The sequence below is a fragment of the Frigoribacterium sp. CF331 genome (assembly GCF_057787905.1).
This window is the reverse complement of the sequence record NZ_CM173545.1, coordinates 3,176,331-3,234,001: the sequence shown is the minus strand read 5'-3', so window position 1 is coordinate 3,234,001 and position 57,671 is coordinate 3,176,331. Positions and strand designations below refer to the sequence as shown.

Here is a 57,671-nt window from a genome sequence, read left to right as displayed (position 1 = left end):
CGGCTGACGTCGACCGGGACGAGCGTGGGAGGCGCGACCACCGTCACGTGCGCGCCGAGCGTCCGGAGCAACCACGCGTTCGACCGGGCGACCCGTGAGTGCAGGATGTCGCCGACGATCATGACCTCGACGCCGTCGAGGTCGCGTCCCCGGCTGCCGGCCCCGTGCACGCGGCGGCGGATGGTGAACGCGTCGAGCAGGGCCTGGGTGGGGTGCTCGTGCGTCCCGTCGCCGGCGTTGACGATGCCGGCGTCGACCCAACCGCTGTCGGCCAGCACCCGGGGGGCTCCGCTGGAGGGGTGCCTGATCACGATGCCGTCCGCACCCATGGCCGCCAGGGTCTGCGCCGTGTCCTTGAGCGACTCGCCCTTCGAGACGCTCGAGCCCTTGGCGGCGAAGTTGATGACGTCCGCGCTGAGCCTCTTCGCGGCGGCCTCGAACGAGATGCGGGTCCGCGTGCTGTCCTCGTAGAAGAGGTTCACCACCGTGATGCCCCGGAGGGTGGGGAGCTTCCGGACCTCGCGCGTGGCGACGTCCGCCATGTCCTCGGCCACGTCGAGCACGCGGATGGCGTCGTCGCGCGAGAGGTCGGCGGTGCTGAGCAGGTGCCTCATCGGTGAGCCCCCGGGGTGGTGACGGGCGCCGGGTCGGCACCCGCGCCTCCTGTGCCCGCTCCGTCGTCGATGGCGACGAGTTCGTCGTCGTCGACGCCGTGCAGGCGGACGAAGATGCGCTCGACCGTCGAGGTCGGCAGGTTCTTGCCCACGAAGTCGGCGCGGATGGGCAGCTCGCGGTGGCCGCGGTCGACCAGGACGGCCAGACGAACGGCGCGAGGGCGACCGATCGAGCTGAGGGCGTCGAGGGCGGCCCGGATCGTGCGCCCCGAGTACAGGACGTCGTCGACGAGGACGACGGTCTTGCCGTCGATGCCGCCGGAGGGCACCGAGGTCGGCCGGGGCGAGCGGGTGGGCTGGCGCCGCAGGTCGTCGCGGTACATCGTGACGTCGACCGAGCCGACGGGCACGGGACCGCCCGAGATGCTCGACAGGGTCCGGGCGAGACGGTCCGCCAGGACCACGCCCCGGGTCGGGATGCCCAGGACGACGAGGTCGTCGGCACCCCTGTTGGACTCGAGGATCTCGTGCGAGATGCGCGTGAGGGCACGCGCGATGTCAGCCTGACTCAGCACGGTGCGGGTGCTCAATCGGACCTCCTTCCCCGCCTCTCGGGACGGAACTTAAAGGATGTCGGTGTGGATGCTTCGACCCTACCGGTTCGCCGACCGGCGGAGGACCGGCACGGCGGATCAGCCGCCGGTCGCGATGCGGCCGAGCAGTCCGTTCACGAACGAGGCCGAGTCGTCGGTGCTCAGGGTCTGGGCCAGCTCGACCGCCTCGCTGATCGCGACGGCGTCGGGGATCTCGTCGTTGTGGCGGAGCTCCCAGATGCCGATGCGGATGATGCCGCGGTCGAGGGTGGGCATGCGGGCGAGGGTCCAGCCCTGCGAGTACGTCTCGATCAGTTCGTCGATCTCGTCGCGGTGGTCGATGACGCCCTGCACGATGTCTCGGGCGTACCCCCAGCTCGACCCGCGCTCGGGCTGGTCGAGGGCCCGCTGGGTCTCGGCGACGAGCGCGTCGGTCATGCTGATCTGACGGATGTCGGCGACGTACAGGACGTCGAGGGCGCGTTTGCGCGCCTTGGTGCGTGCGCTCACCGACTAGTCGTTGACGCGGCCGAGGTAGCCACCGTCGCGCGTGTCGACCTTGACCTTGGTGCCGGCCTCGAGGAACAGCGGGACCTGGATCTCGTAGCCGGTCTCGACGGTGGCGGGCTTCGTGCCACCGGTCGAGCGGTCGCCCTGGAGGCCCGGCTCGGTGTAGGTGACCTCGAGGATGACCGAGGCGGGCAGCTCGATGTAGAGCGGGTCGCCGTCGTGCAGGGCCATCTGCACGTTCTGGTTCTCGAGCATGAAGTTCTTGGCGTCGCCGACGATCGTCGCCGGCACGTTGATCTGGTCGTAGTCGGCGGTGTCCATGAAGACGTACCCGTCGGCCTCGGCGTAGAGGTAGGTGTACTCGCGACGGTCGACGTTGGCGAAGTCGATCTTGGTCCCGGCGTTGAACGTCTTGTCGACGACCTTGCCCGACATGACGTTCTTCATCTTGGTGCGGACGAACGCGCCACCCTTGCCCGGCTTGACGTGCTGGAACTCGATGACGTTCCAGAGTTGGCCGTCGAGGTTGAGGACGGCACCGTTCTTGATGTCGTTGGTAGTCGCCATGCGCGAGTGATCCTTTGAAGTGGTCGAGTGGGGCGGACCGCCGGTGATGTGGCCCGGGGCCGCCGACACGGGCGTGGGCCGATGAGGCCAGGACGAGTTTAGCCCGATTCGCGTGCGGCTCGGTTCGGCGAATCCGAGAGCGACAACGTCAGCGCCGGCCTCATGAGGAACGAGACCACCAGGAGGGCCACCACGGTGAGCGCGATCCGGCCGAGGACGGGGTCGTCGAAGTCGATCGCGGCCACGGCGACGGCGAGGACGGCCAGTCCCAGCAGCGTCGTCAGCTGCAGGCCGAACCAGATCGCGTGCGCGGGGCTGAGGTGCCACAGGTTCGCGAGGAACGGCTCGAGGTGGTCGCCCAGGTGTCTCGCGAATCGGAGGACGGCCCGGACGAACAGCCAGACCGTCCCGACGAAGGTCAGGACCGCGGCGGCCCCCACTGCCACCGCCAGGGCCGGGGAGTCGCCCGTCGTGTCGGCGATCGCGAAGGCGACGAAGGTCAGGAGCACGTAGACGAACGGGGCCGCCAGCAGGACGGACCCCGTCCTCGCGAGCGCTCCGTGCAGGATGCCCCTCAGCTGCAGGAGGGCTGGACGCGACGTCGGACGGGTGGCGAGCATGGCCAGGGTGGCCGTCGTGGCTTTCGTCACCCGCCCCTCGAGCAGATCGAGCCGGGCGAGGCCGCGGAGGGCGCCCTCGTGTTCGGGATCGAGGTGCAGGGCCGCTCGGTAGGCGGTCCCGGCCGCCCGGAGCCGATCGTCCGCCAACGCGAGTCCGGCCGGTGCCAGGTAGGCGTCCGGCACGTCCCCGCCGAGCCGCAGGCAGTCGATCGCCGCCTCACGGGTCTCGTCGGACACGAGACCGGTGGCGAGGTCGGTCCAGATGACCGAGGCGTGCGTCCACCATGCGTCGGGGCGGAGGCGACGAGCCGTCCGAGACGCCGCCCGCGCCTCCTCGTGTTCACCGAGCGCGGTCGTGAGCTCTGCCACGAGTGTCCACGACCAGGCGTCGTCGGCGTCGACGCGCAGGGACGCCCTGATGGTCTCGAGTGCGCGGAAGCGTTCGCCGAGTCGTGCCTGCACCGCCGCCAGGAGGCGGAGGGCGGAGGCGTCGCCGGGATGCGCCGCGAGGTGACGGGCGAGCAGTTCCGCCGCGGCCCGAGGGTGGTCGGCCTCGACCCGGGCGACGGCCTCGGCGAGGGAGTCGCCGCTCACGAACGCTGCCCGTTCTTCAGGTACGCGCGGAGCTCGTCGAAGGTGCCGTCGTCCGTCCCGTAGGCCACGACGTTCCGTGCGCTGGCCGACCAGGTCGCGATCGACGGCTTGACCTGCGACAGCGCGTCGCGCAGGTCCCGTTGCGACACGTTCCGGGTGACGCCGCTCCGGACGCTCGCGCTGAGGGCCCGCTGGACCGCCAGGTCGCAGACGTACCCGACGTCCGCGCCCGACATGCCGGCCGTCCGTCGGGCCAGGGCGTCGAGGTCGAGGTCGTCGACGGGCTTGCCGACGAACCGGAGCCGAGCGATGTCACGCCGCGCCTCGAGGTCGGGCGGCAGCACGAGGACCGTCCGGTCGAAACGGCCGGGCCGACGCAGGGCGGGCTCGACGTCCCACGGGCGGTTCGTGGCCCCGAGGACGAACACGCCGTCGTTGTCGTCCGCGACGCCGTCCAGCTCGGCGAGCAACTGGTTGACGACGCCCCGGAGGCCGCCCCCGCCGACACCGCTCCGGCGCGGCCCCATCGCGTCGAGCTCGTCGAGGAACAACACGCAGGGAGCGTGTCGACGTGCGGCATCGAACACCCGGCGCACCGCGAGTTCGGGGCCGCCGGCCATCGGGTCGACGAGCTCGGCGATGCCCACGGTCAAGAAGGACGCACCGAGCTCACCGGCCACCGCCCGGGCGAGGAATGTCTTGCCGCAACCCGGCGGACCGTACATGAGCAGCCCACCGCGCAGGCTCGAGCCGAAGAGCCGGCGCAGCTCGGGGTTGCGCAACGGCGCGAGGAACGCGGCGTCGATGCTCGCCTTGACCCGGGACATCCCGGCGACGTCGTCGAGCCTCAGTCCGGGCCGATCGATGCGCAGTGCGGCCGCCCGCAGGTCGTCCTCGGCCGAGATCCAGTCGAAGTCGTCGGATGGCCCGTCGGGACGGGGAGTGCCCGGCGGGGTGGCGGTCGTGGCATCGGCCTCGACGTCGGAGCCCCGGATCGCGTCGTCCGCGGGCTCGGGCAGGGTCGACGCCAGGACGTCGCGCATGAGGGACCGCGCGTCGGCATCGTCGTGGTCGATCGTGAGGGCCGACGTGGCCTCGACCAGGGCCTCGTCGACCCGACCCGCCTCGACGAGCAGTCGGCCGAGGTGGACGCGGAGGGGGACGTCTCCCGGTGCGGCCTCGACGGCGAGGCGCAGCGAGCGGATGAGGGCTTCGTGCACCCCTGGATGCTAGCGAACCCGACGCTTCGTCATGAACCGATCTCCTGGTAGGCCGCGAACAGCAGGCTCTGGTCGGGCCCCTGCAGCACCGTCGGCCTGCCGATGTCGTCGAGGACGATGAAGCGCAGCAGGCCGGCACGCGCCTTCTTGTCGCGCTGCATCGTGGCCAGCAGGGTGTTCCAGCGACCGAGGGGGTACGACACGGGAAGGGTCAGCGACTCGAGGATGCGACGGTGACGGTCGACCGCCTCGTCGGACAACCGGCCCGTCAGGCGGGCGAGCTCGGCGGCGTAGACCATCCCGACCGACACCGCGGCGCCGTGACGCCACTGGTAGCGCTCGGCGTGCTCGACGGCGTGGCCGAGGGTGTGACCGTAGTTGAGGATCTCGCGCAGGCCCTGCTCGGTGAGGTCCTCGCCCACGACGCGCGCCTTGACGCCGACCGCGAGCTCGACGACCCGGCGGAACTCGGCGGTCGTCGGGTCGGTCGCGCGGTCGACGTCGGCCTCGACGATGTCGAGGATCTCGGGCTCGGCGATGAAGCCGACCTTGACGACCTCGGCGAAGCCGGCCAGGATCTCGTTCTTCGACAGGGTGTCGAGGTGGTCGAGGTCGGCGAGCACCGCCGCGGGCGGGTGGAAGACGCCGACGAGGTTCTTGCCCTCGGCCGTGTTCACGCCGGTCTTGCCGCCGACGCTCGCGTCGACCAGTCCGAGCACGCTCGTCGGCATCTGGACGAGCGGCACGCCGCGCAACCACGTGCCGGCGACGAAGCCGGCCAGGTCGGTGATCGCACCGCCGCCGAGGCCGATCACCGCGTCGGTCCGCGTGAAGTCGGCCTGGCCGAGCACCTGCCAGCAGAAGGCGGCGACCTCGATGCGCTTGGCGTCCTCGGCGTCGGGCACCTCGGCGATGAGGGCCTCGTAGCCCGCCGCCACCAACGAGTCGCGCACCTCGCCGGCCTTCCGACCGAGCGTGGGTGCGTGGACGATCAGGACCTTCTTGGTCTGGGGGTGCAGCACTCCCGGCAGACGGTCCGTCAGGCCCCGCCCGATCAGGACGTCGTAGGGGGCGTCTCCTGCGACGTGGATGGTCGTGGTGTCGGTGTCGTCGGTCATGCGGTGCTTCTCTCGGAGTCGAGCCAGGTCTCGATGTCGTCCACGACGGTCGAGACGGGGCGGTGGGACGTGTCGAACACGACGGAGGCGAGCGACCGGTAGACGGGGTCGCGTTCGTCGGCGATGGCGCGCCAGGCGTCGACGCCGCCCCGCTGCAGCAGGGGTCGCGAACCTCCGGCGAGCCTCGACTCCACAGCCTCGGCCGTCACCGTCAGCAGCACGACGGGCAGACCGGACAAGGAGGCGCGGGTGCGGTGGTCGAGCACGGCTCCCCCGCCCAGCGACACCACCCCGACGCCGGCCAGCGCCTCGACGACGGCCGCGTGTTCGAGCTCCCTGAAGTGCGCCTCGCCGTGACGCTCGAACAGCTCGGCGATGGCCCCGTGGCGCCGGACGACGAGGCGGTCGCTGTCGACGAAGGGCACGTCGAGGCGACGGGAGAGCTTCTTGCCGATGCTCGTCTTGCCGGCTCCCATCGGCCCGATCAGGACGACCGGGCCCGCGTTCGTCACTCGGCGGCGGACGCCGGCTGAGTCCGCAGGTTCTCGGGGATGGCCTCGAGGTAGCCCCGGAGGTTGCGCGCGGTCTCGCCGAGCGAGTCGCCGCCGAACTTCTCGAGGACGGAGTTCGCCAGCACGAGCGCGACCATCGACTCGGCGACGACGCCCGCCGCGGGGACCGCGCAGACGTCGGATCGCTGGTGGTGGGCCTTGCTCTCCTCACCGCTCGTCACGTCGACCGTGGCCAACGCCCGCGGGACGGTCGCGATGGGCTTCATGCCGGCGCGGACGCGCAGCACGGTGCCCGTGCTCATGCCGCCCTCGGTGCCGCCGGCCCGGTCGGTGTCGCGTGAGATGACCCCGCCCTGACGGTGCAGTTCGTCGTGGGCCACCGACCCGCGCCTCCTGGTGGTCTCGAAGCCGTCACCGACCTCGACGCCCTTGATCGCCTGGATGCCCATCAGCGCGGCGGCCAGCTGCGAGTCGAGGCGACGGTCCCACTGGACGTGCGAGCCGAGCCCGGGCGGGACGCCGTAGGCGAGGACCTCGACGACGCCGCCGAGGGTGTCGCCGTCCTTCTTGGCCGACTCGACCTCGTCGACCATGAGGGCGCTCGTCGCCGGGTCGAAGCAGCGCAACGCGTCGTCGTCGAGACGGTCGACGTCGGACGGCACGGGCACGGGACTGCCGTCGGGCACGCGGACGGGACCGATGGACAGGGTGTGGCTGACGAGCTCGATGCCGAGCTCGGCGAGGAAGGACCGCGCCACGGCGCCGAGCGCGACCCGGGCCGCCGTCTCGCGCGCACTGGCCCGTTCAAGGATCGGCCGGGCCTCGTCGAAGTCGTACTTCTGCATGCCGACGAGGTCGGCGTGACCCGGGCGGGGCCGCGTGAGCGGCGCGCTGCGACCGCGCGACGCCTCGCTGACCTCGACGGGCTCGGGGTTCATCACCTCGACCCATTTCGGCCACTCGGTGTTGCCGATGCGCAGCGCGACCGGGCTGCCCATCGTCAGGCCGTGGCGGACGCCGCCCGAGATGTTCAGCTCGTCCTGCTCGAACTTCATGCGGGACCCGCGGCCGTAGCCGAGCTTGCGGCGGGCGAGGTCGGCACGGATCGCGTCGAGGGAGACCGGCACCCCGGCCGGCAGTCCCTCGAGGACGGCGACGAGCTCGGGCCCGTGAGATTCTCCAGCGGTCAACCAACGAAGCATGGTGACGATCTTCCCACAGAGCGGGGGCCCGACCGACCGGGTGACGGTCGGCCGGGCCCCCGGGTGGGTGACCGTGACCCGGTCGCCCGGACGCCCCTTCCCCGGGGCTACTGGTACTCGGGGTGGTCGCGCATCCACGCCTGCCACTGCTTCACCGCGGCCTCGTGCTCGGCGAAGGTGGTCGAGAACGCCGTCTCGCCCGTGTCGAGGTTCACGGTGACGAAGTAGAGCCAAGTGCCGTCGGCCGGGTGGAGGGCGGCGTTCAGGGCGAGGTCGCCGGGGTTCGAGATCGGGCCGACCGGCAGTCCCTCGTGGACGTACGTGTTGTAGGCGTTGTTCGCGTCACCGCGTTCTTCGTCGGTCGTCGTGACCCGGTGCGTGTTGCCCGTGCCGTAGGCGACGGTCGCGTCGGACTGCAGCAACATGCCCTGGTCGAGTCGGTTCTGGAAGACCCGGGCCACCTTCGGGTAGTCGTCCGCGAGACCGGCCTCCTTCTGGATCAACGAGGCGAACACGATGGTCTTCTGGTAGTCGGCCGGCTGTGCCCCGGCGGTCTGGAGGTGCTGGGTCATCGTCGTGACCATGTCCTGCAGGTAGTCGTGCGCAGACTTGCCCGGGTCGAGCTCGTAGGTGGCCGGGAACAACCACCCCTCGAGGCTCGTGGCCTCGGCCGGCAGTCCGAACGACGTGTAGTCGGCCGCGGCCGCCTGCACGTCGGCGACGGGGATCGAGGTCGCCGACGCCAGCAGTTCGTAGACGTCCGCGGCGACGGTCCCCTCGGGGATGACGACCTTGTTCGTGATGCGGTTGGCGCTGTCCTGCAGGGCGTCGAGCGCCGACTGTGCGCTCATCTGCTGTTGCAGCGTGTAGGTGCCCGGTTGGAAGGTCATCGTCGGGTCGGACAGCAGGATCGAGTAGGCGGCCTCGTAGCTCTGCGTGACGCCGGCGTCGGCCAGGTTCTGCGCGATGTCGGAGCCGACCTGCCCCGACACGATGGCGAAGTCGACGGCCGTGCCGTTGCCGCTGCCCGCGTAGTCGGCGGGCTCGTCGTCACCCGTGAACTTCGCGATGAGGGGCTGGACCTGCCCCCAGGCCGCCGCGACCCCGGCGGTGCCGCCGGCGAGGACGAGCACCAGGACGGCAGCGAGGACGATCGGCCCCTTCTTCGACCGGTGGGGGCGCGGTTCGCGCTCCGGTCGGCCCCGACCACGTCGCCCACCGCCGTCGGACGGCGGCACGACCACGGGCTCGTCCCGGTGCTCGCGTTCCCGTTCGCGTTCACGCTGCTCACGCCGGGACAGGGCCGGCGCCTCCTGATGCGTGCTGCGCCGCAACGGTGCACCGTCGTCACGTCCGGAGGTCGGGGCGGGGCGGTCGTTCTGGGGCTGCGACGAGAAGATCTCGTCCCAATCGGGTTCGTCGGCCACGAATCACAGTCTTTCGTCGGTGGCGGCTGCGGCGTCGTCGCCGCCCGTCTCTGGGGTCGCGTCGACCGTCCGCCCGGGCGGTCGACCGCTCGAGCGCTCGAGGTCGAGCGCGTGCTGCACGATGATAACAGCGGCCACTTGGTCGATCACGGACCGTTGTGACCTGCCCTTGCGGCCGGAGGCACGGAGGGCACCCTGCGCGCTGACCGTCGACAACCGCTCGTCCACCAGTCGGACGGGCACGGACACGGCGCGCGCGATCGTCCGGGCGAAGTCCCTGGCGTCCTGGGTCGACGCCGTGTCGCGGCCCGAGAGGGCGATGGGCAGCCCGACGATCACCTCCAGGGCGTCCAGCTCGACGACGAGGTCGCGGACGGCCCCGACGTCGGCCACGCCGTCCGTGGTGCGGGCCAGCGTCTCGACCGGGGTGGCGATCAGACCGTCGGGGTCGGTGCGGGCGACGCCGACCCGGGCCTTGCCCACGTCGATGCCGATGCGGACGCCGCGACGCATCTCGGTGCTCAGGCCCGCAACTCGGCGACGATGCCGGCCAGGGCCGCGGGGATCGACGAGACGTCGGATCCGCCGCCCTGCGCGAGGTCGTCCTTGCCGCCGCCGCCGCCGCCGAGGGCCGAGGCGGCCCCCTTCGCGAGACGCCCGGCCTTCACGCCGGCGCGACGGGCTCCGTCGGTCGTCGCGACGATCACGGCGGGCTTGCCGGACACGTCGGCGGCCAGGGCGACCACCGCGGCCGTCGACGAGCCCAGTCGTTCGCGGACCGACAGTGCCAGCGATCGCAGGTCGTCCGTCGACCCGAGGGCTCCGACCGATTCGGCGACGACCGTCAGGTCGCCCACCGTGGTCGCCGTCTCGGCCAACGCCGGGACGCGCGTGGCCAGACGGGCCGACTCGAACTCGGCGATCTTCTTCTCGGCTGCACGGAGGCTCGCGACCAGGTCACCGACGCGGTCGGCCACCTGGTCGCGCGGGGTCTTGAGCGAGGACGTCAGCTGCGAGACGATGGCTCGCTCGGCGGCGAAGTCGCGGAACGCGTCCGCGCCCACGAGCGACTCGACCCGTCGGTTGGTGGAACCCACCGAGCTCTCGCTGACGAGGTTGATCAGGCCGACCTGGGCGCTCGTCGACACGTGGGTGCCGGCACACAGCTCGCGTGACCAGGGCCCGCCGATGTCGACCATGCGGACGGTCTCGCCGTACTTCTCGCCGAACAGCGCCATCGCGCCCAGGGCGCGGGCCTCGTCGAGGGGCATCTCGCGCGTCACGACCTGCAGGTCGTCTCGGATCGCGCCGTTGGCGATCTCCTCGATCTCGGAGCGCGTCTCGGCGCTGAGCGCCTGGTTCCAGTTGAAGTCCAGGCGCATGTAGCCCGCCTTGTTGTACGAGCCGGCCTGGTGCGCCTCGGGACCGAGGACCTCGCGGAGTGCCGCGTGGATCAGGTGCGTCGCCGAGTGCGCCTGCGTCGCACCCCGCCGGTAGGCCGGGTCGACGACGCTGGTCGCCGCGTCACCCACGCCCACCTCGCCGGAGGTCACCTGGACGCGGTGACTGATGAGGCCCTTCACGGGCTTCTGGACGTCCAGCACCTCGAGGTCGAAGCCCGTGCCGACGATGCGTCCCGAGTCGGCCTCTTGTCCGCCGGACTCGGCGTAGAGCGACGTCTCGGCGAGGACGACCTCGGCGATGTCTCCCGCCACGGCCCGGTCGACCCCGACGCCGCCGACGATGAGGCCGAGGACCCGGGTCTCGGTGTCGAGCTCGTCGTAGCCGGTGAAGACGGTCTCGCCCTGGGCGCGGAAGGCACTGTAGACGCTGAGGTCGGCGAGGGCGACCTTGCGTGACTTGGCGTCGGCCTTGGCGCGGGCGCGCTGCTCGGACATGAGCCGGTCGAAGGCCTCGCGGTCGACCGTGAGGCCGTTCTCCTCGGCGATCTCGAGCGTGAGGTCGATCGGGAACCCGAACGTGTCGTGCAGCAGGAACGCGGTGTCGCCCTGCAGCCGGGGGGTCGCCCCGGTGGCGGCGCGCTGCTTGGTGTCGTCGACGGCGATGTCGAGGATGTCCGTGCCCGCGGCCAGGGTGCGCAGGAAGGTCTCCTCCTCGGCGTAGGCCAGGCGCGAGATGCGCTCGTAGTCGCCCTCGACCTCGGGATAGGCGGCCTTCATGGCGTCACGGGAGGCGGGGAAGAGCTCGGGGAAGGTGGCTCCCTCGACGCCGAGCAGGCGCATGGACCGCACGGTGCGGCGCAGGAGGCGACGCAGGATGTACCCGCGGCCCTCGTTCGACGGCCGCACGCCGTCGGACAGCAGCATGAGCGAGCTGCGGACGTGGTCGGCGATCACCCGCATGCGGACGTCGTCGTCGTGGACGGCGCCGTAACGGCGGCCGGACAGGTCGGCGGCCTTGTCGAGCACGGGGCGCACCTGGTCGATCTCGTACATGTTGTCGACGCCCTGCTTGAGGAACGCGACCCGCTCGAGGCCCATGCCCGTGTCGATGTTCTTGTTCGGCAGCTCGCGGACGATGTCGAAGTCGACCTTCGAGCGGACGTTCTCGATCTGGTACTGCATGAACACGAGGTTCCAGATCTCGACGTAGCGGTCGTCGTCGGTCGCCGGGCCGCCGTCGACACCGTAGGCCGGGCCACGGTCGAAGAAGATCTCGGAGCAGGGCCCCGCCGGTCCGGGCTGGCCCGTGTGCCAGTAGTTGGACTCCTTGCCGAGGCGCTGGATGCGCTCGTCGGGCAGGCCGGCGACCTTCTTCCAGAGGGCGATGGCCTCGTCGTCCTCTTCGTAGACGGTGACCCAGAGGTCGTCGGGCGAGAACGCCAGCCCGCCGTCGGCCTCGCTCGAGGTCAGGAGTTCCCAGGCGTAGCCGATCGCTTCTTCCTTGAAGTAGTCGCCGAACGAGAAGTTGCCGTTCATCTGGAAGAACGTGCCGTGGCGCGGCGTCTTGCCGACCTCTTCGATGTCGTTGGTGCGGATGCACTTCTGGACGCTGGTGGCCCGCGGGAAGGGCGTCGGGACGAGCCCCGTGAGGTACGGGATGAACGGGACCATGCCGGCGACCGTGAAGAGCAGGCTCGGGTCGTCGCTGACCAGCGACGCGGACGGGACGACGGTGTGGCCCCGGTCGCCGAAGTAGTCGAGCCAACGGCGGCGGATCTCAGCGGTCTGCATGGTTCTCCCGAGGGTGGGTGGGTCGTGTGTCTGGACGAGGAGGCGCGGCTCGGCGCTCAGGACTCGTCGCGGTCGGAGCGGAGCTCGGCCTCGCGGGCCTTGTAGCCGTCGACCACGGCGGCGCGGAACGACTGCACGTTGCCGTCGAGGTCGCCGAAGAACTGCTGACCGCGGGGCGTCTTGTTGACCTGGTGCGCGACGGCGAAACCGCCGACGACACCGACGACGAGCAGGAACAGGCTCTTCACGGGGACTCCTCTGTGGCTGGGGCCGCGACGTGCGGGCGCGACGACACATCAGCTTACCGGCCCCGGGAACGCGAAAGGAGCGGGCCACGACCGTGGCCCGCTCCTGACGGGATGGTGGGTCCTAGCGCGCCGCGTAGTACTCGACGACGAGCTGGACCTCGCAGGTCACCGGGACCTCGACGCGCTTCGGGCGACGCACGAGGCGCGCCTGCAGCTTGTCGATCTCGACCTCGAGGTACCCGGGCACCTTGGGCAGGAGGTCGACGTGACCACCGGCCGCGGCGACCTGGAAGGGCTCGGTCTTCTCGCTGCGCTCTTTGACGTGGATCATCTGACCCGGCTTGACGCGGAACGAGGGGCGGTCGACGAGCTTGCCGTCGACGAGGATGTGACGGTGCACGACCATCTGGCGGGCCTGCGCGGTCGTGCGGGCGAAACCGGCGCGGAGCACGAGGGCGTCGAGACGCGTCTCGAGCAGCTCGACGAGGTTCTCACCCGTCAGGCCCGAGGCCTTGCGGGCCTCGTTGAAGACGATCTTGAGCTGGGCCTCGCGGATGCCGTACTGGGCACGCAGGCGCTGCTTCTCACGCAGTCGGACGGCGTAGTCGCTGTCGGTCTTGCGCTTCGTGCGGCCGTGCTCGCCGGGTGCGTACGGGCGCTTCTCGAGGTAACGAGCGGCCTTCGGGGTCAGTGCGATGCCGAGGGCACGCGAGAGACGGGTCTTGCTGCGGGTACGTGACTTGGTGGACACTTGTTCCTTTTTTCTTGTCGGTGGATCGTCGTGGACCGCCCCAGCGCGCGAGCGCCGGGCGGCGTAACAAGAGGGGTGAGTGCCGCGGTGGCGACCGGCTACAGGTCGTCGCACCTTGATCGGGTCGTCGTCAGCAGCCGCGCGTCGACGCCCGAGAACAGGCAACCACCCGAGCATACAGGAGGCCGGGTGCCGATGCGAGCACGGACACGGGCGGGTCGTCAGTGCCCGCGCGTTATGCGACGGAGCTTCTCGAGGCGGGCCGCGACGTCGCGCTCGTTGCCGTTGGCGGTGGGCTCGTAGTACTCGTGCCCGACGAGTTCGTCGGGCAGGTACTGCTGTTCGACCACGCCGAACTTGGAGTCGTGGGCGTAGCGGTAGCCCTTGCCGTGCCCGAGGCGTCTCGCGCCGGGGTAGTGCGCGTCGCGGAGGTGCTTGGGCACCCGGCCGGCCTTGCCCGCCCGGACGTCGGCGATCGCGGCGTCGAGGGCCGAGTAGGACCGGTTGGACTTCGGTGCGGTCGACAGGTACACGACGGCCTCGGCCATCGGGATGCGCCCCTCGGGCATGCCGATCATCTGCACCGCCGTCGCGGCCGACACCGCCACGGTCAGTGCCTGGGGATCGGCCATGCCGATGTCCTCGCCGGCGGACACGATGATCCGTCGACAGATGAAGCGGGGGTCTTCTCCCGCCTCGATCATGCGGGCGAGGTAGTGCAGTGCGGCGTCCACGTCGGAGCCCCGGATCGACTTGATGAAGGCGCTGATCACGTCGTAGTGCTCGTCGCCGTTGCGGTCGTAGCGGAGCAGCGCGCGGTCGACCGACTGGGCGACGATCTCGGACGTGATCGCGGGGCGGTCGTCGTCCGGGTCCGTGCCGTCGTACTCGGCGTCGGGGTCGAAGTCGGCGTCGCTCGCGTCGTCGGCCGAGGCGGCAGGCACCGCGTCGGCCTCGAGCTTCGTGGCCCACGCCGACTGCGCCGACGCCTCGAGCGCCGTCAGCGCCCGCCGGGCGTCACCCGAGGCCAGCCGGACGATGGTCGCCAGGGCTTCGTCGTCGAGGCGCACGGACCCGTCGAGGCCGCGCGGGTCGACCACGGCCCGCTGCACGAGCTGCGTCAGGTCGTCGTCGCTCAGCTGCTCGAGGGTCAGCAGGAGCGACCGGGAGAGGAGGGGCGTGATGACCGAGAAGGACGGGTTCTCGGTCGTCGCCGCGATCAGGATGACCCAACCGTTCTCGACGCCGGGCAACAGGGCGTCCTGCTGGGCCTTCGTGAAGCGGTGGATCTCGTCGAGGAAGAGCACCGTCGTCGTCCCGTAGAGGTCGCGGTTCGACAGGGCCTTCTCCATGACCTGGCGCACGTCCTTCACGCCGGCGGTCACGGCGGACAACTCGATGAACTGGCGACCCGAGCTGCGGGCGATCGCCTGCGCGAGGGTGGTCTTGCCCGTGCCCGGCGGGCCCCAGAGGATCACCGAGACTGCCCCCTGGTCGGCACCCGTGTCGGACGCCAGCGTGACCAGCGGTGATCCGGGCCGCAGCAGGTGTCGCTGGCCGGCGACCTCGTCGAGGGTGGTGGGACGCATGCGGACCGCGAGGGGGGTCGAGCTCTGCGGGAGCGGGCTCATGGTGACCCATGCTAGACCGGCCCTCCGATACAGTGCAGGCTGGACATCACCGAGCTGGAGGACCCGTGGCACCGAGCAAGAACCCGGACCGTGAGAACCGAGACCGGCTCCGCAGGTACACCGCTCGTCAGCAGGTGCACGCCACCCAGGTCGCCCGCCGGCGCCGCGACAACGTCCTGGCCGTCGTCGCCGTCGTGGTCGTGGTCGGCCTGGCCGCGGTGTCGCAGGTCCTCTGGTCGACGAGCGGGCCCGGCGCCCCCGAGGCCGCTCCCTCGGACTCGCCCAGCGCCTCCTCGACGCCCGCCGCAGGCGAGAACGTCGGCGACGTGCCGAGCGACACGATTGCCGAGGGACGGACCTGGACCGGACAGCTGACGCTGAACGACACCGTCGACCTCGGCATCGAGCTGGACGGTGCCCAGGCGCCCCAGGCGGCGAGCGTCGTCATCGACCTCATCCGGAAGGGCTTCTACACCGGGACGACGTGCCACCGGATGAGCAACGCCCCGACGGCGGAGTTCATCCAGTGCGGCTCGGCCAACGGCGACGGCACGGGCGACGCCGGCTTCACCTTCGGGCCGCTCGAGAACGTCCCCGCCGACGGCGTCTACCCCGCCGGGACCATCGCCATGGCCCGCAGCAGCGACCCGTACTCGCAGTCGACCCAGTTCTTCATCACGTACGGCGACACGACCCTCGACGGTTCCACCGGTGGGTACACGGTCGTCGGCCGGGTCACGAGCGGGCTCGACCAGCTCGAGGCGGACATCACCGACGCGGGCCTGACGCCCGGCACGAGCGAGACCGACGGCTCCCCCGTCGTGGCGACCACGATCACGGGTGCGACCGTCGAGTAGTCCGTCCCGGCCCGCCGTGCAATAGGCTGGGCACCCATCGCGGTGGCCCGTCCGGGTTCCGCGACGAGCACTTTCAGCAAGGGATAAAAGTGGCTACTGACGATCAGGCACCCTGGGGCCGCGTCGACGACGACGGCACGGTCTACGTCCGCGAGGCCGACGGTGAGCGCGCCGTGGGGCAGTACCCCGACGCGACGCCTGCCGAGGCTCTCGCCTACTACGAACGCAAGTTCACCGAACTCGCCGGGCAGGTGACGCTGCTCGAGCAGCGCATCAAGCGCGGCGCCTCGGCGGGTGACGTCGTCAAGACCGTCACGCACCTGCGGCAGCAGTTGGTCGAGCCCAGCGCGGTCGGTGACCTCGAGGCCCTCCGCACCCGTGTCTCGGCTCTGGACTCCACGGTGGACGAGCTCACGCAGCAGCAGAGCGCCGAGGCCCAGCAGGCCCTGACCGAGGCGGTCGCCTACCGGACGGCACTCGTCGTCGAGGCCGAGGCCCTCGCCGCCCAGGACCCCGCCCGCGTGCAGTGGAAACAGGTCACGGCGAGCATCGACGACATCTTCGCCCGGTGGCAGAAGCACCAGCAGGACGGTCCGCGCATCCCCAAGGGCGAGGGCAACGACCTCTGGAAGCGCTTCCGTGCCGCGCGCACCACGATCGACCAGCACCGCAAGGCGTTCTACGCCGAGCTGGACGCCACCCATCGCGACGCCCGCCAGCGCAAGCAGGCCCTCGTCGAGTCGGCCGAGGCCCTCGCCCCCAAGGGCGTCGACGGCATCCCCGCGTATCGCGGGCTGCTCGACGACTGGAAGCGCGCCGGCCGGGCCGGGAAGAAGTACGACGACGCTCTCTGGGCCAAGTTCAAGCGAGCCGGCGACGTCCTCTACGCGGCGAAGTCCGAGGTCGTCGCTCAAGACGCCGCCGAGTACGACGCCAACCTCGCCCAGAAGCTCGAGCTGCTGACCGAGGCCGAGCGCATCCTCACCGTGACCGACCGTGTCCCGGCCCGTGAGGCCCTGACGTCGGTGCAGCTCCGATGGGACGAGATCGGTCGGGTGCCCCGCGAGCAGGTCCGCGTCGTCGAGGACCGGCTCCGCAAGGTCGAGTCGCACGTCCGTCAGCTCGACGAACAGTTCTGGGAGAAGAACAACCCCGAGCGCCAGGCCCGCTCGCAGGGTCTCGCGAGCCAGCTCCACGACGCCATCGTCAAGCTCGAGGACGAACTCGCCACGGCCGAGGCGAGCGGTGACGCCCGACGGGTCCGCGAGGCTCGAGAAGCCCTCGACGCCCGCAAGGTCTGGTTGGACGCCCTGGGCTAGTCCCCCACCGGCACGACGGACCGCCCGACTCTCCACAGGGAGTGTCGGGCGGTTCGTCACTCGGGCCGGCGTCGGGCAGGCTGAGGTCATGCCCGCACGACTGCCCGCGCTGCTCACCGAAGCCGACCTGCCGGGGCCCGAGCTCCAGGCGGCCGCCCTCGACGGCCAGGTCTACCCCGTCGGCGACGCGTGGTGCAGCGTCGCCGAGATCGACGATGCCATGGGGCGGGCGCTCTCGGCCGGCGCTTCCCTCGGCCCCGGTGTGGTTGTCGCCGGGCGGACGGCGGCCTGGGTCTGGGGCGCGCGCGGGCCCGCACCGCTCCCCCACACCGGGTTCGTGGTCTCGCCGGCCCGGGTGAAGCACCGGAGCCGGGGCTCGATCGTGCGACAGGTCGTGATCGACGACGACGAGATCGTGGACGTCCGTGGTGTGGCGGTCACCACCCCGGCTCGGACCGTGGTCGACCTGGCGCGAGACGAGTCCTGGACGCCAGGCGACGAGACCCGCGCCCGAGACGTCTCGAGACGGCACGAGGTCACGCTCGCCGAGGCGGTCGGCGTGCTCGACCGGCGGGGCAGGCTGCCGCACCGACGACGCACCCTCGACCAGTTGAGCCGTGTGTGGCCGCCCGGCCCAGGGCCGACGAGCCCGGACGACGACACCGGGGCCCGGGCCGAGCACGGTCGAGAGGTCAGCCGGCGCTGACCCGGTAGACGTCGTAGACGGCGTCGATCCGACGCACCGCGTTCAGGACCCGGTCGAGGTGGGTCGTGTCACCCATCTCGAACACGAACCGGCTGAGCGCGAGGCGCTCGGTCGAGGTCGACACCGTCGCCGACAAGATGTTCACGTGGTGTTCCGAGAGCACGCGCGTGACGTCCGACAGCAGGCCGCTCCGGTCGAGGGCCTCGATCTGGATCTGCACCATGAACACGCTCTTGGACGACGGCGCCCATTCGACGTCGATCATGCGCTCGGGTTCTTTCAGCAGCCCCTGGACGTTGTGGCAGTTGGCCTGGTGCACGCTCACGCCCTGCCCACGGGTCACGAAACCGACGATCTGGTCCCCGGGCACGGGCGTGCAGCACTTCGCGAGCTTGACGAGGATGTCGGGTGCGCCCCGGACGAGCACGCCCGAGTCGCTGTTCCGCAGCGGGCGGGCTCGGCCCTGGCTGGGGAACTCGAACTCGCCTTCGTCGACCTCGGTCTGCGTGTGGACCGCCGCGAGGATCTTCTCGATCACGGACTGCGTCGAGATGTGGCCCTCGCCGACTGCGGCGTAGAGGCTCGAGACGTCGTCGTACCTCATCGTCGCCGCGACCTCGGCGATGCTGTCCTGCGTCATGAGCTTCTGCAGGGGCAGGTTCTGCTTGCGCATGGCCCGGGCGATGGCGTCCTTGCCCTGCTCCATGGCCTCGTCACGGCGCTCTTTCGTGAACCACTGACGGATCTTGTTGCGGGCACGAGGGCTCTTGACGAACGCGAGCCAGTCCTGGCTGGGCCCCGAGTCGGGGTTCTTCGAGGTGAACACCTCGACGACGTCACCGCTCGAGAGGACGCTCTCGAGCGGGACGAGTCGGCCGTTCACCTTCGCGCCCATGGTGCGGTGGCCCACCTCGGTGTGGACCGCGTAGGCGAAGTCGACGGGTGTGGCACCCGACGGCAGGCCGATGACCTTGCCCTGGGGCGTGAAGACGTAGACCTCCTTCGCGCCGATCTCGAAGCGCAGGCTGTCGAGGAACTCGCTCGGGTCGGCCGTCTCCGCCTGCCAGTCGGAGATGTGCGCGAGCCAGGCCATGTCGGTCTCGGTCTTGGCGCCACCCTGGTCGTCGCGGCCGCCGTTCATGCGCTGCTTGTACTTCCAGTGAGCGGCCACGCCGAACTCGGCCCGCTGGTGCATCTCGTGCGTGCGGATCTGGATCTCGACCGGGCGTCCCTTCGGGCCGATCACGGTCGTGTGCAACGACTGGTACAAGTTGAACTTCGGCGTCGCGATGTAGTCCTTGAAGCGTCCCGGGATGGGGTTCCAGCGGGCGTGGATCGAACCCAGCACCGCGTAGCAGTCCCGGAGCGAGTTGACCAGGATGCGGATGCCGACCAGGTCGTAGATCTCGTCGAACTCGCGACCCCGGACGATCATCTTCTGGTAGATCGAGTAGTACTGCTTCGGGCGGCCCATGACGTCGCCGCGGATCTTGGTCGACTTCAGGTCGGACTTGACGGCGTTGATGACGTTCTGCACGAACTGCTCACGCTGAGGCGTGCGCTGTTTCACCAGGTTGTCAATCTCGACGTAGAGCTTCGGGTGCAGGACGGCGAACGAGAGGTCTTCGAGTTCCCACTTGATGGTCTGGATTCCGAGCCGGTGGGCCAGGGGCGCGTAGATCTCGAGGGTCTCGGTGGCCTTGCGAGTGGCCGACGCCGATTCGACGAAGCCCCAGGTGCGGGCGTTGTGCAGGCGGTCGGCGAGCTTGATCACGAGCACCCGGATGTCCTTGGACATCGCGACCACCATCTTGCGGACGGTCTCGGCCTGGGCGCTGTCGCCGTACTTCAGCTTGTCGAGTTTGGTGACCCCGTCCACGAGCATGGCGATCTCGTCACCGAAGTCTCGCTGCAGCATCGCGAGCGTGTAGTCGGTGTCTTCGACCGTGTCGTGCAGGAGGGCGGCGGCGACGGTCTTCGACCCGATGCCGAGGTCGGCGAGGATCTGCGCCACGGCGACCGGGTGGGTGATGTACGGTTCGCCGCTCTTGCGCAGCTGGCCCGTGTGCGCCTTCTCGGCGACCGAGTAGGCGCGCTCGATGATGACGAGGTCGGCCTTGGGGTGGTGCATGCGCACGGTCTTCACCAGACGGTCGACCGCGCCGGCGGGCTGGCTACGAGAGAACAACCGGGGCAGCAACGTGCGCAACGAGGCGGTGTTCTGGCCGCCGGGCGTCTCGGGCGGGGCCGAGTTGTTCCGTGTGGTGATCTCGGTCACGACAGCACCTCGTTCTCTCGGGTCGGGGCGCCACCGTCGCTCGTCGTGGTCGCGTCCCGTGGGTCAAGGGTACCCGTCGGGAGTCAGTCCGACGGACGGCCCTCGTCGTCGTCACCGGAGGTGACGACTCCGCCCGCGTCGCGCCAGGCGAGCATTCCCCCCGCGACGTTCCGTGCGTCGATGCCGATGCCTCGGAGGGCGTCCGTGGCGCGTGCGGACCGCATGCCCGAGTGACAGACCACGAGCACGGGCCGGTCGGTCGGGACCTCGACCGTGCGCTCGGCGAGTTCGGACAGCGGGATGAGGACGGCACCGGGCGCGTGGGCGTCGTCCCACTCGTGCTGCTCGCGGACGTCGAGGACGAACGAACCGGCCGCCAGGCCGTCGACGGCCTCGCGTGCGGTGACCTCGGGGCGTGGGGACCCGCCGATCATGCGCCGACCGTCTCGTCGACGGTGAGCGGCGCGGTCTTCTGGGCCTCGACCTTGCGGGCGTCGCGTTTGGCGATCTCGGGTTCGCGCATGCGCAGGGTCGCGTACAGCGGCGACGCGATGAAGATCGTCGAGTAGGTGCCCACCAGGATGCCGATGAAGAGCGCGAGCGAGATGTCCCGGAGCGTGCCGGCCCCGAGGACGAAGGCGCCGATGAAGAGGATCGCGGCGACCGGGAGCAGGGCCACGACCGACGTGTTGATGGACCGGACGAGCGTCTGGTTGACCGCCAGGTTGACCGACTGGCCGAACGTGCGTCGAGACCCCTCGCCGTCGTCGGCGGTGTTCTCGCGGATCTTGTCGAAGACCACCACGGTGTCGTAGAGCGAGTAGCCGAGGATCGTGAGGAACCCGATGACCGCGGCGGGGGTGACCTCGAAACCGACGATGCCGTAGATGCCCGCCGTCAGCACGAGGTCGTGCAGGAGGGCCGCCATCGCGGCCAGGGACATCTTCCAGGTGCGGAAGTACAGCGTCATGCCGATCGCGGCGAGGATCAGGAAGATCACGAGGCCCTTGATGGCCTGACCGGTGATGTCCGCGCCCCAGGAAGCCCCGATGAAGGACGACGTCACCCGGTCGTCGGGCACGTCGTACGCCGTGGCCAGGGCGGCCGCGACGTCGTTGGTCTGCGTGGCTTCGAGCTGGGAGGTCTGCACGCGGATCGTGTCGGTGCCCACCTGGGTGACCCGGGGGTTGGAACCGGGCACGACCTCGTCGACCGTCCGGGTCGCGACGTCCTGGTCGAGCTCGGCCGGTTGGGCCACCTGGAACTCCGACCCGCCGGTGAACTCGATGCCGAAGTGGAATCCTCCACGGAGGAACGGCACGGTGACCGAGATCAGGATGACGAGGGCGGCGATCCAGTACCAGCGACGCCGGTGGCCGACGATGTCGTACGACCGGGCGCCCGTGTAGAGGTCGTTGCCGAACTTCGAGAAACTGGCCATCAGGAGTCCTTCTTCCCTTCACCGGCGGTCGACGCGTCGGCGCGATCGGTGTTCTTCTCGGCGGCTTTCCGCTCGGCGATGGTCTGGCGCTTGACGGCCTCGCGACCGCCGGCTCCCTTGCGGCCCGCGACCGCTGGGGTGCGGAACTGGGCACGACCCCGGTACACGGCACCGAGCGCGCGCGGGTTGAGCCCGCTGAACGAGTGACCTTCACCGAAGAACCGCGTCCGGGCGATCAACTGCAGCATGGGGTGGGTGAAGAGCGACACGACGATGAGGTCGATCACCGTGGTGATGCCCAGGGTGAGGGCGAAGCCCTTGACGTTGCCCACCGCGAGGATGAACAACGTGATGGCCGCGAGGAAGTTGACGGTGTCCGACGCCACGATGGTGCGGATGGCGCGCTTCCAGCCCGACTCGACGGCGCTCTCGAGGATGCGACCGTCGCGTAGCTCGTCTCGGATGCGTTCGAAGTACACGATGAACGAGTCCGCCGTGATGCCGATCGCCACGATGAGCCCGGTCACGCCGGCGAGCGAGAGGCGGTAGCCCTCGCGCCACGACAGGATCGCGATGACGAGGTAGGTGAGCACGGCCGCGATCACCAGCGACAGGACGGTGACGAACGCCAGGGCACGGTACTGGACGAGCGAGTAGGCGACGACCAGGAGCAGACCGATCAGGCCGGCGATCAGGCCGCTCACCAGCTGGGTCTGGCCGAGGGTGGCGGTGATCGTCTCGTTGCTCTGCACCGAGAAGCTGAGCGGCAGGGCGCCGAACTTGAGCTGGTCCGCGAGGGTCTTCGAGGAGTCCTGGGTGAACTGGCCCGTGATCTGCGCGCGCCCGTCCGTGATCGCCGCGTTGGCCGACGGCGCGGTGATGACCTGGTTGTCCAGGGTCACGGCGAACTGGTTCTGCGGGGCCTGCAGCGAGACGAGTCGCGAGGTGACCGCGGAGAACTGGTCGGTGCCCTGTCCGTCGAACTCGAGGTTGACGGCCCAGGTGTTGGTCGAGTTGCCCTGCGAGTCCGTGGCGAGGCCGTTCGTGGCGTCGCTGATGTCCGAGCCCTGGACCTCGACCGGACCGAGGATGTACTTCGCCGTGCCGTCCGTCGAGCAGGTGACGAGCGGCTGGTCGTCGCGGGCCGTGGCCACGTCGTTGTCGGCCGCGCAGTCGTAGTTCTGGTACAGGTCGGCGAGCTGCGGGGTGATCCACGCCAGGTCGGACCCGTTGGTCGGGGACGCCGTCGGCGTGCTCTCGAGGTCGGGGTTCGGCGTGTAGGCGGTGGCGGACGGGCTGGCGGTGGCGCCGTCGCCCCCGCCGCCCACCGCGGCACTCGACACGGCCTCGGTGTAGAGAACGGGGCGGAAGGTCAGCTTGGCCGACGCCTCGATGCGCTCGAGGGTCTGGTTGTCGGGACGACCAGGGATCGACACGACGATGTTCTGCGTGCCCTGTTTCGTGATCTCGGACTCGGAGACGCCGGCGGAGTCGATGCGTTGACGGATGATCGTCACGGCCTGGTCGAGCTGCTGCGACGAGACCGTCTCTCCGTTCTGCAGCTGCGCGGCGAGGGTGATCTGCGTTCCGCCCTGCAGGTCGAGGGCCAGCTCGGGCACCCAGCTGGCACCGTTCCACCAGCCGTCGCGACCGGAGTCGTTCAGCAACGTGGCGGTGCCGTTGAGTGCCGTGAGGCCGGCGATGATGACCAACAGCCAGGTCAGGGATCGTATTGCTTTCTTCACCGGCGTCGAGCGTGCCACGGAGGAACTCTGCTTTCTCATGGGAGCGCGCGCTCACCGGGAGCGCGCGCCGCGGATCGGGCCCGACCGCGCCAGGCGGTCGGGGCGGTCGTCGGGTCAGGCCTTGGTGTCGGAGTCCCGCGCGACGGACGTGTCGACCGGCGACGAGGTGGACCGCTCGCCGAACTCCGGGGCGTCGTCGACGACGCGGTCGTGAGCGGGCGTGCCGTCGGTCAGGGACTCGGCGTCGTCGGCGACGGGCTCGTCGATCACCGGCTCGACCACGCGGCCGAGGGTCTGGCGGTGCACCTTGAGGACGGTGCCGGGTGAGACCTCGACCTCGGCGAGGTTGTTCTCGTCGTCGATGGAGACGACGGTGCCGTACACGCCGAACGAGAGCATCACCTCGACGCCCGGGACGAGCTTGCTCTGCAGTTCGGCCTGCTGGCGGTCGCGCTTCTTCTTGTTGCGGAACATGAAGACGACGAGGACCACCAGGAGGAGGACCATGATCAGGGTTGCGGGATCCATGCGGAACTCCCTTTCGCTGTTGGGGGTGTGGGCCGAGCGGGACTCGCTTCAGCGAGCGACGGCCTCGGGCCTGCAGGAATTATAGGTCATCGCCGAACAGCGCCCCTGAGGCGTGGGCGAGGCCGAAGTGACGCCAGGCCTCGGGAGTCGCGATGCGGCCCCGCGGCGTCCGGGTCAGCAGCCCCACGCGGACGAGGAACGGTTCGACGACCGACTCGATGGTGTCGGCCTCCTCACCGACCGACACCGCGAGGGTGTTCAGTCCAACGGGCCCTCCGCCGAAGCGGGTCAGGACGGTCCGGACGACCTCGCGGTCGAGGCGGTCGAGCCCCAACGAGTCGACGTCGTAGAGGTCGAGGGCCTCACGGACGGTCGCGAGGTCGGCGTCGCGCCCGTGCACCAGGGCGTAGTCGCGGACCCGACGGAGCAGGCGGTTCGCGATGCGGGGCGTGCCCCGGCACCGACCGGCGATCTCGGCCAGGGCGGACCCGTCGATGACGATGCCGAGCAGCGACGCCGCGCGGCGGAGCACCTCGGTCAGCTCGGCCTCGTCGTAGAACTCGAGGTGGGCGGTGAAGCCGAACCGGTCACGGAGGGGGTTCGGCAGGAGCCCACTGCGCGTCGTCGCCCCGACGAGGGTGAACGGCGAGAGTTCGAGGGGGATGCTCGTCGCACCGGCCCCTTTGCCCACCATGATGTCGATGCGGTAGTCCTCCATCGCGAGGTACAGCATCTCTTCGGCGGGGCGAGCCATGCGGTGGATCTCGTCGATGAAGAGGACCTCGCCCGGCACGAGGGCCGAGAGGACGGCGGCCAGGTCGCCCGCGTGCTGGATGGCGGGGCCCGACGACATGCGGAGGGGCCGGGCGCCCTCGTGGGCGACGATCATGGCCAGGGTGGTCTTGCCCAGCCCGGGCGGACCGGCGAGGAGGATGTGGTCGGGTGACCGCCCCTGCATCGTGGCCGCCTTGAGCAGCAGTTCGAGCTGGCCCCGCACCTTGGTCTGCCCGACGAACTCGCCGAGCGAGGTGGGGCGGAGCGCCCCCTCGAAGGCGAGTTCTGCCTCGGACTCGAGGGTCGGACGGGTCAGGTCGTCGTCGCTCACGCGCGGGCCCCGGCCGACTTCTGCGGGCCGAGGTGGCCGAGCGCGGCGCGCAGCAGCTGCGGGACGGCCACCGCGACGGCATCGCCCCGGTCGGCGACCACGGCGTCGATCGCGGCCTGGGCCTCGCGCTCGGACCAGCCGAGGCCGACGAGGGCGACGAGCACATCGGCCGCGGTGGTCGAGGCCGCGGTCACGGTCGGGGCGGTCGGCGCCACGTCGAGCTTCCCGGTGAGCGACAGGACGATGAGCTTGGCGGTCTTGGGCCCGATGCCCGACACCCGGCGGAAGGCGGCGTCGTCGTCGTCGGCGACGGCCGTGGCGACCTGGTGCGGGGTGAGGGTGGACAACACGCCCTGCGCGGACTTGGGCCCCACACCGGTCACGCTGCGGAGCAGGTCGAACACCTCGAGTTCTTCTCGCTCGGTGAACCCGAACAACGAGAGGTCGTCCTCACGGACGATCAACGCCGTGTGCACGAGCGCCTGTTCGCCGACGCGCACCGTGAGGGCGAGCTGCGGGGTGACCGAGACGCGCATCCCGACGCCACCGACCTCGACGACGACCGACGTGCCGGACGCGGACAGGACGGTACCGCGGACACTCGAGATCATGCCCCCAGCCTAGGAGTGCGCACCGACTTCTCGGCGTCGCGCCACGCTCGCTGGGCCGGGGTGAGCGACCCCGAGGAGGAGCGGGCCGAGACGGGTGCGCCCCGCCAGGCATGGCAGATGGCCAGTGCCAGGGCGTCGGCCGCGTCCGCCGGTCTCGGCGCCTCGGCGAGTCCGAGGAGCCGGGCCACCATCGCGCCGACCTGCTTCTTGTCTGCCGACCCGTAGCCGGTCACGGCGGCCTTGACCTCGGACGGCGTGTGGAGGGTCACCGGCAGCCCTCGCTCGGCGGCCGCACGGAGGGCGAGGCCGCTGACCTGCGCGACGCCCATGACGCTGCGGAGGTTCTGCTGGGCGAAGACCCTCTCGATCGCCATCGCATCGGGGCGGTGCTGGTCGATCAGGGCCTCGATGCCTCGTCCGAGGGCGAGCAAGCGGAGTTCGAGGGCCAGGTCGGGGGCCGTCCGGATCACCTGCACGTCGACGAGGGTGGCCCGCCGGTGGGCGTCCACCTCGACGACCCCGACCCCGCAGCGGGTGAGCCCGGGGTCGATGCCGAGCACCCGGAGCGTCACCGCGGCTGCCTACTCGTCGTCGTCGAGCGCGGCCTGCACGTCGGCGGGGACGTCGTGGTTCGCGTAGACGTTCTGCACGTCGTCGTCGTCGTCGAGCGCGTCGATCAATCGGAACACCTTGCGCGCCGTCTCGAGGTCGACCTCGATCTTGAGACCGGGCACGAACTCGATGTCGGCCGAGTCGTAGTCGATGCCGGCCTCTTGGAGGGCCGAGCGAGCCGGGACGAGATCCGAGGCCTCGGTGACGATCTCGAAGCCCTCACCGCGGTCGGTGACCTCTTCGGCACCGGCGTCGAGGACGGCAGTCAGGACGTCGTCCTCGGTGAGGTCGTCGGTCTTCATGACGGCGATGACGCCCTTGCGGCTGAAGTTGTAGGCCACGCTGCCCGGGTCGGCCATCGTCCCGCCGTTGCGCGACATGACCGTGCGGACGTTGGCGGCGGCCCGGTTCTTGTTGTCGGTCAGGCACTCGATGAGCAGGGCGACGCCGTTGGGGCCGTAGCCCTCGTACATGATCGTCTGGTAGTCGACGCTCTCGCCGCTGAGGCCCGCGCCCCGCTTGATGGCGCGGTCGATGTTGTCGTTGGGGACCGAGGTCTTCTTGGCCTTCTGGACGGCGTCGACCAGCGTGGGGTTGCCGGACATGTCGGCACCGCCCTGCTTGGCCGCGACCTCGATGTTCTTGATGAGCTTGGCGAACGACTTGGCGCGACGGCTGTCGATGACGGCCTTCTTGTGCTTGGTCGTTGCCCACTTGGAATGCCCGGACACGGTGCTCCTTCAGATGCTGACGTGGATCTCGACGAGTCTACCGTGACGCTCGCGCACGGGCCTTGTCGAGGAACCTCGCGTGGAATCGCAACTCGTCGGTGACCTCGGGGTGGAACGAGGTGCCCATCAGCGGCCCCTGCTCGACGGCGACGACGCGCCCGTCGTCGAGGACGCCGATCGCCGTGGCGGCGGGGCCGACCCGGTCGACCACGGGAGCGCGGATGAACACGGCGTGGACCGGGGGCCCGTCGAGGACGGGCACGTCGACGTCGGTCTCGAACGACTCGGTCTGCGAGCCGAAGGCGTTGCGCCGGACCGAGACGTCGAGCCCGCCGAGGCTGCGTTGGCCCGGGATGCCGTCGACGACGTGGTCGGCCAGCATGATCAGCCCGGCGCAGGTGCCGTAGACCGGCAGTCCCGAGGCGATGGAGCGGCGCAACGGCCCGTCGAGGTCGAACGTGCGCGACAACTTGTCCATGACGCTGGACTCCCCGCCCGGGATCACCAGTCCGTCGATCTCGTCGAGTTCGGCGGCCCGCCGGACGGGCACCGCGTCGGCACCGAGGGCCGTCAGGACGGCGAGGTGCTCACGAAAGTCTCCCTGCAGGGCGAGGACGCCTACCCGCGGGCCGCGCTCTGCGCTCATCGGTTCGAGGACGGGCGGGTCGGGGTCACCAGCCGCGCTCGGCGAGGCGGTGCGGTGCGGGCAGGTCGGGCACGTTGATGCCGACCATGGCCTCACCCAGACCGCGGGAGGCGTCGGCGACCACCTGGGGGTCGTCGAAGAACGTGGTCGCCTTGACGATCGCCTTGGCGCGCTCGGCCGGGTTGCCGGACTTGAAGATGCCCGAGCCGACGAAGACGCCGTCGGCACCGAGCTGCATCATGAGGGCCGCGTCGGCGGGCGTCGCGACGCCGCCGGCGGTGAAGAGGACGACGGGCAGCTTGCCGGTCTCGGCGATCTCGCGGACGAGCTCGAAGGGAGCCTGCAGCTCTTTGGCGGCGACGTAGAGCTCGTCGGCCTTGAGGCCACGGAGCTGGGCGATCTCTTTCGAGATGGTGCGGATGTGCTTGGTGGCCTCGGAGACGTCGCCCGTGCCGGCCTCGCCCTTGGAACGGATCATGGCGGCACCCTCGGTGATGCGGCGCAGGGCCTCGCCCAGGTTGGTGGCACCGCAGACGAACGGGACGGTGAAGTTCCACTTGTCGATGTGGTTCACGTAGTCGGCCGGGCTCAGCACCTCGGACTCGTCGATGTAGTCGACGCCCAGGGTCTGCAGGATCTGGGCCTCGACGAAGTGGCCGATGCGGGCCTTCGCCATCACGGGGATGGAGACGGCGGCGACGATCTCGTCGATCATGTCGGGGTCGCTCATGCGGGCGACGCCACCCTGCGAACGGATGTCGGCCGGGACCCGCTCGAGCGCCATGACGGCGACGGCCCCGGCGTCTTCGGCGATCTTCGCCTGCTCGACGTTGACGACGTCCATGATGACGCCGCCCTTGAGCATCTCGGCGAGACCACGCTTGACGCGGCTCGAACCGGTGGTGGAGGACTGGGTGGAGGCGGAGGTCGTGTCGCTCATGATGGCCCCCATCTTAGGCCCGATCTAGGGTGTCGACGACGCCGCGGGGGTGGCACCCGCGTCGACGCCCGGCCAGGCCTCGGCCACGGCCACGCGGACGTCGCCGAGCAACTGCGTGACGGCCTTGGTGCCGGCGACGATCGGGAAGAAGTTGGAGTCGCCCGCGTAGCGCGGCACGACGTGCTGGTGGAGGTGCTCGGCGATGCCTGCTCCGCCGACCTGCCCCTGGTTCATGCCGATGTTGAAGCCCTGCGCGTGCGACACCCGGGTCAGCACCCGCATGGCGGTCTGTGTCAGGGCGGCGATCTCGGTGACCTCGTCCGGGGTGGCGAGGTCGTACGTCGAGACGTGACGGTACGGGCAGACCAACAGGTGCCCCGGGTTGTACGGGTACAGGTTCAGCAGCACGTAGGCGTGCCGGCCGCGGGCGACGATCAGCGCCTCGTCGTCGGACTTCGAGGGTGCGCGGCAGAAGGGACACGACTCGTCGTGGGCGCCCTGCCCCGCTTCGACGTACACCGCCCGGTGGGGGGTCCAGAGGCGCTGGAACGCGTCGGGGACCGCGGCGAAGTCGGCGGACGACTCGGCCGCGGTCCCCTCGACGGTCACGGTCAGACCTGGGCCTTGGTCTCGATGGCGGCGACGATCTTGGCGACGGCCTCGTCGACCGGCACGCCGTTCTCCTGCGAACCGTCCCGGTACCGGAAGCTGACCGCGCCGGCCGCGCGGTCGTCCTCGCCGGCGATGAGCTGGAACGGCACCTTGGCCTTGGTGTGCGTCCGGATCTTCTTGGGCATCCGGTCGTCGCTGTGGTCGACCTGGGCACGGACCCCGACCTGTCGCAGCCTCGCGACGACCTCGTCGAGGTAGTCGCCGTACTCGTCGGCCACGGGGATCGCGACGACCTGCACCGGGGCGAGCCACACGGGGAACGCCCCGGCGTAGTGCTCGGTGAGCACGCCGAAGAACCGCTCGATGGAGCCGAACAGCGCCCGGTGGATCATGACCGGCCGCTGCCGCGACCCGTCGGCCGCCGTGTACTCGAGGTCGAAGCGCTCGGGCAGGTTGAAGTCGAGCTGGACCGTCGACATCTGCCACGTGCGCCCGATGGCGTCACGCGCCTGCACCGAGATCTTGGGGCCGTAGAACGCGGCACCGGCCGGGTCGGGCACGAGCTCGAGCCCGGTCTCCTCGGCGACCTGTCGCAGCGTCGCCGTGGCCTCGTCCCAGGTGGCGTCGTCGCCGACGTACTTCTCGGGGTCTTTCGTGGACAGCTCGAGGTAGAAGTCGTCGAGACCGTAGTCGCGCAACAGGCTGAGCACGAAGTCGAGCGTGCCCTTGAGCTCGGACGCCATGTCGTCGCGCGTCGTGAAGATGTGGGCGTCGTCCTGGGTCATGCCGCGCACGCGGGTGAGGCCGTGGATGACGCCCGACTTCTCGTTGCGGTAGACCGTGCCGAACTCGAACAGGCGCTGGGGCAGGTCGCGGTACGACTTGGCCGACGACCGGTACGCCAGGATGTGCATCGGGCAGTTCATGGGCTTGAGGTAGTAGTCGGCGCCCTGTCGCGTGATCTCGCCCTCGTCGTTGCGGGCCTCGTCGAGGTGCATCGCCGGGAACATGCCGTCCTTGTACCAGCCCAGGTGACCCGAGGTCTCGAACAGGGCCGCCTTGGTGATGTGCGGCGTGTAGACGAACTCGTAGCCGGCCTTCTCGTGGCGTTCGCGCGAGTAGTCCTCCATCTGGCGACGGATGATGCCGCCCTTGGGGTGGAAGATCGCCAGCCCTGATCCGATCTCGTCGGGGAACGAGAACAGGTCGAGCTCGGCACCGAGCTTGCGGTGGTCGCGCTTGGCGGCCTCCTCGAGTCGGGCCTGGTAGGCGCGCAGGTCGTCCTTGGTGGGCCACGCGGTGCCGTAGATGCGCTGCAGCTGGGGGTTCTTCTCGGACCCGCGCCAGTAGGCGGCGGCCACGCGCATGAGCTTCGTGGCGTTGCCGAGGAGGCGCGTGCTGGGAACGTGCGGACCGCGGCACAGGTCGAACCAGACGACCTCGCCGGTCTTCGGGTCGACGTTGTCGTAGACGGTGAGCTCGGCCCCGCCCACCTCGACGGACTCGCCGTCGGCACCCAGCTCGTCGGCCGAGCCGCCCTTGAGGCCGATCAGTTCGAGCTTGAACGGCTCGTGGGCGAGCAGCTCGCGGGCCTCGTCGTCGGTCACGACGCGACGACGGAAGCGCTGGCCCTGTCGGATGATGCGCTCCATGCCCTTCTCGATGGCCTTGAGGTCGTCGGGGGTGAAGGGTTCGGCGACGTCGAAGTCGTAGTAGAAGCCGTCGGTGACGGGCGGCCCGATGCCGAGCTTGGCCTCGGGGTCGATCTGCTGCACGGCCTGCGCCATGACGTGCGCCGCCGAGTGCCGCAGGATAGCGAGCCCGTCGGGCGAGTCGATCGTGACCGGCTCGGCCACGTCACCCGCCTGCAACTCGGTCGCGAGGTCACGCAGTTCACCGGCGACGCGCACGGCGACGACCGCCTTGTCGGTGAACAGGTCGAAGCCGGTCGTCGTCTCGGTGGCCTCGACGGCCGCGGGGCCGGACGGGGCTCGGGAGGCGGACGGGTCGAGGTCGGTCTGGTCGGACACGGCGGTGGTTCCTATCGTCGAGGGGCGGAGACCACTTTAGCCGTCGACCGACGCTCGTCCGGTCGGGGCACGAGAGGGGCGGCGACGGTCCCCCCGGACCGCTCAGGCCGCACGCAGCTCGGTCGAACACGCCTCGGCGGCGACCCACGCGAGCATGCCGCACTTGACGCGCATGACGAACTTAGAGACCCCGTGGAACACCACGGCGTCGCCGAGCACCTCGTCGTCCGGTTCGCCGGCTCCGCGCGACCGCATCATCTCGCGGAACTGCCCGACGAGGGCGTCGAGCTCGGCCAACGTGCGACCCGGGGCCAGCTGTGAGAGCACCGACGCCGAGGCCATCGAGATGCTGCAGCCGGCTCCCTGCCAGCGCAGCTCGGCGATGCGGTCGCCGCCGGGCTCGAGGGCGACGCGCACGGTGATCTCGTCTCCGCAGGTGGGGTTCCGCTCGAAGTGCTGGGCGTCGGCCCCGGGCAGCTCGCCTTCGCCGTGCCTCGCCTTGGCGTGGTCGAGGATGACCTGCTGGTACAGGCCGTCGAGGGCGGCGCTCACCGCGCCTCCTCGGCCTTCTCGCCGTCGGCGTCGTCTGCGACGCCGAAGTAGGCACGCACCTCGGCGACCCCGTCGACGAGGCGCTCGACCTCGTCGCCCGACGAGTAGAGGTAGGTGCTGGCCCGGGTCGTGGCCGTCACCCCGAGACGTCGGTGCAGGGGCTGGGCGCAGTGGTGGCCGACGCGAACGGCGATGCCGCGGGCGTCGAGGAACTGCCCGACGTCGTGGGCGTGGACCCCGTCGACGACGAAGCTGGCGAGCCCGGAGCGCGGCACCCCGGCGGGCGGGCCGACGACCGTGACGCCGTCGATCGCCGAGAGCCCGCGGACGAGCTGGTCGGCCAGGGCCTCCTCGTGCTCGCGGACGCGGTCCATGCCGACCGCCTCGAGGTAGCGGACGGCCTCGGCGAGGGCGACGGCCTGCGACACGGGTTGCGTCCCGGCCTCGAAGCGCTGCGGGGCGGGCAGGTACTCCGCGCCGCTCATCGTGACCGTCGTGATCATCGAGCCCCCGGTGCGGAACGGGGGCAGGGCGTCCAGCAGCCCGGCCCTGCCGTACAGCACGCCGATGCCCGTGGGTCCCAGCATCTTGTGGCCGGAGAACGCGGCGAAGTCGACGTCGAGGGCGTGCAGGTCGAGCGGTCGGTGCGGCGCCGACTGGCAGGCGTCGAGCACCACGAGGGCGCCGACGGCACGGGCCAGGGCGACCAGCTCGGCGACCGGCGCGACGAAGCCGGTGACGTTCGAGACGTGGGCGAAGGCGAGGAGGCGCGTGCGGGGTCCGATCACGGACGCCGCGTCGGCGGTCGTCCACGTGCCGTCGTCGCCGACGGGGACGAACCGCAGCGTGGCCCCGGTCGTCGCGGCGAGCTCCTGCCACGGGACGAGGTTGGCGTGGTGCTCGGCCTCGGTGACGACGATCTCGTCGCCGGGGGCGAGCGCGAAGCGCCGCGCGGCCTCGCCCCCACGACCGTGGGTGGCGTTCGCGACGCCGTAGGCGACGAGGTTGAGCGCGTCGGTCGCGTTGGAGGTCCAGACGATCTCGTCGACATCGGCACCGACGAACCGGGCGACGGTCTCGCGCGCCTCTTCGTAGGCCTCGGTCGACAGGGCCGCGAGGGTGTGGGCCCCGCGGTGCACGGCCGAGTTGACGGTCTCGAGGAAGCGTCGCTCGGCGTCGAGCACCGCGGACGGGCGCTGTGCCGTGGCCCCCGAGTCGAGGTAGGCGAGCGGTTCGCCGGCGACGTCCTGCTGCAGCAGCGGGAAGTCGGCGCGCAGACGTCGGGCGTCGTCGTCGGACAACCCCGGGCGGGCGGTGGATGGTGCGGAGGTGGTGGTCACGGTGTCCCTTCCCGTCGATCGTAGCGAGGCACCGCGAGGGTCCCGGCGTCGGTCGACACAGGACGCAACGGTCGCCGTCCGCCCGGTGTTCCCGACCGCACGGCTGTGACGCCCCGTGTCGTACGCGTCGCCCCGGGCGGGGGTCGAGGGCCAGAGTGGTGGCGACGAACGGAGCACCCCATGACGACCACCCCCGGCCGCATCGAGACCACCCACGCGGGAAGCCTGCCGCGCACTCCCGAGCTGATCGCCGCCAACGACGCGCGCGCCCTCGGCGACGACGGCTTCACCCTCGAGCGCACGCCCGAGTTCGACGCGCTGCTGACCGACGCCGTCGTCGACCTCGTCCGCCGCCAGCGCGACCTCGGCATCACGATCGTCGGTGACGGCGAGTACGGCAAGGCCATGACGAGCGCGGTCGACTACGGCGCCTGGTGGTCGTACTCGTTCCAGCGCGTGAGCGGACTCTCGCTGACCGGGTCGAACGTCTTCAGCCAGCCGTCCGTCCGGTCCTCCCCCGGCGACGTCCGGCTGACGTCGTTCCCCGACCGCCGCGACTGGCAGACCTTCCACGACGCCTACACCGACCCGACCTCGGGCATCGGCACGGGGTCGGGCGCCACGCCGTTCCCGAGCACGACGGGCCCGCTGACGTACGTCGGGCACGACGCCATCGCTTCCGACGTCGCCAACCTGAAGGCCGGGCTCGCGGCGACGGGCGACGCGCCGGGGTTCATCACGTCGTTGTCACCGGGCAGCGGCGCCCGCATCGCGAACGACTTCTACGCCACCGACGAGGAGCACATCTGGGCCTGGGCCGAGGTGTTGCGCGAAGAGTACGCGGCGATCGTCGAGGCCGGCCTCACCGTGCAGATCGACGACCCGTCGATCGCCGAGAACTGGGACCAGATCAATCCCGAGCCGAGCGTCGAGGACTACCGCGCGTTCACGCGCATCCGGGTCGAGGCGCTCAACCACGCCCTCCGCGGCCTGCCGCCGGAGCAGGTGCGGTTCCACCTCTGTTGGGGCTCGTGGCACGGCCCCCACACGACCGACGTCGAGTTCCGCCACATCGTCGACCTGATGCTCGAGATCGACGCGGGTTCGTACTCGTTCGAGGCGGCCAACGTCCGCCACGACCACGAGTGGAAGCTCTGGCGCGACGTCGAGCTGCCGGCCGGCAAGAAGATCGTCCCGGGCGTCGTCAGCCACGCCACGAACGTCGTCGAGCACCCCGAGCTCGTGGCCGACCGCATCGAACGGTTCGCCTCGCTGGTCGGCCCCGAGAACGTCGTCGCCTCGACCGACTGCGGACTGGGCGGCCGCATCCACCCGCAGATCGCCACGGCGAAGCTGGCCTCGCTCGGCGAGGGCGCGCGCCTCGCGTCGCACCGCCTGTTCGGCTGAGCGTCCTCGCGGAGACGACCCGCGCCTCCTGGTCCGGTGGACGAGGAGGCGCGGGTCGTCTCGGGCGCGGCGGCCCCGTCAGTCGTCGAGCGGCTTGAGCACCCGCTGCAGGAACTGCCGGGTGCGGGCCTCGCGGGGGCGCGTGAGCACGTCGGCGGGCCGACCGCGCTCGACGACGACGCCGGCGTCCATGAAGAGCAGCTCGTCGGCCACGCGACGGGCGAACTCGAGCTCGTGGGTGACGACGATCATCGTCCAGCCCTCGTCCGCCAGTTCTTTGACCACCGTCAGGACGTCACCGACCAGTTCGGGGTCGAGGGCGGAGGTCGGCTCGTCGAAGAGCAGCAACTCGGGTCGCAGGGCGAGCGCCCGGACGATGCCCACGCGCTGCTGTTGCCCGCCCGAGAGCTCGGAGGGGTAGGCGCCGGCCTTCTCGGCGAGGCCCACCCGGGCGAGCAGTGCCTCGGCCTCGGCCCGCGCCTCCCCCGCGTCGCGACCCTGGACGCGCACCGGTCCCTCGACGACGTTCTGCAGCACGGTGAGGTGCGGGAACAGGTTGAAGTGCTGGAAGACCATCGACGACCGGTCGCGCAGGGCGAGCAGGTCGCGCGTGCCGACCGTGCCACCGAAGTCGATCGACCGACCGTCCGAGAGCGTGACCACTCCCCCGTCGGGCACCTCGAGGCTGTTGAGCGAGCGCAGCACGGTCGTCTTGCCCGAGCCCGACGGGCCGATGATCGCGACGACGCGTCCGCGCCGCACCTCGAGGTCGATGCCCCGGAGCACCTCGTTCGAGCCGAACGACTTGTGCAGACCACGGACGGTCAGCACGGGGGCGCCGGTCGCGTCGGCCGGCCGGGGCGGGGTGACGTCAGCGGGCAACGTGGCGGTCCAATCTCTTCTCGAGGGCGTCCTGCCCGAACGACAGGATCAGGCAGATCACCCAGTAGACCAGGGCGGCCTCGAGGTAGATCAGCAAGAACTGGTTCGAGACGGTCGCGATCTGCTCCGCCTGACGGAACAGCTCGACGACGAGGATGACGCTCGCCAACGAAGTGTCCTTGACCAGGCTGATGAACGTGTTCGACAGCGGTGGCACCGAGACCCGGGCGGCCTGCGGCAGGATGATCCGCCGGAGGGCGAGCCCGCGCGACATGCCGATCGTGTGGGCGGCCTCCCACTGGCCCTTGGGCACCGAGAGGATGGCGGCCCGGATGACCTCGGCGGCGTACCCGCCGACGTTCAGGGAGAACGCGATGATCGCGCTCGGCCACGGGTCGAGCCTGACGCCGATCGACGGCAGGCCGTAGAACACGACGAAGAGCTGCACGAGCAGGGGCGTGCCCCGGATGATCGAGATGTACACCCGGGCGATGCCCGCGAGCACCGCCTTGCCCGACAGTCGCATGAGCGCGATGACGACGGCGATGACCAGCCCGATCGCCATCGACGCGAAGGCGAGCGGGACCGACGCGACGAGCGCCCCCGACACGATCGGCCAGAGCGACCGCCAGAACAGGTCGAGGGAGGACTGCACGCCTACTCGCTGACGTCCTGGCCGAAGTACTTCTCGCTGATGGTCGACAGCGTACCGTCGGACTTCAGCTCGGCGAGGGCGTCGTCGATCGCCGTCACGAGGTCGTCGCTGCCCTTGGTGGTGACCAGGGCCGAGCGCGAGACGTCGTCGGTCGTCGCCGCGATCTTGATGCCGGCGGCCTGGTCGGGGTTGGTCTTGACGTAGTCGAGGAAGGTCAGCTCGTCGTTGACCGTCGCGTCGATGCGGCCCTGCTCGAGCAGTGCGACCGACTGGGCCCAGCCCTCGACGACCTGGACGTCGGCGCCCGCGTCCTTGGCGGTCGTGTAGAAGTTGCTCGACTGCGACTGGGCCGTCGTCTTGCCCTTCAGGTCGGCGAGCGAGGTGATGTCGGTGTTGTCGGCGGCCGTGATCACGACGCCGCGGCTGACCGTGTAGGGCGTCGAGAAGTCGTACGTCGCCTCGCGCTCGTCGGTGATCGAGATCTGGTTCGCGACGAGGTCGAAGCGGCCGGCGGTGAGCCCGGCGAGCAGGGCGTCGAACTGGGTCTCTTCGAAGGTCGGGGTGACGCCGAGCTTCTCGGCGACGGCCGTGGCGACGTCGACGTCGTAGCCGGTCAGCGCACCGGACCCGCCCTCGTGGTAGGTGAAGGGCTGGTAGGTGCCCTCGGTGCCGATGACGATCTCGCCGGCCGCCTGGATGTCGGACAGGCTCTTCGCCGCGCCGGTGTCGGCGGTCGCGCTGCCGGTGGACTGGACGACCCCGTCGGTGGAGGCGGGAGCGCAGGCGGCCAGGGCGACGGTGGCGGCGGCGATGACGCCGACCGAGGCGAGGCGACGGACGGTGCGGACGGCGGTGATCTTCACGAGGGTTCCTTTGCTGCGGCTCGGGGGTCGGACGAGCCTCACGACCCTAACGCCGCGGGGGCGGGCGTGATTCCCGATGACTCCCCGTGACGCCGGCTCGGGCGTCCACGGGTCTGCGTCACCGTCTCTCGATCGCCTCGGCGACCGAGGGCGCCCCGTCGAGCCGGACGTGCCGGTGGGCGACCGCGTCGACCGAGACGGCGACCGTGCTGAGCGACAGCGAGTGGAACAGGTGGCCGTCGACGAGGTCGGCCCGGACGAGCGCGTCGTCGTCGTCCGTGGGCAGGGCACTGCTCTCACGGAGCAGGTCGAGCCACGGCGTCCAGCTGCCCTCACCCTCGGCCGCCGTCGGCAACGGACCGGACGGAGGCGCGACGTCACGGAACCGGGGCAGCCACCGGTCGACGCGGGGCACGCTCCGGTCGTCGGGCGCGGCGTGCGTCAGGAGGTGGACCCCGGGGGCGAGGCGGGCCGTCGCGGTGGCGGTGCCGTCCCACACGGAGTGCACCGCGCCTCCCGCGTCCGCCGTGAGCAGGTTGAAGGTGCGCGTCGTCTGCGGCCCGTCGGGCAGCAGGCCGTCGGCGGCGGCGCGCAGCGGCAGCGTGCCGCGCGTCGTCCAGCCGCCCGAGGGCGGATCCGGCGTCTCGTGACGGTTGAGCACGACGCTGGCGCGGCTCGGGCCCCGGGCGGTCGCCAGCCACGCGCCGCCGGCCGCGCGGTCGTGCACGCCCGTGACCCGGTCGCCGAGCTCGGGCCACCAGGCGCCGGGCTCGTCCCAGGGGCGGTCGGGCGACTCGTCACGGAGCCCCAGGAAGACGACGGGCCAGGGCGCGCCCGGCTGGACGGCGACGACGACGGTGCACATGGGGTCCTCAGGGTGGGGGCGCGTCGGGTCGGGAACCGACGTCCGGCCGCGGGATGCGGCATCGTGGAGGCCAACGCTACCGACCCGGCACCGGGTCGGCCGACCGCCGCATCGATCGACGAGGCCCATCGTGACGCACGACCACCCCCGCTCCTCCCCCGCCGACGCCCCGCGTCGCCTGTCCGTCGTCGTCGGCGTCTCGGGTGGGATCGCGGCGTACAAGGCCGTCGGCGTCGTCCGAGCACTCGTGCTGCGAGGGCACGACGTGCACGTCGTCCCCACCGAGGCCGCGCTGCGCTTCGTCGGCGCGCCCACCTGGGAGGCCACCAGTCGCAACCCCGTGCACACCTCGGTCTTCGACGACGTCGCCGAGGTGCGGCACGTGGCCCTCGGCCAGCGGGCCGACCTGATCGTCGTGGCACCGGCGACCGCGCACACGCTGGCCAAGATCGCCCACGGCCTCTCCGACGACCTGCTGGGCACGACGATCCTCGCGAGCACCGCGCCGCTCGTCGTCGCGCCCGCCATGCACACCGAGATGTGGCTGAACCCCGCCACGGTCGCCAACGTCGCACTGCTGCGGTCTCGCGGGGTGACCGTCGTCGGGCCCGACGACGGGCCGCTGACCGGCGGGGACGTGGGGCCCGGGCGCCTCAGCGAGCCCGACGAGATCGTCGCCGCAGCCCTGGCCCTCGTCCCCGACGCTGCCGACGCCGGCGGCCCGGCCGGCGCTGCGGGCGACCCGTCCGGTGCTGCGGGCGATTCGGCCCAGGAGGCGCGGGTCGGCGACCTCGACGGCCTGCGGGTGGTCGTCTCCGCCGGTGGCACCCGCGAGCCCCTCGACCCCGTGCGCTTCGTCGGCAACCGGTCGAGCGGCAAGCAGGGGGCCGCCCTGGCCCTCGCCGCCGCCGACCGTGGAGCCCACGTCACCGTCGTCGGCGCCGCCCTCGACGGTGCCGTCCGGCAGCGCCTCGTGGGGCGGGACGACGTCGACCTGGTCGACGTCGGAACCGCGCTCGAGCTCGAGGCCGCCCTGGCCGAGCACGCACCCCAGGCAGACGTCGTCGTCATGGCCGCGGCCGTCGCCGACTACCGTCCCGTCTCGGTGGCCGACGGCAAGATCCGCAAGGACGACGCGGGCGACGAGTTGACCCTCCGCCTCGTCCGCACCCCCGACGTCCTCGCGGGCCTCGTCGCGCGGCGTCCGGACGGGCAGGTGGTCGTCGGCTTCGCCGCCGAGACCGCCGGTGACCGGGACGAACTGCTCTCGCTCGGGCGAGCCAAGCAACGCCGCAAGGGGGCGGACCTGCTCGTCCTCAACGCCGTCGGCTGGACGACCGGGTTCGGCGCCGACGACACGGCCGTCGTCGTGATCGACGCCGAGGGTGCCGTCGTCTTCGAGTCCGCGGGGTCGAAGTCGGCCGTGGCCGAGGTCGTCTGGGACGCCGTGGCGTCCCACCGTCCGGGACGAGGCGGACGGTCCACCTCGTCGTCCCGGCCGCTCGACGTCGCGACGGGGGCGGGCGCGTGAGCCCCCGCGACCAGGGCGACCCCCGCCTCGGCACGACCGTGGGCGGTCGCTACCGTCTCGACGCGATCGTCGGTCGCGGCGGCATGGGAGCCGTGTACCGGGCCCACGACCTCGACCTCGGGCGCGACGTCGCGGTCAAGCTCTTCTCGTCGGACGGGCACGACGTCCACGACCTCGGCCGGCAGGTGAGCGAGGTGCGCCTCCTCGCCTCGCTGAACCATCCGGGACTCGTGACGCTCTACGACGCCCGCGTCGAGGGCGACGGTCACGACGACGACGCCTACCTCGTGATGGAGTACGTCGACGGTCCGACCCTTCAGACGGTGCTCGCCGACGGCCCCCTGTCGCACGCCGAGGCCGCCGCGCTGCTCGGTGACGTCGCGGACGGCCTCGCCGCCGTCCACCGTGCCGGCGTCGTCCACCGCGACGTCAAGCCCGCGAACATCCTGCTCGCCTCGCCGCACCACGACGGCGACCCCCGTCGGGCCAAGCTCGCCGACTTCGGCATCGCGTACCTGATCGACTCCACGCGGGTGACGGCCACGGGCACCCTGATGGGCACCGCCGCCTTCGTCAGCCCCGAGCAGGCCGAGGGGCGTCCGCCGGCCCCGGCGTCCGACGTCTACTCGCTCGGGCTCGTGCTGGTCGAGGCGCTGACCGGGCGTCGGGTGTTCACGGGTTCGGTCGTCGAGTCCGTCATGGCACGGTTGACCCGCGACCCGGAGATCCCGTCCTCGATCGGGTCGGGCTGGGTCGGGTTGTTGACCCGGATGACGGCCCGCTCACCCGAGGACCGCCCGGCGGCCGCCGAGGTCGCCCGGGCCGCCCGGACGCTGGCCGCAGACGGGGCCGGGTCGACCGACGCCGTGACCCGCGTGATGGCCGCGCCCGACGCCGCCACCGCCGGCCTGCCCCTGGGTGACGCGCCCACCCGCGCGCTGCCGCGGGACGAGACCAGGACGCAGGTGCTCGGGGCGGGGACGGCGTCCGGCCCGGCTGCCGCCGCCTTCGTCGCCGTTCCCGAGGCCACGCAGGCGCCGGAACGTCGCCGACGCTGGCCCGTCGTCGTGGCGGCCCTCGTCGTCGCGCTCCTGCTCGCGGCGGGCATCGGCTGGGCGGCGACCCGGGACGGCGGCACGGTCGATCCGGCCGACACGTCGACTCCGAGCGTCGACACCGATCCGTCGACCGCGCCGTCCGGATCGACCGGCGACGACTCGTCGCCGTCCGAGGAACCGTCCGACGAGTCGCCTGCCGATCCGACGCCCTCGGACGAGGTCAGCCCGACCCAGGAGGCGCCGGTCGAGCCGACGACGGAGCCCACGGTCGACCCCGTGACTCCCCCGACGGTGGAGGTCCCCGGGGTCGACGCCCCGGGCGGGGGCAGCGGACCCGGCAACAGCGGGCCCGGCAACGACGGCAACAACGGCAACGGAACCGACGGCAACAACGGAAACGGAAACGGCGGCACCGGAAACGGCAAGGGCGTCGGCCTCGGCACCGACCCGGGCACCCTGGGCGGTGTCGGCGCCCCGTGAGGGATGTGCCGTCGATCGTGACGACCTGCCGCTCGCGTCCCCCCGTCGAGCGGCAGGTGTCGAGCATCGAGCCGTGAGGCCGCCGCCTCCGTGCCGGTGGCTCGAGGTCCGACGACGCCCGGACAAGACGAAAGCCCCGGCCTCGGCCGGGGCTTTCTGTGTGTGAGCGATACTGGGATCGAACCAGCGACCTCTTCCGTGTCAGGGAAGCGCGCTACCGCTGCGCCAATCGCTCATGCTTCTGCGATGCGAGATCAGGATCTCGAACCGCCCTATTCAATTACCACATCGAGTCTAGACCAGGGTCTTGATCGTATGGAGGTGGAGACGGGATTTGAACCCGCGTGAACGGCTTTGCAGGCCGGTGCCTCGCCTCTCGGCCACTCCACCATACGAGTAGCCCCCAGAGGGAGGCCACCAGTCGGTGGACCACCCTCTGGTGAGCATTACACTCGAGCGGATGACGAGATTCGAACTCGCGACCCTCACCTTGGCAAGGTGATGCGCTACCGCTGCGCCACATCCGCATTTCGCTTTGCATTTCTGCGTGCAAAAGAACAATACCCACACCCCGGGGCAGAAACCAAATCGAGGGATGTTCGTGTCTCGGACCGTGGTCGGCACGGTCCGCGAGAGCCGTGCCGCGGTGCGCCGAATGGCGTTCCCGGCCCGCGATGCACTAGCATCGTCGAGTCCCACACGGGCGATTGGCGCAGTTGGTAGCGCGCTTCCTTCACACGGAAGAGGTCATCGGTTCGAGCCCGGTATCGCCCACCACCATCGCGAGAGGCCCTGCGGAAGCAGGGCCTCTCGTCGTCTCACCGGCGTGACCCGACGCCTCCCGGGCCCGGGCGTCGTGCGGGCCGTGGTCGCCCGAGTCGTGGCATCCTCACCCCATGACCGACTCCCCCGACTCCCCTGCCGCGCGCGCCTCCCCGGACCGCCCCTCCCGCGCCACAGACGCCGACTGGTGGCGCCAGGCGGTCGTCTACCAGGTCTACCCGCGCAGCTTCGCCGACGCGAACGGTGACGGCATCGGCGATCTGACCGGCGTGACCTCGCGCGTCCCGTACCTGCGGCGGCTCGGCGTGGACGCCGTCTGGCTCAGCCCGTTCTACCCGTCACCCCTGGCCGACGGCGGTTACGACGTCGCCGACTACCGCGACGTCGACCCGCGGCTGGGCACCCTGGACGACTTCGACGAGATGGTCACCGCGCTGCACGCCGCCGGCATCAAGGTCGTGGTCGACATCGTCCCCAACCACACCTCGAGCGAGCACGAGTGGTTCCGCGAGGCCCTGGCCTCGGACCCGGGCAGCGCCGCCCGGGCACGATACGTCTTCCGGGACGGCCTCGGCGACGGCGGAGACACTCCCCCGTCGACCTGGGCGTCGAACTTCGGCGGGGGCGCCTGGACCCGTCTGCACCGCCCCGACGGCACGCCCGAGCAGTGGTACCTGCACCTCTTCGCCCCCGAGCAGCCCGACCTCGACTGGAGCCACCCCGAGGTGCGCGCCGACTTCGAGGACACGCTGCGCTTCTGGTCGGACCGCGGCGTCGACGGCTTCCGGGTCGACGTCGCCCACGGGCTGGCGAAGGACCTGACCGAGCCCCTGCGCGACGCCGCCGAACGCTCGGTGCTGCCGGTCGACGGCAGCGACCCGCTCTACGACCGCGACGAGGTGCACACCATCTTCGAGGGATGGCGCCGGGTCTTCGACGAGTACGACCCGCCCCGCAGCGCGGTCGCCGAGGCCTGGGTGCAGCCCGAGCGCGTACCGCTCTACGCTCGCCCCACCGAGCTCGGCCAGGCCTTCAACTTCGCCCTGACCCGGGCCGACTTCGACGCCGAGCAGTTCCGCACGATCATCGCGTCGACCCTCGACCAGGCCGCCGTCAGCGGGGCGACGAGCACCTGGGTGCTCTCGAACCACGACGTCGTCCGGCACGCCACGCGCTACGGCCTGCCGAAGGGGCAGGACCTCGACGCCTTCGTCCTGAGCGACGGTCGTCGACCGACCCTGGACCCGGACGCGGGCCTGCGTCGGGCGCGGGCCGCGACGCTGTTGATGCTGGCCCTGCCCGGCTCGGCCTACGTCTACCAGGGCGAGGAGCTCGGCCTCTTCGAGGTGGCCGACCTGCAGCCCGACGACCTGCAGGACCCCGTCTGGACCCGCACCGGCCATCGGCGGAAGGGCCGCGACGGCAGCCGGGTGCCCCTGCCCTGGGACACCAGCGGGCCCGCCCTGGGCTTCGGCGACCACGCACCCCACCTGCCGCAGCCCGAGTGGTTCGAGGACCTGGCCGTCTCGGTGCAGGACGACGAGGACGAGTCCACCCTGTCGATCTACCGTCGCGCGCTCGCCCTGCGACGCGAGTTGCAGCAGGGTGAGAGCCTCCGCTGGGCGGACGACGCCTCCGACGAGGTCGTGCACTTCTCCCGGCACGACGGCTGGCACTCGCTCACGAACTTCGGCGGCGGCCCCGTCGACCTGCCCGCCGGCGCCCGCGTCCTGGCCTCCAGCGAACCGCTGCACGACACGCTCGCCGGCGTCACCGAGGTGCCGGGCGAGACCACCGTCTGGTTCTCGCAGGCCTGAGGGCGACGGGTCGAGTCGGGCCCGGGCCCACGACGCGACCACGCGCAGGAGGCGCGGTGCGAGGGTATCCCGCACCGCGCCTCCTGCGCTCTGTCGTGGGACGCGTCCGGCGGACGCGGAACGGCCCCGGTCCGAGGACCGGGGCCGTTCGTCGTGCAGGAAGGGTCAGGCGCGCGAGTTCTCGAGCACGTAGCCCTCTTCGCCGTGGATGGCGAGGTCGATGCCGGCGACCTCGTCCTCGTTCTTGACCCGGAAGCCGATGGTCTTCTCGATCGCGAAGCCGATGACGTAGGCCAGGACGAACGAGTAGATGAGCACGACGACGGCGGCCAGGGCCTGGATGCCGAGCTGCGCGGGTCCGTGGCCGAAGAACAGGCCGTAGTCGGTCGAGAAGAAGCCGATGTAGAGCGTGCCGATGAGACCACCGATGAGGTGGATGCCGACCACGTCGAGCGAGTCGTCGAAGCCGAGCTTGAACTTGAGGTCGATGGCGATCGCGCAGACGGCACCGGTCAGCAGGCCCAGGACCATCGCCCAGAGGGGGCTGAGGGTGGCGCAGGCCGGCGTGATGGCGACCAGGCCGGCGACGGCGCCCGACGCGGCCCCGACGGACGTGGCCTTGCCGTCCTTGACCTTCTCGACGACCAGCCAGCCGATGATGGCGGCGGCGGGAGCGGCGATGGTGTTCATGAAGGCGACGGCGGCGATCCCGTCGGCCGCGAGCTCGGACCCCGCGTTGAACCCGAACCACCCGAACCAGAGCAGGCCCGCACCCAACAGCACGAAGGGAGGGTTGTGCGGCTTGTCGGCGCCCTTGGCGAACCCGACGCGCTTGCCCAGGACGAGGGCGAGGGCGAGACCGGCCGCACCGGCGTTGATGTGCACCGCGGTGCCGCCGGCGAAGTCGATGACGCCCATGCTGGCGATCCAGCCGCCGTCGACGACGGATCCGTCGTCTCCGAGCGTGAAGTTGAAGACCCAGCTGGCGACGGGGAAGTAGACCACGGTGGCCCAGACCCCGGCGAAGACCATCCAGGCCCCGAACTTGGCACGGTCGGCGATGGCGCCCGAGACGAGAGCCACCGTGATGATGGCGAAGGTGGCCTGGAACGCCGCGAACGCGATCGTCGGGTAGGCCCCGCTGCCGCCGGCGACGGCGTCCGTGTACAGCTGCTGGAGGCCGAGGGTCTTCCAGTCGAAGCCGAGGACGCCGTCGATGCCGATGAAGCTGTCCGTGCCCGCGGGGCCCTCGGGCCCGTTCGAGAACGCGATCGAGTACCCGAAGAGCACCCACAGCACGCCGATCAGGCCCATGGCCCCGAAGCTCAGCATCATCATGCTGATCACGCTCTTGGCCTTGACGAGTCCGCCGTAGAAGAAGGCCAGGCCGGGGGTCATGAGCAGCACGAGCGCCGCACAGATGAGCAGGAAGGCGGTGTTGCCTTGGTCGAGTTCCATGTACGGGTCACCTCTCGAGTTGCTGAGTCGGGGAGGCACCGACGTCGAGGTCGAACGCGCCAGGTGGCGGGCTGTGGTGACGAACGCTCTCGTCCGGTGCGGCCCCCAGTGTCTCGGGGTGAGGTTTCGGTCCGTGTGCGGGATTGTTTCCCCGATGTAACACGATCCGGGCTCAGGTAAACAACGTGTTTCCGATCGCCCGGCACCGGGTGGGGACGTCGTCAGAGCGAGGTGAGAGCCACCAGGCGCGACACGGCACGAAGGTACTTCTTGCGGTAACCGCCGGCGAGCATCTCGTCCGAGAAGACCTGGTCGAGGGGTGTGCCCGAGGCGACGACCCGGATCTGGGCGTCGTAGAGGCGGTCCACGAACGCCACGAGGCGCAGGGCGTCGACCTGGCTGGTGAGCACGTGCACGTCACGCAGGCCGACCGCGTCGAGGTCGTCGACGAGCTTGACGTACTTGCTGGGGTGGACGGTCGCGAGGTGTCGGACGACGCCGTCGAAGTCGTCGAGCGAGACGGTGCCCCCGACGGCGGCCGCGGCGTGGTCGACGTCGTCGACCACGTGGGCCCTGGCCTCGACCTCACGGCGTCGGTAGTCGTCGCCGTCGATGCGCAGCGTGAGGAACTTGTCGCTCAACCCCTGGATCTCGCGGAGGAAGTCCGCCGCGGCGAATCGGCCCTCGCCGAGTGCGTTGGGCGGGGTGTTCGAGGTGGCCGCGATGCGCGTGCCGTCGTCGGCCAGGTCGCCGAGCAACCGGGTCATCATCATCGTGTCGCCCGGGTCGTCGAGCTCGAACTCGTCGATGCATACCAGGGACGCGCCCTTCAGCTGCGAGGCCGCACCGGCGTAGCCGACGGCACCGACGAGCGCCGTGTACTCGATGAACGTGCCGAAGTACCGCCGCCCCGTCGTGCGGTTCCAGAGGGCGGCCAGCAGGTGGGTCTTGCCCACGCCGAAGCCGCCGTCGAGGTAGAGCCCCGGGCGGACGGCCGGGACGACCGGCTTCTTGCGGAACAGGCCCCTCTTCGGTGCCTCGGCACCCGCGCCGCCGAACGCCGTCACGGCGGCGACGGCCTCGGCCTGCGACGCGAAGTCGGGGTCGGGCCGGTAGTTCTCGAGGGAGGCCTCGGCGAACTGACGAGGAGGCACGAGCTGCGTCACGATCTCGGCCCCGGTGATCGTCGGGGTGCGGTCGGTCAACGACACGAGCGTGCTGACGGATTCGGGGGGCATGGCGGCGGCCTCGCGGTGGTGGGGGCGGGGATGTGTCAGAGTCGTACGGTTCCCGGGCGACGGTCACGCGGCATGCGTAACCTCGACGGGGCCGAGCAGAGGCGATCCTACGCCGCCGGGCACGACCCGTCGGCCGCCGCCGGCCCCATCCCGACACCTGAACGAGGAGACACCATGGCCGTCGAGCACGACACGTCCGCCCGCTTCGGCGAGTACGCCCACCCCGAGCGACTCGTGAGCACCGAGTGGCTGCAGCAGCACCTCGGCACCCCCGGGCTCGTCGTCGTCGAGTCCGACGAGGACGTCCTGCTCTACGAGACCGGCCACATCGCCGGCGCCGTCAAGATCGACTGGCACCTCGACCTGAACGACCCCGTCCAGCGCGACTACGTCGACGGCGAGGGCTTCGCCGCCCTCATGGCCCGCAGCGGCATCTCGCGCGACAGCACCGTCGTGATCTACGGCGACAAGAACAACTGGTGGGCCGCCTACGCCCTCTGGGTGTTCTCGCTGTTCGGTCACGAGGACGTCCGCCTGCTCGACGGCGGCCGCGCCAAATGGGAGGCCGAGGGGCGCGACTACACGACCGACGCCCCGGCGGTCGAGCCGACGGACTACCCCGTCGTCGAGCGCGACGACAGCGTCATCCGGGCCTACAAGGACGACGTGCTGGCCCACCTCGGCAAGCCCCTGATCGACGTGCGGTCGCCCGAGGAGTTCTCGGGTCAGCGCACGACGGCTCCGGCCTACCCCGACGAGGGAGCCCTCCGCGCCGGCCACATCCCGAGCGCGCAGAACGTGCCGTGGGGCAAGGCCGCCGCTGACGACGGCACCTTCCGTCCGATCGCCGAGCTCGACGCGATCTACCGCGAGGGCGCGGGCCTGGCCGACGGCGACCAGGTCGTCGCCTACTGCCGCATCGGTGAGCGGTCGAGCCACACCTGGTTCGTCCTGACGCACCTCATGGGCTTCGAGGACGTCCGCAACTACGACGGCTCGTGGACCGAGTGGGGCAGCGCCGTGCGCGTCCCGATCGTCCAGGGCACCGAGCCGGGCGAGGTGCCGGCCCGGTGACCGCCGTGGCCGCCTCCCCCGGCGCACTGCCCGAGGCACTCGTCGAGTTCCGCGAGGAGTTCCTCGCCCTCGACGTCCGCAACCGCCTGCAGCTGCTGCTCGAGTTCTCGAACGAGCTGCCCGAGTTGCCCGAGCGCTACGCCGACCACCCCGACCTGCTCGAGCGGGTGGTCGAGTGCCAGTCCCCCGTGTTCCTCTTCGTCGAGGTCGCCGAGGGCCGCGTCCACCTGCACGCCACGGCTCCGCGCGAGGCGCCGACGACGCGGGGGTTCGCGTCCATCCTCGCCCAGGGGCTCGACGGGCTCACGGTCCAGCAGGTGCTCGACGACGTCCCCGACGACTACCCGCAGACCATCGGACTGACCGAGGCGGTCAGCCCGCTGCGCATCCGGGGCATGACCGCCCTCCTGGGTCGGGCCAAGCGTCAGATCCGCGAGCGGACCGCCGCCGCGTGACGCTGCGCGTCCTGCACGCGCTCGAGCGGCCGACCGACGTCGGGCTCGAGCTCGACATCGACGACGCGGGGGCGCCCGCGCGGATCCGCGAGCTGTACGACCCGCCCCGCGAGACCTGGCTCCGGCTGAACCTCATCGCCGCGGTCAGCGGGGACGCCGCGGGTTCGGACGGCACCTCCGAGACCCTGAGCAACGCCACCGACCGGACGATCCTGGCGGCGATCCGCTCGCTGGCCGACGGGGTCCTCGTCGGCGCGGCCAGCGTGCGAGCCGAGGGCTACCGGGTGCCGAAGTCGTCCCGGCTGGTCGTCGTCACGTCGTCCGGCGACCTGTCCGGGCACCGGATGGACCCGTCCGAGGCCGAGCGCGTCGTCGTCGTCTGCCCGTCGTCCGCCCGGGCCCGGGTCCGCGAGACCCTCGGCGAGGCGATCTGGGCGGCCGCGGCCGTGCTGACCGCGCCCGACGACGGTGGTCGGCTGGAGCCCGCGGCGATCCTGCGGTGCCTGCGCGACCAGCGCCTCCGTTCGCTCGTCTGCGAGGGCGGGCCGTCGCTCGCCGGGCAGTTCTTGCGCGACGGGCTCGTCGACGAGCTGTGCCTGTCGACGTCACCGGTCGTGATCGGCAGCGGTCTGCCGGTGTTCGGCCGCGAACGGTTCGACCCGGCGTCGCTCGTGCTGGGTCAGTTGCTCGTCGACGAGCAGAGCACCCTCTACGCCCGGTGGTCGGTCGAGGGCGGGCCCGCGAGCCGCTGACGTTCGAGCCACCCCGAGATCGCCGCCTCGAACCGCTCGGGGTCGAGGTTCCAGAGCTTGGTGTGCCGGGCGACGTCGAACGCCTCGAGGGTCACGAGGTCGGGGCGTGCCTCGGCCAGGGCGTGCGACGCCGTGGACGGCACGAAACCGTCGTCGTCGCTGTGCAGCACGAGCACCGGGACCTCGAGCTCACCCGACCGTGCCACGAGGTCGAGCCGGTCGAAGTCGATCGGCTCGGCGCTGCCGGCCAGTCGGCACAGCAGGGGCGACCCGAGGAGGCGCAGGACGAGGCCCTGGACGAGCGGGGGCACGCGCATGGCCGCTCCCTGGTACGCGAGGGTCGTCCGCCAGTCGACCACGGGCGACTCGAGCACGAGCCCCCTGACGGCCCCGCGGAGCGCCGAGCGCGTCGCCGCCTGCAGCACGAGGGCGCCGCCCATCGACCAGCCCGTCAGGACGACCGACGTCGCACCGTGGTCGAGGGCGTACCGGAGGGCCGACTCGACGTCGCGCCACTCGGTGTCGCCCAGGGCGTACCGGCCGTCCGACGACCGGGGCGCCTCGCCGTCGTTGCGGTACGACACGAGCAGCGAGGTGACGCCGTGCCGGTGGAAGACCGGGACGCCGCGGATGGTCTCGGCGCGGGTCACGCCCCGGCCGTGCACGGCGATCGTCCACGGGCCGTGGGTGCCGTGCGCTGCGGGGACGAGCCACGCCGGCGCCGCTCCCACCTCGGTGGGCACCGACACCTCGTGGGCGACCAGGCCCGCGTCGTGCGGCGTCGGGAACAGCCACCCGCCGATGCGACCGTGGCGGGCGCGGTCGAGGTCGCCGCCCTCGACGCCCTCGACCCGGCGGACCACGTGTCGTCCGTCGTCCCGGACGACCTCGCCGAGGCGGGCGTGCCCCCGCCCGCGGTCGAACCAGAAGCTGTACCGGCCGGGGAGGCGCGTGTCGGGCGTCGAGGTCAGGGTCACCGTCCCGCTCGCGGCGTCGTGTGCCTCGACCCGGACGTCGTCGCGTCGCCGACGCGCGGGCGTCACGATCTTCCGCGCGATGGCCACGACACCCGACGCGAGGGCCACCGCCGACACGAGGACGGTGCCACCGACGGCGATCGAGACGATCGCGAGCGGGCCGACGCCCCCTCGACCGGTGGATGCAGGGCGGGTCACGGGCGGCTCCTCGGGCGGCGGCAGGTGGCTGCGGGGCGACCTGTGGATCTGCTGAGCCGGGCGCGGCGTGCCGCGGGGGTCGCCCTCGGGTTCGACCCTAGTCTTCGAGGGTGTCCGAGATCCCCCCGACGCCGACCCGGCCGCCCGCATTCGCCGCGGCCGTCGAGTCCGTCCACCGCGCCTCCGCCCGGGACGCCCTCGCCATGATCGAGATCCCGGCGCCGAGCGGCCTCGCGCCGCACGCGCTGGCCCTCGCCGGCGACGTGGTCGGCGCCGCGGGCCGCCCCGATCCCGACCTCGGCACGGGGCGCTTCGTGCTCCTCTACGACGAGGACGAGCCCGAGGCCTGGGGCGGGCCGTTCCGGGTCGTCGCCTTCGCGCAGGCCCCCCTCGAGACCGAGATCGCCCTCGACCCGTTCGTGGCGGACGTCGCCTGGTCGTGGTTGGTCGACAGCCTCGACGCCCGCGGCGCCTCGTACGGCCAGGCCTCGGGGACCGCCACGAAGATCCTCTCGACCGGATACGGTGAGTTGGCCAGCCACGGCGACGGGGCCCAGCTCGAGCTCAGGGCCTCGTGGAGTCCCACCACCACCGACCTGGCCCCGCACATCGAGGCCTGGAGCGAGCTGATCTGCACGCTCGCCGGGTTGCCCCCGACGGTGGAGGGCGTCACGCTCCTCGCCTCGCGGCGGGTCGGGCGGGACTGACCCATCGGACCGAACGGCGCGACCGGACCACGACGGCGCCCCCGGACAGGAACAGCGGAGACATGACCACAGCGACACCAGACGAGGCAACACCCGTCGGCGACGGCCCCGGCGGCGTCGGGCCGAGGGTGACCGTCCGACCCCAGGTCGAGACCGCGGACTCGGTCCACGGCGAGGTGGTCGTCATCGACGATCGCGAGGGCTACCTCGCCGCCGTCGAGGCGATCCGGGCCGGCACCGGGCCCGTCTCGATAGACGCCGAGCGCGCCTCCGGATACCGCTACTCGCAACGGGCGTACCTGATCCAGGTGTTCCGACGGGGGTCCGGGGTGTTCCTGCTCGACCCGCCGGCCATCGGCTCGTTCGCCGAGCTGCAGGACGTCATCGGCGACGAGGAGTGGGTGCTGCACGCCGCCAGCCAAGACCTCGCGTGTCTGCGCGAGGTGGGCCTCGACCCCAGCCGCATCTTCGACACCGAGCTCGGTGCCCGCATCGCCGGCCTGCCGAAGGTCGGCCTCGGAGCCGTCGTCGAGCAGCTGCTCGGCGTCCACCTGGCGAAGGAGCACAGCGCGGCGGACTGGTCGACGCGGCCCCTGCCGCAGAGCTGGCTGGTCTACGCCGCGCTCGACGTCGAGTTGCTCGTCGACCTGCGTGACGCCATGGAGGCGGTGCTCGCGGACGCGGGCAAGCTCGAGATCGCCCGCCAGGAGTTCGAGGCGACGTTGCGCCGCGAGGCCAAGCCCGCCCGCGTCGACCCGTGGCGTCGCCTGACGGGGCTGCACAGCCTGCGCGGATCGCGGTCGCTGGCCGTCGCCCGCGAGCTCTGGCAGGCCCGCGACGACTACGCCCGCGAGATCGACACGGCCCCCGGGCGACTCGTGCCCGACTCGTCGCTCGTCGCGGCCACCCGGGCCATGCCCACCGACAAGCGCGCCCTGGCCGGCCTGAAGGAGTTCGTCGGCCGCGCGAGCCGCAGCGAACTCGACCGGTGGTTCGCGGCCATCGAACGCGGTCGCGCCACCACCGACCTGCCGTCGCACCGCGGCCCGGCCAGCGACACGCTGCCGCCTCCCCGCTCGTGGGCCGACAAGAACCCGCTCGCCGACGCCCGGTACAAGGCGGTGCGGCCGCGCGTCACCGACATCGCCGAGGGGCTCGACCTCCCCGTCGAGAACCTGCTCACGCCCGAGACCCTCCGCCGTCTCGCCTGGGACCCGCCGATCCCCTTCGACACGCCGACGATCTCGGCGGCACTGGTCGAACTCGGGGCTCGGCCGTGGCAGGTCGACGCCGTGGCCGAGGCCGTCGCCGAGGCCTTTGTCGACGCCCACCAAGAGCCCGAGCCGACGGGTGACGGGCCTTCGTAGGATTGCTCGAACGATTCTCGGGCCCTCGGCGTCGTCCCTAAGATCGGGAGCAGATCCTGACACTGGAGGCAATGTGGCCGAGAGCAACGATGTCGTGTTCGTCGACGGGGTACGCACCCCGTTCGGTCGGGCCGGCGACAAAGGCATGTACTGGCAGACCCGGGCCGACGACCTGGTCGTGAAGGCGATGAAGGGCCTGCTCGAACGCAACCCGTCCCTCCCGCCCGAACGCATCGACGACGTCGCCATCGCGGCGACGACGCAGCAGGGCGACCAGGGGCTCACCCTCGGTCGCACGACGGCGCTGCTGGCCGGCCTGCCCCGGTCCGTGCCCGGTTACGCGATCGACCGCATGTGCGCCGGCGCCATGACCAGCGTCACCACCATCGCCGGCGGCATCGCGTTCGGCGCCTACGACGTCGCCCTCGCCGGCGGCGTCGAGCACATGGGTCGCCACCCGATGGGCTTCGCCGCCGACCCGAACCCGCGGTTCGTCGCCGAGAAGCTCGTCAGCGGCGAGGCCCTGAACATGGGCAACACGGCCGAGCGCATCCACGACCGGTTCCCGCAGCTGACCAGAGAGCGGTCCGACCGCTACGCGATGCGGTCGCAGCAGAAGCTGGCCGCGGCCTACGACGCCGGCCAGATCCAGCCCGACCTCGTCCCGGTCGCGATCAAGACCGACCAGGGCTGGGGGCTGGCGACCCGTGACGAGGCACCCCGGCCCGAGACCACGATGGAGGGGCTGGCCGGCCTGCGTACGCCCTTCCGACCGCACGGTCGCGTCACGGCGGGCAACTCGTCCGGACTCAACGACGGCGCGACGGTCAGCCTGATGGCGTCCGGCGCGGCCGCGAAGGAGTTGGGCCTCACCCCCAAGATGCGCCTGGTCAGCTTCGCCTTCGCCGGCGTCGAGCCCGAGATCATGGGCATCGGTCCCGTCCCGTCCACCGAGAAGGCCCTGCGCAAGGCCGGCCTCTCGATCGACGACATCGGGCTCTTCGAACTGAACGAGGCCTTCGCCGTGCAGGTGCTGTCGCTGCTCGACCACTTCGGCATCGACGACGACGACCCCCGCGTCAACCCCTGGGGCGGCGCCATCGCCGTCGGGCACCCCCTGGCCTCGTCGGGCGTGCGCCTGATGATCCAGCTGGCCCGTCAGTTCGAGCAGCACCCCGAGGTGCGCTACGGCCTCACCGCCATGTGCATCGGACTCGGCCAGGGCGGCAGCGTCATCTGGGAGAACCCCCACCACTCGCGGAAGGCGGCGCGCGCATGAGCACGGCGATCGAACAACTGACCGAGCTGTCGGCCGACGAGGTCGTCACGCACTCCTACGTCCGCGACGTCCCGTTGCCGTCCGGGGGCGTCCTCGCCCTCGTCACGCTCGACAACGGCCGCGACCACACCCGACCGAGCACCCTGGGGCCGGCGTCGTTGCACGAGTTCGGCGCGACCCTGGACGCGGTCCGCACCCGCGCCTCCTCGGGTGAGATCGCGGCGATCGCCGTGACGGGCAAGCCGTACTTCCTGGCGGCGGGTGCCGACCTGAGCAAGGTCAGCGCCATCCCCAGTCGAGACGTCGCCCGCGAACTGGCACGGCTCGGCCATGCCGTGCTGGGCAAGCTGCACGACGCCAGCGTGCCCACCTTCGTGTTCGTCAACGGGCTCGCCCTCGGCGGTGGGCTCGAGATCGGCCTGCACGCCGACTACCGCACGGTCGACTCGTCGGCCGCGGCGATCGCCCTGCCCGAGGTGTTCCTCGGGATCATCCCCGGCTGGGGTGGCGCCTGGCTGCTGCCGAACCTCATCGGCATCGAGAACGCCCTCAAGGTCGTCATCGAGAACCCGTTGAAGAACAACCGCACGCTCAGACCCGCCCAGGCGCTCGAACTCGGCATCGTCGACGTGGCCTTCGGCCCGGCCTCGTTCCTCGAGGACAGCATCCGATGGGCCGACGGAGTGCTGACCGGACGGGTCGTGGTCAAGCGGCCGAACGTGCCCGGCAAGCTCGAACGGGCGGTGAAGTGGGACGTCGCCGTCTCGGTCGCGCGCAAGTCGCTCGAGTCGAAGATCGGCACCGTGGCGAAGTCCCCGTACGCCGCCCTCGACCTGCTCAAGGCGGCGAAGAACACCGACCGCGCGACCGGGTTCGCGGCCGAGGACGAAGCCCTGGCCGACCTCGTCGCCGGCGACCAGTTCCACGCCAGCATGTACGCCTTCGACCTCGTGCAGAAGCGGGCGAAGAAGCCCGCCGGTGCTCCCTCGCCCGACCTCGCGCGGAAGGTCGGCAAGGTCGGCATCGTCGGGGCGGGCCTCATGGCGAGCCAGTTCGCCTTGCTCTTCGTCCGTCGGCTCCGCGTGCCCGTCGTCATCACCGACCTCGACCAGGCTCGGGTCGACACCGCTCTCGGCCGCATCCGCGGCGAGATCGACGACCTCCAGGCCAAGGGGCGGATCTCACGCGACGAGTCGAACCGGCTGAAGGCGCTCATCACGGGCACCACCGACCTGGCGGACTTCGCCGACGCCGACTGGGTCATCGAGGCCGTGTTCGAAGAACTCGGCGTCAAGCAAGAGGTCTTCGCGAACGTCGAGGCCGTCGTGTCCGACACCACGGTGCTGGCGACGAACACGTCCTCGCTCAGCGTCGAGCAGATCGGGGCGAGGCTGGCCCACCCCGAGCGGTTGGTGGGCTTCCACTTCTTCAACCCCGTGGCAGTCATGCCGTTGGTCGAGGTCGTCAAGACGCCCCTGACCGACGACGAGACGCTCAGCACGGCCATGGTCACGGCGAAGGCCCTCCGGAAGAACGCGGTCATCACGGCCGACACCCCGGGCTTCGTCGTGAACCGCATCCTGGCCAAGCTGCTCGGTGAGGCCATGCACGCGGTCGAGACGGGGACGCCCTTCGAGGTGGTCGATCGCGCCACCGCACCGTTCGGACTGCCGATGACTCCCTTCGAACTCCTCGAACTGGTGGGGCTCACGGTCGGTGCGCACGTCCTCGACACCCATCACGCCGCCTTCCCCGACCGGTTCTTCGCGAGTGAGGGCCTCCACCGTCTCGCCGAGCACGGCACGATCTTCGAGCGCGACTCGAAGGGACGCCGCAAGGGCTTCGACAAGAAGGCCGTGGCGCTGGCCGCAGGGCCCGGTACCGCCCTCACCGACGACGAGCTGCGGGTGCGCATCGAGGACGGTCTCGCGGACGAGGTCGGACGCATGCTCGACGACCACGTGGTGGCGGCCGCCGTAGACATCGACCTCTGCCTCATCCTCGGCGCGGGTTACCCCTTCCAGATGGGCGGCGTGACCCCGTACCTCGATCGGGTCGGTGCCTCGCGCCGCGTGCGCGGTCGGGACTTCCACGAACCGGCGATCCGCGGCCTCGACTAGACCGGCGGCCGGCCCCACGTCGACGAACGCCCCCGTCTCGGATCGAGACGGGGGCGTTCGTCGTGACCTCCGGTCGCCGGCCCGGGCGGTTCAGGTGGCCGTCAGTCGCGTCGTGCGTCTTCGTTCCGCGGGGTGGACGAGGCGTCGTCGAGGGGTCGGGCGACCGGGATGCGGCTGCCCAGCACCTGAGCGACGACGTCGCGGGCGATGTGCTGCGGCGTGAGGCCGGCCTCCTCGAGGATCTCGGCCCGCGAGCCGTGCTCGAGGAACTCGTCCGGGAGGCCCAGCTCGGTCACGGCGGTGTCGACCCCGGCACCGCGGAGGTCCTGCCGCACCCGTGTTCCGATGCCGCCGACGCGCACGCCGTCCTCGATGGTGATGACGAGTCGGTGCGTGGCGGCCAGGTCGATGACGCTCTTCGGCACGGGGACGACCCAGCGCGGATCGACGACGGTCGCGCCGATGCCCTGGTCTTGCAGGCGCTCGGCGACGTCGAGCCCGACGCCGGCCATGGGACCGACGCAGACGATCAGCACGTCGTCGTGGTCGCCTCGCCGGAGGACCTCGACGCCGTCCCCCAGACGCTCGACGGCCTCGTGCTCGACGCCGACCGCACCCTTCGAGAAACGGATGACGGTCGGGGCGTCGTCGACCGTGACGGCCTCGCGCAGTTCTTCGCGGAGCCTCGTGGCGTCCCGAGGAGCAGCGAGACGGATGTGCGGGACGATCTGCAGGAGGGCGAGGTCCCACATGCCGTGGTGGCTCGGCCCGTCCGGCCCCGTGACGCCGGCGCGGTCGAGGACGAAGGTCACACCGGCCCGGTGGAGGGCGACGTCCATCAGGACCTGGTCGAAGGCCCGGTTCACGAAGGTCGCGTAGAGGGCGACCACGGGGTGGAGACCGCCGAAGGCCAGCCCGGCGGCACTCGTGACGGCGTGCTGTTCGGCGATGCCGACGTCGAAGACCCGCGACGGGAACCGCTCGGCGAGCTTGTGCAGGCCCACCGGTCGCAGCATGGCGGCGGTGATGCCCACGATCTTCTCGTCGTGCTCGGCGATGTCGACGATCTCGTCGGCGAACACCGACGTCCAGGACGGCGACGTCGCGGCCTCGAGGGGCTCGCCCGTCTCGGGGTCGATCTGCCCGACCGCGTGGAACTGGTCGGCGACGTCGGCCCGAGCCGGGTCGAACCCCCGGCCCTTCTCGGTGATGGCGTGCACGATGACCGGGGCACCGTAGTTCTTCGCCTGGAGCAGCGCTTCTTCCATGGCGACCTGGTCGTGCCCGTCGACCGGTCCGATGTACTTGATGTCGAGGTTGGAGTAGAGCGCCTCGTTGTTGGTGAAACGGCTCAGGAAGCCGTGCAGTCCCCCTCGCACGCCGCGGTAGACGGCGCGACCCGGGTGCCCGAGTCGGTCGAAGACGGCTCGGCTCCCGACGTGGAGTTCGCGGTAGGCCTGCCGCGTGCGGACGGTGTTCAAGAACCGGGCCATGCCACCGATGGTGGGGGCGTACGAGCGACCGTTGTCGTTGACGACGATCGTGAGGCGACGGTCGTTGTCGTCGCTGATGTTGTTCAGCGCCTCCCAGGTCATGCCGCCGGTAAGGGCACCGTCGCCCACGACGGCGACGACGTGCCGGTCGTCGCGACCGGTGAGCTGGAACGCCCGCGAGATGCCGTCGGCCCACGAGAGCGAACTCGAGGCGTGCGAGCTCTCGACGATGTCGTGCTCGGACTCGGAACGCTGGGGGTAGCCGGCGAGCCCTCCGCGGAGGCGCAGGGCCGAGAAGTCCTGGCGACCGGTGAGCAGTTTGTGCACGTACGACTGGTGACCCGTGTCGAAGACGAAGGCGTCGTGCGGCGAGTGGAAGACGCGGTGCATGGCGAGGGTGAGCTCGACGACGCCCAGGTTCGGGCCGAGGTGGCCCCCGGTCTTCGACACCTCGGTCACGAGGAACCGACGGATCTCGGCGGCCAGTTCGACCATCTGGTCGTTCGTCAGGCGGTCGAGGTCGCGAGGCCCCGTGATCGTCTGCAACAGGCTCATGCTGGTCTTCCTCCTCCGCCCTCTCGGGCATCCGTCCACTCTAGGCACGTGCCCGGCGAGAACGCCGTACGACCCCCGGACGACGCGCGTGCTCGTCCGGGGGTCTCGGGTCGGTGCGGTCCGGTGATCAGACCAGGCTGCGCAGGACGTACTGCAGGATGCCGCCGTTGCGGTAGTAGTCCGCCTCGCCCGGTGTGTCGATCCGGACGACGGCGTCGAACTCGACCGGCTGCTTGCCCTCGGGCGAGTGGGCCGTCGGGGTCGCCGTGACGCGGACCGTCTTCGGCGTGGTCCCGTCGTTGAGCTGTTCGAGGCCGACGATGTCGATCTGCTCGGTGCCGTCGAGCCCCAGGGACTCCCAGCTCTCGCCCTGGGGGAACTGCAGGGGCACCACGCCCATGCCGATGAGGTTCGAGCGGTGGATGCGCTCGAAGCTCTCGGTGATGACGGCCTTGACGCCCAGCAGGCTGGTGCCCTTGGCGGCCCAGTCACGGGACGATCCCGAGCCGTACTCCTTGCCGCCCAGGATGACCAGGGGCGTGCCCTGTTCTTGGTAGCGGGCACTGGCGTCGTAGATGAACGACTGCGGTGCGTCCGGCTGCGTGAAGTCGCGGGTGTAGCCGCCCTCGACGCCGTCGAGCAGCTGGTTCTTGAGCCGGATGTTGGCGAAGGTGCCGCGGATCATGACCTCGTGGTTGCCCCGGCGCGAACCGTACGAGTTGAAGTCCTTTCGGTCGACGCCGTGCTCGTCGAGGTAGTGACCCGCCGGGCTGTCGACCTTGATCGAACCGGCGGGGCTGATG

General features: G+C 71.1%; 53 protein-coding genes and 4 tRNA genes (2 of these 57 cut by a window edge). 15 read left to right on the top strand and 42 right to left on the bottom strand.

All coding sequences use genetic code 11. The features are described from left to right. The 15 genes from AC3CCI_RS15000 to AC3CCI_RS14930 form a co-directional block, all read right to left on the bottom strand. Positions 1-614, bottom strand: the 5' portion of a protein-coding gene (locus AC3CCI_RS15000) for an aspartate carbamoyltransferase catalytic subunit (RefSeq protein ID WP_488627663.1). It extends 343 nt beyond the left edge of the window; the window shows 614 of its 957 coding nt (coding positions 1-614); its start codon is at positions 612-614; its stop codon lies beyond the left edge, outside the window. After that, positions 611-1,204, bottom strand: coding sequence for a bifunctional pyr operon transcriptional regulator/uracil phosphoribosyltransferase PyrR (gene pyrR, locus AC3CCI_RS14995; protein WP_354594242.1), 594 nt, complete (start codon positions 1,202-1,204; stop codon positions 611-613). Before pyrR ends, AC3CCI_RS15000 begins: the two co-directional genes overlap by 4 nt. A gap of 102 nt (positions 1,205-1,306) precedes the next feature. After that, positions 1,307-1,717, bottom strand: coding sequence for a transcription antitermination factor NusB (gene nusB, locus AC3CCI_RS14990; RefSeq protein WP_354594243.1), 411 nt, complete (start codon positions 1,715-1,717; stop codon positions 1,307-1,309). Between the two features lie 3 nt (positions 1,718-1,720). Then, positions 1,721-2,284, bottom strand: a complete 564-nt coding sequence (gene efp, locus AC3CCI_RS14985) for an elongation factor P (RefSeq protein ID WP_354594244.1) — start codon at positions 2,282-2,284, stop codon at positions 1,721-1,723. A gap of 98 nt (positions 2,285-2,382) precedes the next feature. Further along, positions 2,383-3,498, bottom strand: coding sequence for a tetratricopeptide repeat protein (locus AC3CCI_RS14980; RefSeq protein WP_488627662.1), 1,116 nt, complete (start codon positions 3,496-3,498; stop codon positions 2,383-2,385). Next, positions 3,495-4,718, bottom strand: a complete 1,224-nt coding sequence (locus AC3CCI_RS14975; RefSeq protein ID WP_488627661.1) for an ATP-binding protein — start codon at positions 4,716-4,718, stop codon at positions 3,495-3,497. Before AC3CCI_RS14975 ends, AC3CCI_RS14980 begins: the two co-directional genes overlap by 4 nt. Positions 4,719-4,747: 29 nt before the next feature. After that, positions 4,748-5,836: a 3-dehydroquinate synthase gene (aroB, locus tag AC3CCI_RS14970; RefSeq protein WP_488627660.1), complete on the bottom strand. Its 1,089-nt coding sequence runs from the start codon at positions 5,834-5,836 to the stop codon at positions 4,748-4,750. Next, positions 5,833-6,348, bottom strand: a complete 516-nt coding sequence (locus AC3CCI_RS14965; protein ID WP_488627659.1) for a shikimate kinase — start codon at positions 6,346-6,348, stop codon at positions 5,833-5,835. Before AC3CCI_RS14965 ends, aroB begins: the two co-directional genes overlap by 4 nt. Beyond that, the gene (aroC, locus tag AC3CCI_RS14960) at positions 6,345-7,550 is read right to left on the bottom strand and encodes a chorismate synthase (RefSeq protein ID WP_488627658.1); all 1,206 of its coding nucleotides are present in this window, start codon (positions 7,548-7,550) and stop codon (positions 6,345-6,347) included. The genes AC3CCI_RS14965 and aroC overlap by 4 nt, the downstream gene beginning before the upstream one ends. 107 nt (positions 7,551-7,657) lie before the next feature. Further along, entirely contained in the window at positions 7,658-8,977 is a 1,320-nt protein-coding gene (gene mltG / locus AC3CCI_RS14955) for an endolytic transglycosylase MltG (RefSeq protein WP_488627657.1), read from the bottom strand. Between the two features lie 3 nt (positions 8,978-8,980). After that, positions 8,981-9,490: a Holliday junction resolvase RuvX gene (gene ruvX, locus AC3CCI_RS14950; RefSeq protein ID WP_354594251.1), complete on the bottom strand. Its 510-nt coding sequence runs from the start codon at positions 9,488-9,490 to the stop codon at positions 8,981-8,983. A gap of 8 nt (positions 9,491-9,498) precedes the next feature. Next, positions 9,499-12,171, bottom strand: a complete 2,673-nt coding sequence (gene alaS / locus AC3CCI_RS14945; protein ID WP_488627656.1) for an alanine--tRNA ligase — start codon at positions 12,169-12,171, stop codon at positions 9,499-9,501. Positions 12,172-12,227: 56 nt separating this feature from the next. Next, on the bottom strand, positions 12,228-12,419 hold the full coding sequence (locus AC3CCI_RS14940) for a hypothetical protein (protein ID WP_354594253.1): 192 nt from the start codon (positions 12,417-12,419) through the stop codon (positions 12,228-12,230). A 121-nt stretch (positions 12,420-12,540) separates the two neighbouring features. Beyond that, complete coding sequence (rpsD, locus tag AC3CCI_RS14935) at positions 12,541-13,170, bottom strand: 30S ribosomal protein S4 (RefSeq protein ID WP_043592736.1); 630 nt, start codon at positions 13,168-13,170, stop codon at positions 12,541-12,543. Positions 13,171-13,391: 221 nt separating this feature from the next. After that, positions 13,392-14,801, bottom strand: coding sequence for a replication-associated recombination protein A (locus AC3CCI_RS14930; RefSeq protein ID WP_488627655.1), 1,410 nt, complete (start codon positions 14,799-14,801; stop codon positions 13,392-13,394). Between the two features lie 65 nt (positions 14,802-14,866). Here AC3CCI_RS14930 and AC3CCI_RS14925 point away from each other — a divergent pair, with 65 nt between their 5' ends. The 3 genes from AC3CCI_RS14925 to AC3CCI_RS14915 all read left to right on the top strand — a co-directional run bounded on the left by AC3CCI_RS14925 (position 14,867) and on the right by AC3CCI_RS14915 (position 17,683). After that, positions 14,867-15,658 carry a peptidylprolyl isomerase gene (locus AC3CCI_RS14925; protein WP_354594255.1) on the top strand — a complete coding sequence of 264 codons (792 nt, stop codon included), beginning with the start codon at positions 14,867-14,869 and terminating at the stop codon, positions 15,656-15,658. 89 nt (positions 15,659-15,747) lie between these two features. Then, positions 15,748-16,977: a DUF349 domain-containing protein gene (locus tag AC3CCI_RS14920; protein WP_354594256.1), complete on the top strand. Its 1,230-nt coding sequence runs from the start codon at positions 15,748-15,750 to the stop codon at positions 16,975-16,977. 88 nt (positions 16,978-17,065) lie between these two features. Next, positions 17,066-17,683: a hypothetical protein gene (locus AC3CCI_RS14915; protein ID WP_488627654.1), complete on the top strand. Its 618-nt coding sequence runs from the start codon at positions 17,066-17,068 to the stop codon at positions 17,681-17,683. Here the strand turns inward: AC3CCI_RS14915 and AC3CCI_RS14910 are convergent. The 15 genes from AC3CCI_RS14910 to AC3CCI_RS14840 all read right to left on the bottom strand — a co-directional run bounded on the left by AC3CCI_RS14910 (position 17,670) and on the right by AC3CCI_RS14840 (position 32,854). After that, entirely contained in the window at positions 17,670-19,961 is a 2,292-nt protein-coding gene (locus tag AC3CCI_RS14910; protein ID WP_488627653.1) for a RelA/SpoT family protein, read from the bottom strand. The two genes, AC3CCI_RS14915 and AC3CCI_RS14910, sit on opposite strands and share 14 nt — an antisense overlap. Before the next feature lie 83 nt (positions 19,962-20,044). Then, positions 20,045-20,395: a rhodanese-like domain-containing protein gene (locus tag AC3CCI_RS14905; protein ID WP_488627652.1), complete on the bottom strand. Its 351-nt coding sequence runs from the start codon at positions 20,393-20,395 to the stop codon at positions 20,045-20,047. Continuing rightward, a complete protein-coding gene (gene secF / locus AC3CCI_RS14900; protein WP_354594259.1) occupies positions 20,392-21,402 on the bottom strand; it encodes a protein translocase subunit SecF in 1,011 nt (336 codons plus the stop codon). Before secF ends, AC3CCI_RS14905 begins: the two co-directional genes overlap by 4 nt. Beyond that, on the bottom strand, positions 21,402-23,165 hold the full coding sequence (secD, locus tag AC3CCI_RS14895; protein WP_488627651.1) for a protein translocase subunit SecD: 1,764 nt from the start codon (positions 23,163-23,165) through the stop codon (positions 21,402-21,404). Before secD ends, secF begins: the two co-directional genes overlap by 1 nt. A gap of 96 nt (positions 23,166-23,261) precedes the next feature. Beyond that, complete coding sequence (locus tag AC3CCI_RS14890) at positions 23,262-23,675, bottom strand: preprotein translocase subunit YajC (protein WP_354594261.1); 414 nt, start codon at positions 23,673-23,675, stop codon at positions 23,262-23,264. A 79-nt stretch (positions 23,676-23,754) separates the two neighbouring features. Next, on the bottom strand, positions 23,755-24,780 hold the full coding sequence (gene ruvB, locus AC3CCI_RS14885; protein ID WP_354594262.1) for a Holliday junction branch migration DNA helicase RuvB: 1,026 nt from the start codon (positions 24,778-24,780) through the stop codon (positions 23,755-23,757). Continuing rightward, the gene (gene ruvA / locus AC3CCI_RS14880; protein WP_488627650.1) at positions 24,777-25,391 is read right to left on the bottom strand and encodes a Holliday junction branch migration protein RuvA; all 615 of its coding nucleotides are present in this window, start codon (positions 25,389-25,391) and stop codon (positions 24,777-24,779) included. The genes ruvB and ruvA overlap by 4 nt, the downstream gene beginning before the upstream one ends. Further along, positions 25,388-25,963: a crossover junction endodeoxyribonuclease RuvC gene (gene ruvC, locus AC3CCI_RS14875; protein WP_354594264.1), complete on the bottom strand. Its 576-nt coding sequence runs from the start codon at positions 25,961-25,963 to the stop codon at positions 25,388-25,390. Before ruvC ends, ruvA begins: the two co-directional genes overlap by 4 nt. Before the next feature lie 9 nt (positions 25,964-25,972). Beyond that, on the bottom strand, positions 25,973-26,734 hold the full coding sequence (locus AC3CCI_RS14870; protein ID WP_354594265.1) for a YebC/PmpR family DNA-binding transcriptional regulator: 762 nt from the start codon (positions 26,732-26,734) through the stop codon (positions 25,973-25,975). Positions 26,735-26,771: 37 nt separating this feature from the next. Further along, complete coding sequence (gene pdxT / locus AC3CCI_RS14865; RefSeq protein ID WP_354594266.1) at positions 26,772-27,380, bottom strand: pyridoxal 5'-phosphate synthase glutaminase subunit PdxT; 609 nt, start codon at positions 27,378-27,380, stop codon at positions 26,772-26,774. Between the two features lie 25 nt (positions 27,381-27,405). Beyond that, on the bottom strand, positions 27,406-28,320 hold the full coding sequence (pdxS, locus tag AC3CCI_RS14860; RefSeq protein ID WP_194593878.1) for a pyridoxal 5'-phosphate synthase lyase subunit PdxS: 915 nt from the start codon (positions 28,318-28,320) through the stop codon (positions 27,406-27,408). A 24-nt stretch (positions 28,321-28,344) separates the two neighbouring features. Beyond that, positions 28,345-28,929, bottom strand: a complete 585-nt coding sequence (locus tag AC3CCI_RS14855) for an HIT family protein (protein ID WP_488627649.1) — start codon at positions 28,927-28,929, stop codon at positions 28,345-28,347. Between the two features lie 2 nt (positions 28,930-28,931). After that, the gene (thrS, locus tag AC3CCI_RS14850; RefSeq protein ID WP_488628701.1) at positions 28,932-30,869 is read right to left on the bottom strand and encodes a threonine--tRNA ligase; all 1,938 of its coding nucleotides are present in this window, start codon (positions 30,867-30,869) and stop codon (positions 28,932-28,934) included. A 195-nt stretch (positions 30,870-31,064) separates the two neighbouring features. After that, a complete protein-coding gene (gene sufU, locus AC3CCI_RS14845; protein WP_354594268.1) occupies positions 31,065-31,514 on the bottom strand; it encodes a Fe-S cluster assembly sulfur transfer protein SufU in 450 nt (149 codons plus the stop codon). Then, positions 31,511-32,854, bottom strand: coding sequence for an aminotransferase class V-fold PLP-dependent enzyme (locus AC3CCI_RS14840; protein ID WP_488627648.1), 1,344 nt, complete (start codon positions 32,852-32,854; stop codon positions 31,511-31,513). The genes sufU and AC3CCI_RS14840 overlap by 4 nt, the downstream gene beginning before the upstream one ends. A 180-nt stretch (positions 32,855-33,034) precedes the next feature. On the opposite strand from AC3CCI_RS14840, the gene AC3CCI_RS14835 reads away from it, so the two are divergent. Then, complete coding sequence (locus AC3CCI_RS14835) at positions 33,035-34,261, top strand: cobalamin-independent methionine synthase II family protein (RefSeq protein WP_488627647.1); 1,227 nt, start codon at positions 33,035-33,037, stop codon at positions 34,259-34,261. Between the two features lie 78 nt (positions 34,262-34,339). On the opposite strand, the gene AC3CCI_RS14830 is transcribed toward AC3CCI_RS14835, so the two are convergent. From AC3CCI_RS14830 to AC3CCI_RS14815, 4 genes are all read right to left on the bottom strand, one after another. Beyond that, positions 34,340-35,143, bottom strand: a complete 804-nt coding sequence (locus AC3CCI_RS14830; protein WP_354594271.1) for an amino acid ABC transporter ATP-binding protein — start codon at positions 35,141-35,143, stop codon at positions 34,340-34,342. Further along, positions 35,133-35,798, bottom strand: coding sequence for an amino acid ABC transporter permease (locus AC3CCI_RS14825; protein WP_488627646.1), 666 nt, complete (start codon positions 35,796-35,798; stop codon positions 35,133-35,135). Before AC3CCI_RS14825 ends, AC3CCI_RS14830 begins: the two co-directional genes overlap by 11 nt. 2 nt (positions 35,799-35,800) lie before the next feature. After that, positions 35,801-36,655 carry an amino acid ABC transporter substrate-binding protein gene (locus tag AC3CCI_RS14820; protein ID WP_488628700.1) on the bottom strand — a complete coding sequence of 285 codons (855 nt, stop codon included), beginning with the start codon at positions 36,653-36,655 and terminating at the stop codon, positions 35,801-35,803. Positions 36,656-36,779: 124 nt separating this feature from the next. Next, positions 36,780-37,526 (bottom strand): NRDE family protein, encoded by a 747-nt coding sequence (locus tag AC3CCI_RS14815; RefSeq protein WP_488627645.1) that lies wholly within the window; start codon positions 37,524-37,526, stop codon positions 36,780-36,782. A 178-nt stretch (positions 37,527-37,704) separates the two neighbouring features. Here AC3CCI_RS14815 and AC3CCI_RS14810 point away from each other — a divergent pair, with 178 nt between their 5' ends. Together AC3CCI_RS14810 and AC3CCI_RS14805 are read left to right on the top strand one after the other, a co-directional pair. After that, a complete protein-coding gene (locus AC3CCI_RS14810; protein ID WP_354594339.1) occupies positions 37,705-39,057 on the top strand; it encodes a bifunctional phosphopantothenoylcysteine decarboxylase/phosphopantothenate synthase in 1,353 nt (450 codons plus the stop codon). Then, positions 39,054-40,595, top strand: coding sequence for a serine/threonine-protein kinase (locus tag AC3CCI_RS14805; protein WP_488627644.1), 1,542 nt, complete (start codon positions 39,054-39,056; stop codon positions 40,593-40,595). The genes AC3CCI_RS14810 and AC3CCI_RS14805 overlap by 4 nt, the downstream gene beginning before the upstream one ends. A 163-nt stretch (positions 40,596-40,758) precedes the next feature. On the opposite strand, the gene AC3CCI_RS14800 is transcribed toward AC3CCI_RS14805, so the two are convergent. The 3 genes from AC3CCI_RS14800 to AC3CCI_RS14790 form a co-directional block, all read right to left on the bottom strand. Then, positions 40,759-40,830: transfer RNA gene (locus tag AC3CCI_RS14800), tRNA-Val, on the bottom strand. Between the two features lie 81 nt (positions 40,831-40,911). Further along, a tRNA-Cys gene (locus tag AC3CCI_RS14795) sits at positions 40,912-40,985 on the bottom strand. 65 nt (positions 40,986-41,050) lie between these two features. Continuing rightward, positions 41,051-41,122, bottom strand: a tRNA-Gly gene (locus AC3CCI_RS14790). Between the two features lie 174 nt (positions 41,123-41,296). Here AC3CCI_RS14790 and AC3CCI_RS14785 point away from each other — a divergent pair. Then, positions 41,297-41,372: transfer RNA gene (locus AC3CCI_RS14785), tRNA-Val, on the top strand. A 119-nt stretch (positions 41,373-41,491) separates the two neighbouring features. Then, positions 41,492-43,195, top strand: coding sequence for a glycoside hydrolase family 13 protein (locus tag AC3CCI_RS14780; protein ID WP_488627643.1), 1,704 nt, complete (start codon positions 41,492-41,494; stop codon positions 43,193-43,195). A 165-nt stretch (positions 43,196-43,360) separates the two neighbouring features. Here the strand turns inward: AC3CCI_RS14780 and AC3CCI_RS14775 are convergent, their stop codons facing one another. Both AC3CCI_RS14775 and zapE read right to left on the bottom strand, forming a co-directional pair. Then, a complete protein-coding gene (locus AC3CCI_RS14775; protein ID WP_354594277.1) occupies positions 43,361-44,653 on the bottom strand; it encodes an ammonium transporter in 1,293 nt (430 codons plus the stop codon). A gap of 221 nt (positions 44,654-44,874) precedes the next feature. Next, on the bottom strand, positions 44,875-45,891 hold the full coding sequence (gene zapE / locus AC3CCI_RS14770; protein ID WP_488627642.1) for a cell division protein ZapE: 1,017 nt from the start codon (positions 45,889-45,891) through the stop codon (positions 44,875-44,877). 174 nt (positions 45,892-46,065) lie between these two features. Here zapE and AC3CCI_RS14765 point away from each other — a divergent pair, with 174 nt between their 5' ends. The 3 genes from AC3CCI_RS14765 to AC3CCI_RS14755 are packed head-to-tail and all read left to right on the top strand — an operon-like array spanning position 46,066 to position 48,172. Continuing rightward, positions 46,066-46,965 carry a sulfurtransferase gene (locus tag AC3CCI_RS14765; protein ID WP_488627641.1) on the top strand — a complete coding sequence of 300 codons (900 nt, stop codon included), beginning with the start codon at positions 46,066-46,068 and terminating at the stop codon, positions 46,963-46,965. Positions 46,966-46,970: 5 nt separating this feature from the next. Next, complete coding sequence (locus AC3CCI_RS14760; protein ID WP_488628699.1) at positions 46,971-47,420, top strand: SufE family protein; 450 nt, start codon at positions 46,971-46,973, stop codon at positions 47,418-47,420. After that, complete coding sequence (locus tag AC3CCI_RS14755) at positions 47,417-48,172, top strand: dihydrofolate reductase family protein (RefSeq protein ID WP_488627640.1); 756 nt, start codon at positions 47,417-47,419, stop codon at positions 48,170-48,172. Before AC3CCI_RS14760 ends, AC3CCI_RS14755 begins: the two co-directional genes overlap by 4 nt. On the opposite strand, the gene AC3CCI_RS14750 is transcribed toward AC3CCI_RS14755, so the two are convergent. Then, the gene (locus AC3CCI_RS14750) at positions 48,130-49,347 is read right to left on the bottom strand and encodes an alpha/beta hydrolase family protein (RefSeq protein WP_488627639.1); all 1,218 of its coding nucleotides are present in this window, start codon (positions 49,345-49,347) and stop codon (positions 48,130-48,132) included. The two genes, AC3CCI_RS14755 and AC3CCI_RS14750, sit on opposite strands and share 43 nt — an antisense overlap. 110 nt (positions 49,348-49,457) lie before the next feature. Between AC3CCI_RS14750 and AC3CCI_RS14745 the strand changes: the two genes are divergently transcribed. The 4 genes from AC3CCI_RS14745 to AC3CCI_RS14730 all read left to right on the top strand — a co-directional run bounded on the left by AC3CCI_RS14745 (position 49,458) and on the right by AC3CCI_RS14730 (position 54,820). After that, positions 49,458-50,054, top strand: a complete 597-nt coding sequence (locus tag AC3CCI_RS14745) for a DUF3000 domain-containing protein (RefSeq protein ID WP_488627638.1) — start codon at positions 49,458-49,460, stop codon at positions 50,052-50,054. Between the two features lie 62 nt (positions 50,055-50,116). Further along, positions 50,117-51,421 (top strand): HRDC domain-containing protein, encoded by a 1,305-nt coding sequence (locus tag AC3CCI_RS14740; protein WP_488627637.1) that lies wholly within the window; start codon positions 50,117-50,119, stop codon positions 51,419-51,421. 73 nt (positions 51,422-51,494) lie between these two features. Further along, the gene (locus tag AC3CCI_RS14735) at positions 51,495-52,700 is read left to right on the top strand and encodes a thiolase family protein (RefSeq protein WP_488627636.1); all 1,206 of its coding nucleotides are present in this window, start codon (positions 51,495-51,497) and stop codon (positions 52,698-52,700) included. Beyond that, complete coding sequence (locus AC3CCI_RS14730) at positions 52,697-54,820, top strand: 3-hydroxyacyl-CoA dehydrogenase NAD-binding domain-containing protein (RefSeq protein ID WP_488627635.1); 2,124 nt, start codon at positions 52,697-52,699, stop codon at positions 54,818-54,820. Before AC3CCI_RS14735 ends, AC3CCI_RS14730 begins: the two co-directional genes overlap by 4 nt. A gap of 101 nt (positions 54,821-54,921) precedes the next feature. On the opposite strand, the gene dxs is transcribed toward AC3CCI_RS14730, so the two are convergent. Further along, the gene (dxs, locus tag AC3CCI_RS14725; RefSeq protein ID WP_488627634.1) at positions 54,922-56,868 is read right to left on the bottom strand and encodes a 1-deoxy-D-xylulose-5-phosphate synthase; all 1,947 of its coding nucleotides are present in this window, start codon (positions 56,866-56,868) and stop codon (positions 54,922-54,924) included. Between the two features lie 127 nt (positions 56,869-56,995). Then, a protein-coding gene (gene acnA, locus AC3CCI_RS14720; RefSeq protein ID WP_488627633.1) for an aconitate hydratase AcnA crosses the window boundary here: on the bottom strand, positions 56,996-57,671 show its end. Its footprint extends 2,141 nt past the window's final position; 676 of the gene's 2,817 nt are visible here — the last part of the coding sequence; its start codon lies off the right edge, out of view; its stop codon occupies positions 56,996-56,998.

Coding starts and splice junctions, on each gene's coding strand:
- AC3CCI_RS14775 (WP_354594277.1), bottom strand. CDS start 44,653: ATGGAACTCGACCAAGGCAACACCGCCTTCCTGCTCATCTGTGCGGCG.
- efp (WP_354594244.1), bottom strand. CDS start 2,284: ATGGCGACTACCAACGACATCAAGAACGGTGCCGTCCTCAACCTCGAC.
- AC3CCI_RS14905 (WP_488627652.1), bottom strand. CDS start 20,395: ATGATCGGCGGGTCCCCACGCCCCGAGGTCACCGCACGCGAGGCCGTC.
- pdxT (WP_354594266.1), bottom strand. CDS start 27,380: ATGAGCGCAGAGCGCGGCCCGCGGGTAGGCGTCCTCGCCCTGCAGGGA.
- zapE (WP_488627642.1), bottom strand. CDS start 45,891: ATGCCCCCCGAATCCGTCAGCACGCTCGTGTCGTTGACCGACCGCACC.
- AC3CCI_RS14730 (WP_488627635.1), top strand. CDS start 52,697: ATGAGCACGGCGATCGAACAACTGACCGAGCTGTCGGCCGACGAGGTC.
- AC3CCI_RS14835 (WP_488627647.1), top strand. CDS start 33,035: ATGACGACCACCCCCGGCCGCATCGAGACCACCCACGCGGGAAGCCTG.
- aroC (WP_488627658.1), bottom strand. CDS start 7,550: ATGCTTCGTTGGTTGACCGCTGGAGAATCTCACGGGCCCGAGCTCGTC.
- AC3CCI_RS14765 (WP_488627641.1), top strand. CDS start 46,066: ATGGCCGTCGAGCACGACACGTCCGCCCGCTTCGGCGAGTACGCCCAC.
- AC3CCI_RS14890 (WP_354594261.1), bottom strand. CDS start 23,675: ATGGATCCCGCAACCCTGATCATGGTCCTCCTCCTGGTGGTCCTCGTC.
- pdxS (WP_194593878.1), bottom strand. CDS start 28,320: ATGAGCGACACGACCTCCGCCTCCACCCAGTCCTCCACCACCGGTTCG.
- secF (WP_354594259.1), bottom strand. CDS start 21,402: ATGGCCAGTTTCTCGAAGTTCGGCAACGACCTCTACACGGGCGCCCGG.
- AC3CCI_RS14915 (WP_488627654.1), top strand. CDS start 17,066: ATGCCCGCACGACTGCCCGCGCTGCTCACCGAAGCCGACCTGCCGGGG.
- AC3CCI_RS14780 (WP_488627643.1), top strand. CDS start 41,492: ATGACCGACTCCCCCGACTCCCCTGCCGCGCGCGCCTCCCCGGACCGC.
- ruvX (WP_354594251.1), bottom strand. CDS start 9,490: ATGCGTCGCGGCGTCCGCATCGGCATCGACGTGGGCAAGGCCCGGGTC.
- alaS (WP_488627656.1), bottom strand. CDS start 12,171: ATGCAGACCGCTGAGATCCGCCGCCGTTGGCTCGACTACTTCGGCGAC.
- aroB (WP_488627660.1), bottom strand. CDS start 5,836: ATGACCGACGACACCGACACCACGACCATCCACGTCGCAGGAGACGCC.
- dxs (WP_488627634.1), bottom strand. CDS start 56,868: ATGAGCCTGTTGCAGACGATCACGGGGCCTCGCGACCTCGACCGCCTG.
- AC3CCI_RS14815 (WP_488627645.1), bottom strand. CDS start 37,526: ATGTGCACCGTCGTCGTCGCCGTCCAGCCGGGCGCGCCCTGGCCCGTC.
- AC3CCI_RS14740 (WP_488627637.1), top strand. CDS start 50,117: ATGACCACAGCGACACCAGACGAGGCAACACCCGTCGGCGACGGCCCC.
- ruvA (WP_488627650.1), bottom strand. CDS start 25,391: ATGATCTCGAGTGTCCGCGGTACCGTCCTGTCCGCGTCCGGCACGTCG.
- AC3CCI_RS14930 (WP_488627655.1), bottom strand. CDS start 14,801: ATGAGCCCGCTCCCGCAGAGCTCGACCCCCCTCGCGGTCCGCATGCGT.